58 protein-coding genes and 1 tRNA gene (1 of these 59 running past the window's edge) are annotated in these 56,284 nt (G+C 49.0%); 44 read left to right on the forward strand and 15 right to left on the reverse strand.

The features are described 5' to 3' along the window. Together ACFOET_RS19120 and ACFOET_RS19125 are read right to left on the reverse strand one after the other, a co-directional pair. Positions 1-348, reverse strand: partial view of an efflux RND transporter periplasmic adaptor subunit gene (locus ACFOET_RS19120; protein ID WP_379025685.1) — the beginning only. It extends 804 nt beyond the left edge of the window; the window shows 348 of its 1,152 coding nt (coding positions 1-348); its start codon is at positions 346-348; the stop codon falls past the left edge of the window. Between the two features lie 141 nt (positions 349-489). Next, positions 490-861 (reverse strand): hypothetical protein, encoded by a 372-nt coding sequence (locus ACFOET_RS19125; RefSeq protein ID WP_379025687.1) that lies wholly within the window; start codon positions 859-861, stop codon positions 490-492. A gap of 147 nt (positions 862-1,008) precedes the next feature. On the opposite strand from ACFOET_RS19125, the gene leuS reads away from it, so the two are divergent. From leuS to eno, 14 genes are all read left to right on the forward strand, one after another. Further along, entirely contained in the window at positions 1,009-3,795 is a 2,787-nt protein-coding gene (gene leuS, locus ACFOET_RS19130; RefSeq protein WP_379025689.1) for a leucine--tRNA ligase, read from the forward strand. Between the two features lie 106 nt (positions 3,796-3,901). Beyond that, positions 3,902-6,022, forward strand: a complete 2,121-nt coding sequence (locus tag ACFOET_RS19135; RefSeq protein ID WP_379025691.1) for a S9 family peptidase — start codon at positions 3,902-3,904, stop codon at positions 6,020-6,022. Positions 6,023-6,044: 22 nt separating this feature from the next. Next, positions 6,045-6,236, forward strand: a complete 192-nt coding sequence (locus ACFOET_RS19140; protein ID WP_379025693.1) for a response regulator transcription factor — start codon at positions 6,045-6,047, stop codon at positions 6,234-6,236. Positions 6,237-6,456: 220 nt separating this feature from the next. Then, a complete protein-coding gene (locus ACFOET_RS19145; protein WP_379025695.1) occupies positions 6,457-6,699 on the forward strand; it encodes a response regulator transcription factor in 243 nt (80 codons plus the stop codon). An 89-nt stretch (positions 6,700-6,788) separates the two neighbouring features. Then, positions 6,789-6,862: transfer RNA gene (locus ACFOET_RS19150), tRNA-Ala, on the forward strand. 378 nt (positions 6,863-7,240) lie between these two features. After that, positions 7,241-9,205, forward strand: coding sequence for a sensor histidine kinase (locus ACFOET_RS19155; RefSeq protein WP_379025697.1), 1,965 nt, complete (start codon positions 7,241-7,243; stop codon positions 9,203-9,205). Positions 9,206-9,299: 94 nt separating this feature from the next. After that, complete coding sequence (locus ACFOET_RS19160) at positions 9,300-10,085, forward strand: beta-carotene 15,15'-monooxygenase (RefSeq protein ID WP_379025699.1); 786 nt, start codon at positions 9,300-9,302, stop codon at positions 10,083-10,085. 105 nt (positions 10,086-10,190) lie between these two features. Further along, the gene (locus tag ACFOET_RS19165; RefSeq protein ID WP_379025701.1) at positions 10,191-11,378 is read left to right on the forward strand and encodes a 1-deoxy-D-xylulose-5-phosphate reductoisomerase; all 1,188 of its coding nucleotides are present in this window, start codon (positions 10,191-10,193) and stop codon (positions 11,376-11,378) included. 5 nt (positions 11,379-11,383) lie between these two features. Further along, the gene (rseP, locus tag ACFOET_RS19170) at positions 11,384-12,712 is read left to right on the forward strand and encodes an RIP metalloprotease RseP (protein ID WP_379025703.1); all 1,329 of its coding nucleotides are present in this window, start codon (positions 11,384-11,386) and stop codon (positions 12,710-12,712) included. Between the two features lie 36 nt (positions 12,713-12,748). Beyond that, complete coding sequence (locus ACFOET_RS19175; protein ID WP_379025705.1) at positions 12,749-13,231, forward strand: Dabb family protein; 483 nt, start codon at positions 12,749-12,751, stop codon at positions 13,229-13,231. A 9-nt stretch (positions 13,232-13,240) separates the two neighbouring features. Continuing rightward, entirely contained in the window at positions 13,241-13,435 is a 195-nt protein-coding gene (locus tag ACFOET_RS19180; protein ID WP_379025707.1) for a YwbE family protein, read from the forward strand. Positions 13,436-13,576: 141 nt separating this feature from the next. After that, the gene (locus ACFOET_RS19185) at positions 13,577-14,182 is read left to right on the forward strand and encodes a DUF6266 family protein (RefSeq protein WP_379025708.1); all 606 of its coding nucleotides are present in this window, start codon (positions 13,577-13,579) and stop codon (positions 14,180-14,182) included. Between the two features lie 191 nt (positions 14,183-14,373). Beyond that, positions 14,374-15,498: a glutamine-hydrolyzing carbamoyl-phosphate synthase small subunit gene (gene carA / locus ACFOET_RS19190; protein WP_379025710.1), complete on the forward strand. Its 1,125-nt coding sequence runs from the start codon at positions 14,374-14,376 to the stop codon at positions 15,496-15,498. A gap of 100 nt (positions 15,499-15,598) precedes the next feature. Beyond that, positions 15,599-16,891: a phosphopyruvate hydratase gene (gene eno, locus ACFOET_RS19195; protein WP_379025712.1), complete on the forward strand. Its 1,293-nt coding sequence runs from the start codon at positions 15,599-15,601 to the stop codon at positions 16,889-16,891. Between the two features lie 58 nt (positions 16,892-16,949). Here eno and ACFOET_RS19200 read toward each other — a convergent pair whose 3' ends face one another. Then, positions 16,950-17,474, reverse strand: a complete 525-nt coding sequence (locus ACFOET_RS19200; protein WP_379025714.1) for a DinB family protein — start codon at positions 17,472-17,474, stop codon at positions 16,950-16,952. A 180-nt stretch (positions 17,475-17,654) separates the two neighbouring features. On the opposite strand from ACFOET_RS19200, the gene ACFOET_RS19205 reads away from it, so the two are divergent. After that, positions 17,655-17,948, forward strand: a complete 294-nt coding sequence (locus ACFOET_RS19205) for an FtsB family cell division protein (protein WP_379025716.1) — start codon at positions 17,655-17,657, stop codon at positions 17,946-17,948. Positions 17,949-18,017: 69 nt separating this feature from the next. Further along, entirely contained in the window at positions 18,018-18,491 is a 474-nt protein-coding gene (rlmH, locus tag ACFOET_RS19210; protein ID WP_379025718.1) for a 23S rRNA (pseudouridine(1915)-N(3))-methyltransferase RlmH, read from the forward strand. 207 nt (positions 18,492-18,698) lie between these two features. Here rlmH and ACFOET_RS19215 read toward each other — a convergent pair whose 3' ends face one another. Genes ACFOET_RS19215 through ACFOET_RS19225 form a run of 3 tightly spaced genes read right to left on the reverse strand, consistent with a single transcriptional unit; the run spans position 18,699 to position 19,726 of the window. After that, positions 18,699-18,845 carry a hypothetical protein gene (locus tag ACFOET_RS19215; protein WP_379025719.1) on the reverse strand — a complete coding sequence of 49 codons (147 nt, stop codon included), beginning with the start codon at positions 18,843-18,845 and terminating at the stop codon, positions 18,699-18,701. 15 nt (positions 18,846-18,860) lie between these two features. Beyond that, on the reverse strand, positions 18,861-19,280 hold the full coding sequence (locus ACFOET_RS19220) for a DUF5606 family protein (RefSeq protein WP_379025721.1): 420 nt from the start codon (positions 19,278-19,280) through the stop codon (positions 18,861-18,863). An 8-nt stretch (positions 19,281-19,288) separates the two neighbouring features. After that, a complete protein-coding gene (locus ACFOET_RS19225) occupies positions 19,289-19,726 on the reverse strand; it encodes a peptidylprolyl isomerase (RefSeq protein ID WP_379025723.1) in 438 nt (145 codons plus the stop codon). A 173-nt stretch (positions 19,727-19,899) separates the two neighbouring features. Here ACFOET_RS19225 and radC point away from each other — a divergent pair, with 173 nt between their 5' ends. The 6 genes from radC (at position 19,900) to ACFOET_RS19255 (ending at position 26,271) form a co-directional block, all read left to right on the forward strand. Beyond that, complete coding sequence (radC, locus tag ACFOET_RS19230) at positions 19,900-20,595, forward strand: RadC family protein (protein WP_379025725.1); 696 nt, start codon at positions 19,900-19,902, stop codon at positions 20,593-20,595. A gap of 70 nt (positions 20,596-20,665) precedes the next feature. Then, positions 20,666-23,065 (forward strand): phenylalanine--tRNA ligase subunit beta, encoded by a 2,400-nt coding sequence (gene pheT / locus ACFOET_RS19235; RefSeq protein ID WP_379025727.1) that lies wholly within the window; start codon positions 20,666-20,668, stop codon positions 23,063-23,065. A gap of 78 nt (positions 23,066-23,143) precedes the next feature. After that, the gene (locus ACFOET_RS19240) at positions 23,144-23,452 is read left to right on the forward strand and encodes a hypothetical protein (RefSeq protein WP_379025729.1); all 309 of its coding nucleotides are present in this window, start codon (positions 23,144-23,146) and stop codon (positions 23,450-23,452) included. Between the two features lie 36 nt (positions 23,453-23,488). After that, a complete protein-coding gene (locus tag ACFOET_RS19245) occupies positions 23,489-23,779 on the forward strand; it encodes a cell division protein ZapA (protein WP_379025731.1) in 291 nt (96 codons plus the stop codon). 358 nt (positions 23,780-24,137) lie between these two features. Next, positions 24,138-25,688 carry a ribonuclease Y gene (gene rny / locus ACFOET_RS19250; RefSeq protein WP_379025733.1) on the forward strand — a complete coding sequence of 517 codons (1,551 nt, stop codon included), beginning with the start codon at positions 24,138-24,140 and terminating at the stop codon, positions 25,686-25,688. Between the two features lie 37 nt (positions 25,689-25,725). Beyond that, positions 25,726-26,271, forward strand: a complete 546-nt coding sequence (locus ACFOET_RS19255; RefSeq protein WP_379025735.1) for a DUF962 domain-containing protein — start codon at positions 25,726-25,728, stop codon at positions 26,269-26,271. Between the two features lie 9 nt (positions 26,272-26,280). Here the strand turns inward: ACFOET_RS19255 and ACFOET_RS19260 are convergent, their stop codons facing one another. Continuing rightward, complete coding sequence (locus tag ACFOET_RS19260) at positions 26,281-26,691, reverse strand: hypothetical protein (protein WP_379025737.1); 411 nt, start codon at positions 26,689-26,691, stop codon at positions 26,281-26,283. 90 nt (positions 26,692-26,781) lie between these two features. Further along, a complete protein-coding gene (locus ACFOET_RS19265) occupies positions 26,782-27,135 on the reverse strand; it encodes a hypothetical protein (RefSeq protein ID WP_379025739.1) in 354 nt (117 codons plus the stop codon). Between ACFOET_RS19265 and ACFOET_RS19270 the strand changes: the two genes are divergently transcribed. Further along, on the forward strand, positions 27,128-27,463 hold the full coding sequence (locus tag ACFOET_RS19270) for an OmpA family protein (protein ID WP_379025741.1): 336 nt from the start codon (positions 27,128-27,130) through the stop codon (positions 27,461-27,463). The two genes, ACFOET_RS19265 and ACFOET_RS19270, sit on opposite strands and share 8 nt — an antisense overlap. A gap of 45 nt (positions 27,464-27,508) precedes the next feature. Here the strand turns inward: ACFOET_RS19270 and ACFOET_RS19275 are convergent, their stop codons facing one another. Further along, a complete protein-coding gene (locus tag ACFOET_RS19275; protein WP_379025743.1) occupies positions 27,509-29,032 on the reverse strand; it encodes an FAD/NAD(P)-binding protein in 1,524 nt (507 codons plus the stop codon). A 71-nt stretch (positions 29,033-29,103) separates the two neighbouring features. Beyond that, the gene (gene panB, locus ACFOET_RS19280) at positions 29,104-29,919 is read right to left on the reverse strand and encodes a 3-methyl-2-oxobutanoate hydroxymethyltransferase (RefSeq protein WP_379025745.1); all 816 of its coding nucleotides are present in this window, start codon (positions 29,917-29,919) and stop codon (positions 29,104-29,106) included. Positions 29,920-30,028: 109 nt separating this feature from the next. On the opposite strand from panB, the gene ACFOET_RS19285 reads away from it, so the two are divergent. The 7 genes from ACFOET_RS19285 (at position 30,029) to ACFOET_RS19315 (ending at position 36,000) form a co-directional block, all read left to right on the forward strand. Further along, the gene (locus ACFOET_RS19285; protein ID WP_379025747.1) at positions 30,029-30,853 is read left to right on the forward strand and encodes a universal stress protein; all 825 of its coding nucleotides are present in this window, start codon (positions 30,029-30,031) and stop codon (positions 30,851-30,853) included. Positions 30,854-30,991: 138 nt separating this feature from the next. Next, complete coding sequence (prpB, locus tag ACFOET_RS19290) at positions 30,992-31,876, forward strand: methylisocitrate lyase (RefSeq protein ID WP_379025749.1); 885 nt, start codon at positions 30,992-30,994, stop codon at positions 31,874-31,876. 24 nt (positions 31,877-31,900) lie between these two features. Further along, the gene (gene prpC / locus ACFOET_RS19295) at positions 31,901-33,058 is read left to right on the forward strand and encodes a bifunctional 2-methylcitrate synthase/citrate synthase (RefSeq protein ID WP_379025751.1); all 1,158 of its coding nucleotides are present in this window, start codon (positions 31,901-31,903) and stop codon (positions 33,056-33,058) included. A gap of 25 nt (positions 33,059-33,083) precedes the next feature. Beyond that, the gene (locus ACFOET_RS19300; protein ID WP_379025753.1) at positions 33,084-34,541 is read left to right on the forward strand and encodes a bifunctional 2-methylcitrate dehydratase/aconitate hydratase; all 1,458 of its coding nucleotides are present in this window, start codon (positions 33,084-33,086) and stop codon (positions 34,539-34,541) included. A 36-nt stretch (positions 34,542-34,577) separates the two neighbouring features. Next, the gene (locus ACFOET_RS19305; protein ID WP_379025755.1) at positions 34,578-35,273 is read left to right on the forward strand and encodes an RluA family pseudouridine synthase; all 696 of its coding nucleotides are present in this window, start codon (positions 34,578-34,580) and stop codon (positions 35,271-35,273) included. A 32-nt stretch (positions 35,274-35,305) separates the two neighbouring features. Continuing rightward, positions 35,306-35,584, forward strand: coding sequence for a hypothetical protein (locus ACFOET_RS19310; RefSeq protein ID WP_379025757.1), 279 nt, complete (start codon positions 35,306-35,308; stop codon positions 35,582-35,584). Between the two features lie 116 nt (positions 35,585-35,700). Then, complete coding sequence (locus tag ACFOET_RS19315) at positions 35,701-36,000, forward strand: DUF983 domain-containing protein (protein WP_379025758.1); 300 nt, start codon at positions 35,701-35,703, stop codon at positions 35,998-36,000. Positions 36,001-36,028: 28 nt separating this feature from the next. Here the strand turns inward: ACFOET_RS19315 and rfbC are convergent, their stop codons facing one another. Then, positions 36,029-36,577 (reverse strand): dTDP-4-dehydrorhamnose 3,5-epimerase, encoded by a 549-nt coding sequence (gene rfbC / locus ACFOET_RS19320; protein ID WP_379025760.1) that lies wholly within the window; start codon positions 36,575-36,577, stop codon positions 36,029-36,031. Between the two features lie 4 nt (positions 36,578-36,581). Then, on the reverse strand, positions 36,582-36,878 hold the full coding sequence (locus ACFOET_RS19325) for a DUF4286 family protein (protein WP_379025762.1): 297 nt from the start codon (positions 36,876-36,878) through the stop codon (positions 36,582-36,584). A 156-nt stretch (positions 36,879-37,034) separates the two neighbouring features. Here ACFOET_RS19325 and ACFOET_RS19330 point away from each other — a divergent pair, with 156 nt between their 5' ends. The 9 genes from ACFOET_RS19330 (at position 37,035) to ACFOET_RS19370 (ending at position 45,903) form a co-directional block, all read left to right on the forward strand. Further along, positions 37,035-38,918 (forward strand): S9 family peptidase, encoded by a 1,884-nt coding sequence (locus ACFOET_RS19330; protein WP_379025764.1) that lies wholly within the window; start codon positions 37,035-37,037, stop codon positions 38,916-38,918. Then, complete coding sequence (locus ACFOET_RS19335) at positions 38,915-40,582, forward strand: sensor histidine kinase (protein ID WP_379025766.1); 1,668 nt, start codon at positions 38,915-38,917, stop codon at positions 40,580-40,582. Before ACFOET_RS19330 ends, ACFOET_RS19335 begins: the two co-directional genes overlap by 4 nt. A 77-nt stretch (positions 40,583-40,659) precedes the next feature. Beyond that, positions 40,660-41,352: a response regulator transcription factor gene (locus ACFOET_RS19340; protein WP_379025768.1), complete on the forward strand. Its 693-nt coding sequence runs from the start codon at positions 40,660-40,662 to the stop codon at positions 41,350-41,352. Between the two features lie 117 nt (positions 41,353-41,469). Further along, positions 41,470-41,943 carry a transcription elongation factor GreA gene (gene greA / locus ACFOET_RS19345; protein ID WP_379025770.1) on the forward strand — a complete coding sequence of 158 codons (474 nt, stop codon included), beginning with the start codon at positions 41,470-41,472 and terminating at the stop codon, positions 41,941-41,943. A gap of 183 nt (positions 41,944-42,126) precedes the next feature. Further along, a complete protein-coding gene (locus ACFOET_RS19350; RefSeq protein WP_379025772.1) occupies positions 42,127-42,540 on the forward strand; it encodes an HIT family protein in 414 nt (137 codons plus the stop codon). Positions 42,541-42,638: 98 nt separating this feature from the next. Continuing rightward, entirely contained in the window at positions 42,639-43,292 is a 654-nt protein-coding gene (locus ACFOET_RS19355; protein ID WP_379025774.1) for a DedA family protein, read from the forward strand. Between the two features lie 21 nt (positions 43,293-43,313). Further along, positions 43,314-43,865 (forward strand): inorganic diphosphatase, encoded by a 552-nt coding sequence (locus ACFOET_RS19360; protein WP_379025776.1) that lies wholly within the window; start codon positions 43,314-43,316, stop codon positions 43,863-43,865. Then, on the forward strand, positions 43,865-45,178 hold the full coding sequence (locus ACFOET_RS19365; RefSeq protein ID WP_379025778.1) for a hemolysin family protein: 1,314 nt from the start codon (positions 43,865-43,867) through the stop codon (positions 45,176-45,178). The genes ACFOET_RS19360 and ACFOET_RS19365 overlap by 1 nt, the downstream gene beginning before the upstream one ends. 11 nt (positions 45,179-45,189) lie before the next feature. After that, positions 45,190-45,903 carry a 16S rRNA (uracil(1498)-N(3))-methyltransferase gene (locus ACFOET_RS19370; protein ID WP_379025780.1) on the forward strand — a complete coding sequence of 238 codons (714 nt, stop codon included), beginning with the start codon at positions 45,190-45,192 and terminating at the stop codon, positions 45,901-45,903. Here the strand turns inward: ACFOET_RS19370 and ACFOET_RS19375 are convergent. From ACFOET_RS19375 to ACFOET_RS19385, 3 genes are read right to left on the reverse strand one after another with little or no spacing between them, the layout of a single operon-like run. Then, entirely contained in the window at positions 45,897-46,385 is a 489-nt protein-coding gene (locus tag ACFOET_RS19375; RefSeq protein WP_379025782.1) for a hypothetical protein, read from the reverse strand. The genes ACFOET_RS19370 and ACFOET_RS19375 overlap by 7 nt on opposite strands. A gap of 7 nt (positions 46,386-46,392) precedes the next feature. Next, positions 46,393-47,697, reverse strand: coding sequence for an ABC transporter permease (locus tag ACFOET_RS19380; protein WP_379025784.1), 1,305 nt, complete (start codon positions 47,695-47,697; stop codon positions 46,393-46,395). Beyond that, positions 47,694-48,359, reverse strand: a complete 666-nt coding sequence (locus ACFOET_RS19385; RefSeq protein ID WP_379025786.1) for an ABC transporter ATP-binding protein — start codon at positions 48,357-48,359, stop codon at positions 47,694-47,696. Before ACFOET_RS19385 ends, ACFOET_RS19380 begins: the two co-directional genes overlap by 4 nt. A 265-nt stretch (positions 48,360-48,624) precedes the next feature. Here ACFOET_RS19385 and ald point away from each other — a divergent pair, with 265 nt between their 5' ends. From ald to ACFOET_RS19410, 5 genes are all read left to right on the forward strand, one after another. After that, a complete protein-coding gene (gene ald / locus ACFOET_RS19390; protein WP_379025788.1) occupies positions 48,625-49,737 on the forward strand; it encodes an alanine dehydrogenase in 1,113 nt (370 codons plus the stop codon). Between the two features lie 113 nt (positions 49,738-49,850). Further along, positions 49,851-52,580 carry a TonB-dependent receptor gene (locus ACFOET_RS19395; protein ID WP_379025790.1) on the forward strand — a complete coding sequence of 910 codons (2,730 nt, stop codon included), beginning with the start codon at positions 49,851-49,853 and terminating at the stop codon, positions 52,578-52,580. A gap of 117 nt (positions 52,581-52,697) precedes the next feature. Next, a complete protein-coding gene (locus tag ACFOET_RS19400) occupies positions 52,698-53,876 on the forward strand; it encodes a hypothetical protein (protein WP_379025792.1) in 1,179 nt (392 codons plus the stop codon). Between the two features lie 715 nt (positions 53,877-54,591). Continuing rightward, on the forward strand, positions 54,592-55,047 hold the full coding sequence (locus ACFOET_RS19405; RefSeq protein ID WP_379025794.1) for a group II intron maturase-specific domain-containing protein: 456 nt from the start codon (positions 54,592-54,594) through the stop codon (positions 55,045-55,047). A 320-nt stretch (positions 55,048-55,367) separates the two neighbouring features. Continuing rightward, on the forward strand, positions 55,368-56,189 hold the full coding sequence (locus tag ACFOET_RS19410; protein ID WP_379025796.1) for a M57 family metalloprotease: 822 nt from the start codon (positions 55,368-55,370) through the stop codon (positions 56,187-56,189). Positions 56,190-56,284 lie beyond the last annotated feature (95 nt).

Raw genomic sequence — 56,284 nt, forward strand, 5'->3', positions numbered from 1 at the left:
GGCCACGGCATTTTCCAGTACCGCTTCGGCACGGGCCAACTCTGCTCGGTACTCGGTGTCATTCAACCGAAAAAGTGGCTGGCCTTGCGCGACTTCACTGCCTTCGTCTACGTAAATCTTGTCGAGAAATCCCTTCAGCCGCGAACGTATTTCAACATTCTTATAGGCGTGGATGCTGGCCACATAGTCTTGATGAATCGTCGTGTCAAGTTCAATGATTTCTGCTACAGGCGTGTGAGGAATATTGGTCAGGCTTTCGGCTTCTTTTGCATCACCGGTGCATGCGCTGATAAAGACAGCCAGTACAATTATTGCGGGCAATGCTCGTGTCAAAGTATTAGTATTCATCGTAGTATTCAAGTTTTAGATGGTGATGTTTTCAATAACAAATCTTTATCCGAAATCGGTGGCAGTACGCCAGATTTGAAGGCTTGAGATCCAATAAAAATGGTAAACTGACTAACGTTTATCTGAAGATTGGCGTCCGGTTCAGAACGGCTTCAGCCGGAAAAGGAAACTGTAATAGCCGAGCAGGCAAGTGATTTTGGTGTTCAGTTCGAGCCGGGTAATGTATTGAAAAATATCGACAGTCTGTAGTGGGCTAAGCCCGATTTCCTTTTCGGGCGGCACAATGCTTAACCACTTGGAAGACGCGGGGCGATAGTCATCGTATTGGAAGTCATCCGACAGGCTTTCATTATCGCTGCAGGGGATTTCGAGCACGTCCTCAAGGATGATCTCGACCAACGGCGCACCATCGATGATCTGGTCGGTACCCCAACCATGCGTATGCCCCTCTTGGTGGAAGATGGTGTTGACGTAGGCAACGAATGCAAGAAAGCAAAACAATCTTGTACGCATAACCGCGAGCAAAGATAATATCTTTGTGAATCGCGGTCGAAAAATTTCATCATTTTGTTACTTGATTATGGCAAATTTAACGGTTTGATAACCTCCATTGCCTGAAAAATTGTATTTTCGCCGTTCTTATTTTAAACCGGGCGTATCATGGAATACCATCATAAAACCATCGAAAAGAAATGGCAGCAGTTCTGGGCGGTAAATCAGACCTTCCGTGTAGATCACACCACTGACAAGCCGAAATATTATGTGCTGGACATGTTTCCTTACCCGTCCGGCGCGGGCCTGCATGTGGGGCATCCGCTTGGATACATCGCTTCCGACATCTTTGCTCGATATAAGCGGTTGAAAGGATTCAATGTACTGCATCCCATGGGGTACGATTCGTTCGGTCTACCGGCCGAGCAATATGCTATCCAGACGGGCCAGCATCCGGCCGTGACAACCGAGGCAAACATCAAGCGCTATCGTGAGCAACTCGATAACATCGGGTTCTCGTTTGACTGGAGCCGGGAGGTACGCACGAGCGACCCGTCGTTTTACAAATGGACACAATGGATTTTCATGCAACTGTATGATTCCTGGTACGACAAGGCGCAAGACCGGGCGGTATCCATTGCTGGACTGGTGGCTCATTTCGAAGCGCACGGATCGGATGGAGTGGATGCGGCGTGTGACGACGACGCACTGACGTTCACGGCTGGTGAGTGGAAGGCGTTTAGCGCAGCAGAACAACACCGGGAACTGCTGAAATACCGGCTTGCCTACTTACGTGAAAGCACCGTCAACTGGTGCGCGGCGCTAGGTACTGTGTTGGCCAACGATGAAGTAATCAATGGCGTGTCGGAGCGAGGCGGATACCCCGTAGAACAGAAAAAAATGATGCAGTGGAGCATGCGTATCACCGCATATGCCGAGCGCCTCCTTAAAGGGCTGGATAGCATCGACTGGCCGGAGCCGCTGGCAGAAATGCAGCGCAATTGGATTGGCAAAAGTATAGGGGCTAGCGTGCGGTTCGCGGTACCTTCACTGGGCGAACGCCAGATCCAAGTGTTTACAACCCGCGTGGATACCATCTACGGAGTGAATGCACTGGTACTCGCCCCAGAGCATGAATGGGTGAAGGCCCTCACCACTGCCGAGCAACAGGCAGCGGTGGATGCCTACATCGCACAGACCAAGAAGAAGTCGGAATTGGACCGCATGGCCGATGTTAAAGCGGTATCGGGCGCTTTTACCGGTAGTCATGCTATCCACCCCCTAACGGGCGAGGAAGTGCCCATCTGGATTGCGGACTACGTATTAGCTGGCTACGGTACTGGAGCCGTAATGGCCGTGCCGTCCGGCGACCAGCGCGATTACCTGTTCTCCACCCACTTCGGGTTGCCGATCATTCCCATCTCGGATGCCCAGCAACTGGACGGGCAGGCCGATCCCACCAAGGAAGGCCGCTATATCAATTCTGGCATCATCAACGGCATGACCTACAGCGAAGCCGTAGCCACTCTCATAGCAAAGCTGGAAACCATCGGCGCCGGCGAGGCTACCATTACCTACCGGATGCGCGATGCGGTGTTCGGCCGCCAACGCTATTGGGGGGAGCCGGTGCCGGTTTACTTCAAAGACGGACTGCCCCAGCTTATCGACGAGGGCGAATTGCCCCTATTGCTGCCAGAGGTCGACAAGTACCTACCCACTGAAACCGGTGAACCACCGCTGGGCCGTGCAAAAGACTGGAAATACCGCGGTCAGTACGATTATGAACTCAGCACCATGCCGGGCTGGGCAGGCTCCAGCTGGTATTGGTACCGCTATATGGATGCACGAAACGACGAGGCATTCGCGTCCAGAGAAGCCATCGATTATTGGCGAGACGTAGATCTCTACATCGGTGGTTCGGAACACGCCACTGGTCACCTGCTTTATAGTCGATTCTGGAACAAATTTCTAAAAGATTTAGGATATGTATCCGAGGAAGAGCCCTTCAAGAAGCTGATTAACCAGGGGATGATCCAGGGACGGAGCAACTTCGTATACCGCGTGTTAGATGAAGCGGGTAAAGGTACCAATACGTTCGTTTCTCAGGGATTGAAAGATGAGTACCGCACCATTGCGTTGCATGTTGATGTAAATATTGTCACTAATGACGTGCTTAACCTTGATAAATTCCGTCAGTTACGGCCGGATTTTGCCGATGCGGAATTTATCCTCGAACACGGTAAATATATCTGCGGCCACGAAGTGGAAAAGATGTCGAAGTCTAAGTACAACGTGGTCAATCCCGATGACATTATTGAGCAATACGGTGCCGACACCCTTCGTATGTACGAAATGTTTCTGGGTCCACTGGAGCAGAGCAAGCCTTGGAATACCAACGGCATAGAGGGCGTGTATAAGTTTCTGCGCAAGTTCTGGAAGCTGTTCCACGATGCTGAGGGCAACTTTGCGGTGAGTGATGAGGCCCCCAGCCGGTCCGAACTGAAGGCGCTGCATAAGATTATTAAAAAGGTTGAAGACGACATTGAGCGATTCTCGTTCAACACATCGGTTTCATCGTTCATGATCTGTGTTAACGAACTGACCGATCTGAGGTGCAACAAGCGCGCCATCTTACAAGACCTTTGCATTGTGCTACATCCATACGCGCCCCACATCACCGAAGAGTTATGGGCATTGCTGGGCAATGAGCCGGGAGCGCTCGCATACGCCAACTATCCGGTATTCAATCCCGAATACCTGGTAGAAAACGAATTTGCATATCCGATATCAGTAAACGGGAAAACACGGATGAACCTGACGCTGCCGCTTGACCTGGAGCAGCCGGAAGTAGAGAAAGCCGTGCTGGCCAACGAAGACGTGCAACGCTACCTTGAAGGCAAGCCGGTGCGTAAGGTGATTTACGTGAAAGGGCGGATTGTAAATATCGTGGTGTAACGGTTCAATCTCCAGTTACTGTTATTGGCATATGCGGTATTTTCAGGAAAGTAGTAAAATTTACTACCTTAGCACAGCAATTCGCTTTAAGACCAAAAGTACACATATGAATAGAAAATTATACCTTGTTGCAGGCGCTTGTTTGTTGTTTATCACCAATATAGCTGCTCAAACCAAGCGCTTGGATTTAGAACAATCGCTCGGCCTTAAACCTTCACTCACCAAGTCAATCAATACCATACGTGGCTGGGCAGATGAAATGCATTACATCGAAGTTGATGCGACCAGCCGGGAACAATCCCTGGTGCATGTCAAAACCGGAGCCCGCACGCCATACACACCACCCCCCAGTAGCGACGTTGAAGTGTATGTCAAGGACAACGATATCTACATCCGCGAGGGTGGAAACTCACCTCGGCAGCTTACACGGTCACCTGAAACCGAAGAAAAGAACCCTACGTTGTCACCTGACAATCGATACGTGGCCTTTACGCGCGACAACGACCTGTACGCCGTGCGCGTAAGCGATGGAAGGGAAATCCGATACACGTCAGACGCCACCGACGTGATCTACAACGGATGGGCGTCATGGGTCTATTTCGAGGAAATTCTGGGGCGTGGCAGCCGGTATAAGGCGTTTTGGTGGTCGCCGGACAGCAAAACGTTGGCGTTCATGCGGTTTGACGACACCAAGGTGCCTATGTTTCCGATTTATGGCTCCAGCGGTCAACACGGATATCTCGAGCAAACAAGGTACCCGAAAGCCGGCGACCCCAACCCCGAGGTGAAGGTCGGGTTTGTGCCCGTAGAGGGCGGTGATGTGGTGTGGGCGGATTTCAATGAAAAAGACGACCAGTATTTTGGTCAGCCTTATTGGAGCTTCGACAGCAGCAGCCTAATGGTGCAATGGATGAATCGCGATCAGACCATCCTTAAATTTTTTCAGGTAGACCTTTCCACAGGTTTGAAAAAGGAAATCTACGACGAGCGTCAGGATGCTTGGATAGATTTGAGCCATAGCGAACGTATCACCTATCTAAAGGATAATAAGCATTATATCCTGAAAAGCGACAAAACAGGTTGGGCGCACTACTACCTCTATACATTGGACGGGGCGTTGGTCAACCCCATTACCGAAGGCAGGTGGCAGGTGTCCACCTTGGAATTGGTCGATGAAAAAAATAAGGTGATTTACTTCACCGCCCGCAAGGAGCACTCAGCAACCGTAGACCTGTACAGCGTCAGCTACAACGGCAAGAACCTTAAACGCCTTACATTCGGCGACTATACGCACCAAGTGTCCGTGGCACCCGACGGCAGGCATTTCATCACCATGTACTCGAATGTGCACACCCCGACGAAAGTTGCATTGATGGACAATAAAGGCAAATTGATCAGGGAATTGGCAGATAGTAGAGCCGGCGATTTCGACGACTATATTTTTGCGAAGACGGAGTTGATCACCATCCCCACGCCTGATGGTTACCAGCTACCGGCAACGATCACCTGGCCTACTGATTTTGACGAAACCAAGCCCCATCCCGTCATCTTCAGTATCTATGGGGGACCGGATGCTGGTTCAGTCCGCAATACCTGGAAGGGCACGGCTAATCAGCATTGGGCTAATGAGGGGATTGTCCAGATCAGCGTAGACCATCGGGCTTCCGGGCACTTCGGCAAGGAGGGGGTGGCACTGATGCACCGCAAGCTTGGGCATTGGGAAATGGAAGACTATATCACAGCGGCCGAATGGTTGAAAAGCAAACCTTGGGTAGCCAACGATAAACTGCTGATTACCGGCCATAGCTATGGCGGTTATCTGACCTGTTTGGCCCTGACAAAGGGCGCTGACTATTTTGACTACGGCATTGCCGGGGCACCAGTCACCAGTTGGGAGCTTTACGATACCCATTATACCGAACGATTCATGGACACGCCGCAAGAGAATCTTGAAGGATACAAAAACGGCTCGGTGCTTACTTATGTAGACAACTACAAAGGCGTATTGCGCATTTTGCATGGCGACATGGATGACAATGTTCACATGCAAAACACCATCCAGCTGGTAGACGCACTGACCGACCGCGACATGCCGTTCGAACTGATGATTTATCCCGGTAGCCGGCACGGTTTTTCCCGGGAAAAGTCGGCGTACGACCGCAAGGAGCGCTACCGCTTTTATTATCAGTATTTACTGGAAAAGCCAATGCCGGCAGCGCTGAAATAAGGACAAATACCTTTGCCATTGAATGGAAAATAAGCTGATTAACCCACAAAAGATTAACCTCCTGCTGGTGGATGATCACCAGCTTTTCGTCGACGGACTGCGGTCCATCCTTGAAAACCATCCGCGTTTTACCGTATGGCGCACTGCCCGTGATGGAAGAGAGGCTTCTAGCTTTTGCAACACCACAAACCTGATGTCATTGTCATGGACCTGATATGCCGAAGATTGACGAGCAGCAAGCGGCTGCGAAAGCCCTGTCGATGTAGCCGAACCTGAAAATTCTCGTCGTCTCCATGTATTACACCCCATCGTTGCAGGCATCGTTGCGCGCCATCGTTGTAGCTGGTTTCATGCCTAAAGATTCTGATGCCATCGTGCTTACCCGTGCTATTTAGGAAATCTACCGCGGGGGCCAATATTTTGAGGCACATGCTGTGCACGCTTCCGCACTGAACGAAGACACTCATAAACGCATACGGCAAAAATACAACCTGACCAAGCGCGAGGTGGAAATTATGCGGCAGGTCCGGCAAAACAAAACGACGCTGGAAATCGCTGAGCAGCTTTTCGTCAGTCCGCTAACAATCGAAACGCACCGAAGAGATATCCGTACCAAACTGAATATCAAAGGAAACAATGGTCTGCTGCTTTTTGCCCAGCGGCATCTGGATATCTAAACCAATGTTACGGAGGCAAATGCCGAAAAAAGATATGTCCTTTTCTTGGATAATTTTTTCTAATCGCTATATTTGCAGTCCGAAAAAGCGGGGGTTTAGCTCAGCTGGCTAGAGCGCTTGCATGGCATGCAAGAGGTCACCGGTTCGAATCCGGTATCCTCCACTTGAATATAAGGCACTTATGAATATCCATAAGTGCTTTTTCGTTAAGAACCCTTTAGGAGAATTCTTTGGAATCATTTAACGTGTCCGAATCATTCAACGCGTCGCTCACCTGTAGGGTTTTAACGTTGATCCACTCTTAGCTTTCTCATTAATATTCGTAGTACTTATAATGATTTAATGTGTACCTTTGCAAAGGTCTTCACACTGAATTTTATGCAGATTGCGGCGTGGTCATTGGGACCGCCCGAAAAACCGTTTAACGGAGATAAGCGGCCTGTGATATGCAGCCGAAAGCCATTGTGCACTTTATTGCAAAATATGTGATGATTAACTATTTTAATATACTTCTTTTGCCAACTAAAATGGCAACTAATTTATGACCGAGCTACAACAGGTGTTTGACGAGTCGCCTATTGCCATATATACATGTGACCATAATGGCTATGTTACGTTTTATAACAGAGCCGCCGTCGCTTTATGGGGAAGAGCACCCCAAATCGGGAAGGATCTGTGGTGCGGCTCTTGGAAAATTTATTTTCCTGATGGCCGACCAATGCCGTTGGATACCTGCCCAATGGCGCTGACGCTCAAAGAGCGTATACCGTATGAAAACCGCCGGATTACCATAGAAAGGCCTGACGGTTCTTTCAGGAACCTGAGGGTGTTTCCGCGACCGCTATTTGATAGCAATGGTAGGCTGACTGGCGCGCATAACACGCTGATAGATGTTACGGAAACCCACGAGCAGGACATCCGCAATGCCATGCTCGCCGCCATTGTGGAGTCTTCGGATGATGCAATTATCAGCAAGAACCTGGACGGAACAATCACCAGCTGGAACCGTGGCGCCGAGCGGATTTTTGGCTACAGCCAGGATGAGATCATCGGAAAGCCCATTACCACCCTAATCCCGCTTTCCCGCAGGAATGAAGAACACCGAATTATAGACAGTATAAAAGACGGAAGGAAGGTCGATCACTTCCAGACCATGCGATGTCATAAAGCGGGGCATGAAATCATTGTGTCGCTGACGGTATCGCCCATAAAAGATGCAAATGAGAACATCGTAGGTGCGTCTAAAATAGCGCGCGACATCACCGATCAGGTCAAGGCGCAGGAAATAATCAAAAGATATACCGAGAACCTGGAAACCTTAAATGCGATAGGAAAGGGAATTTCCGAAAAATTGGACATCGAAGCGATTCTACAGCGTGTAACCGAGGCAACCACAAAAATTACCGGCGCTGCTTTCGGGGCTTTCTTTTATAACATTGATGCTGTTGAGCATGAAGCATTTACCATATATGTGACATCTGGTATACGCCCAATTTCGTTTGAGAAAATCTCCATCCCGCGCAATCTGGCTATTTTCCACCCAACATTCAAAGGCCAAGGTGCGTTACGTCTGCATGATATTACGGGAGACCCGCGCTTCAGTGAGTATCCGACTCATTTCGGATTGCCCGAGCAATATCCCCGTGTTGTCAGCTATCTATCGATGCCGGTCATTCTGAACTCGGGAATTGTGATTGGCGGCTTGTTCTTTGGGCACCCCGAGCCTGGCAAATTTACATCAGAACACGAAGACATCATAGGCAGCATCGCTTCACAGGTGGCAGTAGCGCTCGACAATGCACAGCTATTCGAACGGGTCAGATTGCTGAGCGCCCAAAAGGACGAGTTTATCGCGATAGCCAGCCACGAACTGAAAACGCCCCTGACGTCCGTAAAGGGATTTTTGCAGGTATTGACAAAGCGTCAACAAAATGATGTAGAACGGCGCTTCCTTGAGAAGTCACTGATTCAGGTCGAGCGGTTGAATACCTTGGTAGACGATATGCTAAACATGTCAAAGATTGAAGCCGGCAAGCTCGAGTTTAATATCGAAACCTTTGATATGTCGGACCTGGTCCAGGATATTGTTGGAACGTTTAAGCATACCCATGCAACGCACAAAATAGTAAGCGAAGTTCCGCCGGCCCCCGTCTTTGTCGAAGCCGATAAGCAACGGATCGAACAAGCAATGATCAATCTGATAGGCAATGCCATTAAATACTCTCCTAATGCTGACCTTGTAAATGTCAAGCTGTTCAGATCAAATGAATCACTGACCTTCAGCGTTGAGGATTATGGAATTGGTCTTACTGAAGAGCAGCAGCAAAAGGCTTTCCTAAGATTTTATCGCGCCGACGGAAATAAGGGAATCAGCGGCTTGGGGCTAGGATTATACCTAACCAAGCAGATTGTTGATCGGCATGACGGCAGTTTGAAGGTCAGTAGTAAATTTGGCGCGGGATCTACTTTTTACTTTACGTTGCCGCTGTCAAGAAGTAAGCAATAGCCGCAAAAGGCCTCATTTCTTTTTGCATTCTTGTAATTGGCTATGAGAAGCGGAAACTTTATCCCACCTTTGCAGTAAGTTTTCGTCAATCCAAATGATTCAGTTTCTGAAGGACAGTACATTTGCCGTAAATGACGTGATCAACCGGTCGCTGGACCTGCTGAGGAAATACTATTTCTCCATCGCAGGACTCTGCTTTTTGCTGTTCCTTACATCTAATACGTCTGGGATTCTCGCTTTTTATTTTAATGAGGTAAATGCATTTCTCAGCGTCGTTATGGCTTTTCTGTTTGCTGTCCTGTATTTCGGCACGCAGCTGACGCTGTTCAAGTATATTTTTACGCTGATCGACAAGAAAGAGCGTGTGCACTTGACAGGTACCATACCAAGCACTAGAGAACTGCTATACTTTTTTACCGGCATGTTCAGTATCACACTGCTCGCATTGTTATTTTACTTCGTTATTTCCCTTGTGGCGTTTCCGTTGGTTTATGCCCGCGTAGACGTGTCGCTTATGGTCAACATTGCCCGTGCAATTTCGGCAGTAGTGATTTTTATTTTCCTGCTCAGGGTGGCATTTTACCCGTTCTTTATCATTGAACGGCAAGCCGGCCCCTTCAGGGCGCTACGGCTGAGTTTTGCGCTCACCAAAGGAAATGTGACCAAGTTGTTGCTCATATTGGCATTTTTTGCCATTTTGCACCTTTTATATTTGTATTTCAACTATACGGGATTTCCGATGGTGTCAACGGTACTAAGTTTGGTCAATTCATTTTTGGTGGGGCCGCTGTCGAGTGTCGTTATTGCGGTAGCTTACCGGGATATGATGGCCGACTATCATGGCGGGGACGACCCTCGGGTAATGAAAAATATCATATAGTTTGTCGTCAGTAATCAGCGGGCAAGTAACGTGTGAGTAAGCGGAGAGCGCAAAAAAGCAAACAGTCATCGCAGAAAGCCAGAAACACAGAAGACAGAACGCGTTTTGGAAAAGAAGAAACAAATAGCCATACTGGGTGCTACCGGCAGCATTGGTACGCAAGCATTGGAAGTGGTGCGGGCTTGTCCCGAACGATTTGAGATCCGGATGCTTAGTGCCGGCACGAATTCGGACTTGCTGATCAGGCAGGCGATCGAGTTCCGGCCGAAAACCGTGGCTATTGCCGATGAACGAAAATACCATGAAGTGAAGGCGGCTTTGTCAGGTGTACCAACAACGGTGTTCGCAGGCCGCGATGCCATGGAAGAGGCCATCCAGCACAGCGGAGCAGACATCGCGATCAGCGCACTGGTTGGCTTTGCAGGTCTCGGACCGACACTGGCGGCCATTGAGGCAGGGATGGACGTAGCATTGGCAAACAAGGAAACGTTAGTCGTAGCTGGCCAGTTGGTAATGGATTTAGCAGCCAAACACGGGGTGAAGCTCCTGCCGGTAGACTCCGAGCATTCGGCCATCTTCCAATGCATCGTAGGGGAGGAACATAGTGTTATAGAGAAGATATACCTTACCGCATCCGGCGGACCTTTCCGGGGGAAAAGCCGGGAGTATTTATCGACGGTGAGCCAAGAGCAGGCCCTGCGCCATCCGAACTGGGTGATGGGCGCTAAAATCACCATAGACTCCGCCACGCTGATGAATAAAGGCTTGGAGGTGATCGAGGCAAAATGGCTGTTCAAATTGCAGGCACGACAAATTGACGTGATCGTGCACCCGCAATCCATTGTCCATTCACTAGTGCAATTTGGCGACGGCAGTATAAAGGCACAGTTGGGGCTTCCCGACATGAAATTGCCGATACAATATGCGCTCACCTATCCCGATAGGGCGAAGAGCAACTTCAAACGGTTCAATTTTGCCGAATTTCCAGCGCTTACGTTTGAGCAGCCTGACACCGGCACGTTCCTTAACCTGGCGCTGGCTTACCGGGCATTGGAGGCAGGCGGTAGCATGCCCTGCGTACTTAACGCTGCCAATGAAATAGTCGTGGCAGCGTTTTTGAAAGGAGAGGTCGGGTTTCTCCAAATGAGCGACATCATCAGTGAAACCATGGAAGTCTGCGAGCACATCGCCGTACCATCATTGGTCGATTACGTTGAAGCCGACCGGAGAAGCCGGGAAATCGCAGCTGGTCTGGTAACAAAAAGTAAAGGAATATATCAAATAGCAAAATAAATTAAATGGGTGTATTGGTAATGGTGGGGCAAGTGTTACTGGGCTTGTCCATATTGATTGTATTGCACGAGCTCGGACATTTCCTGGCAGCACGTGCATTTGGGATAAAGGTTGAGAAATTCTATTTGTTTTTCGACGCGTGGGGCGTCAAACTGTTCAAGTTTAACTACAAGGGTGTGGAGTACGGCATCGGCTGGCTGCCGTTGGGCGGGTATGTGAAGATAGCCGGAATGATCGATGAATCGATGGACACAGAGCAGCTGAAGGGGGAGCCGCAACCCTGGGAGTTCCGTTCTAAGCCTGCGTGGCAGCGCCTGATCGTGATGCTGGGAGGTATTATCGTCAACATCATCCTGGGTATATTTATCTTCTGGATGCTTACGTTCAAACATGGTGAAACATACGTAGACAACACAAAATTGGTGAACGGTATCACACCGGGCATTATCGGTGAGAAAATTGGACTCCAGCCAGGCGACCGAATTACGGAGATCGATGGCCAACCCGTGTTGCGGTTTAATGACCTGGTCGGCGCGAAAGTGCTTATGGGAAACACGAAACTGACCGTGGAGCGCGGTGAGAAGACCATATTCATTACGGTGCCGGGTGACATTATGAATGACGTGGCCGATTACGACCGCAACGAATTTGTCGAGCTTCGGCACCGTACTATGGCTGTAGACTCGGTGGTTGCGGGAAGCGCCGCGGAAAAAGCGGGCCTCCGCCGCGGAGACAGCATTCTCGCGGTGAATGGAGAGGCGGTGCCTTTTTGGGATCAGTTGAAGAGCAAGATCGGCAGCCATGCCAAAAAAGAGGCGGAGCTATTGGTTTTTCGGGGAGGAGACACGGCTACCATCTATGCAAAGGTTCCGGAAGAAGGCACGTTGGGTTTTTATTTCAATCGGGATACCGACTTCCCCTACGTCACTACACACTATAGCCTACTCGAATCGTTGCCCATCGGAGCTTCCAGAGCATGGGAGATGCTCGTGGTCAACGCACAGGGTCTGGGGAAAATTGCGACGGGTGAGCTGCGGGCCGACAAAGCGATAGCCGGACCGGTGGGTATCGCAACGATGTTCGGTTCGGAGGTCGACTGGGTAAGATTCTGGACCTTAGTGGGCGTGCTGTCCATGGCACTTGCCCTGATGAACCTGCTGCCCATTCCGGCGTTGGACGGTGGGCACGTGGTGTTTTTGCTGATCGAAATGATACAGGGCAAGCCGTTGAGCGAGAAGTTCCTGGAAAAAGCACAAATTGCGGGCTTTTTCATCCTGTTGGCTTTGATGGTATTCGTCTTTGGCAACGATATCATGAAAATCGTGAATAAATAGCATGCGTTGTAGAATCACAAAAAGCAAAATAACATAATGGAAAGACGTCATTTTATCAAACGAGCCGGTGCAGCAGTGGCTGTCGCCGGAGCAGTAGGAGGAATGCTTGCCGCATGTGCCCCTTCAACATCCAATCAAAACACGAGTGAAACCACTGAAAAACAAGAAACCTCAACGACAAACATGGAAAACAAAGAAGTAATCGCGCACTATGTGCTATTCTGGCTCAACGATGGGCTTTCTGAACAGGAGATCAACGATTTTGCCAATTTTTTCGAAGAGCTGAAAACCATTCCCGGTATTAAGTCGCTGCACTACGGACGTGCAGCCCAGACCCATCAACGAGACGTGGTCGACAACAGCTTTACGTATAACCTGCTCGTGTACTTCGATACGATGGACGATATCGACACATACGAGACACATCCTATCCACCTCGAAGCGATCGAAAAGTATTCCAAATTCTGGAACAAGGTTGTAGTGCACGACTCGTGGCTGAAGCAGGCGGTAGCAGACTGAGGGGGAAAGTTGGACGGAAAGCAGCGTAAAGATATTTATCCCGGGCTGGAGGTGGCCATTATCCTCAAAAAGGACCAGCGTACGGGAAAACGCACCGAAGGGGTGGTAAAGGATATCCTCACCTCCGCGGCTTATCATTCACGCGGCATCAAAGTGCGGCTTGAAGACGGACAAGTAGGGCGTGTGGTTGAAATTTTCGGGTAAAGCAGGCGTAAATTCAGGCGCCTGCTTTCCAATCATCCCTCTTTGATTTTTGCACCGTGACATGCGTCGCAGCCATTTATCCCGCATTCAAAGCAGGCAGTCACTGATTGCTTTGCGATTAGCGGCTTATGCCCCGGCTGTGTGATAAATCATAACGGTTATACCCACACAAGAAGTAATAAAAAAGTAACTGAAAACGCTTTCGTGCAGCAGCGGATGCGCCTGGGCATGGCGTTCCTCAATCCGCTGCGCGCCATCGTTGCTGAAAGCTGGTTAGGCCACGGCGCAGGTAATAAGAGCAAGGCCTTCGGTCAAGCGCTCAAAAAGCTGATGCAGGATGCTATTGAAGGCCACTATCCGGAGCAACACATTGTGCCCGGGCGCGTGATGATAAGCGCCGGCATGTTGCCTTCGCTGCAGATCGGCGATGTGGTGCTCAGCCCGGAGGTATTGGAAATCTATTTTTCCAGCGAAGAAAATCCCATGGCCAAACCGGCCGACCAAGTGGTGCTGGTCGTGTATAGCCCGGAAAAAGGTATTGCCGGCCGGAACACCGACGGATGCATCCGCAGCAGCGGATACCTGTCCGTGCCGCTGCCCCCGCAGCTCCGGGACGCCCCGTTTCACGTGTACCTATTCGTGCACAGCGCAAATAAAAAGCAGTACAGCAGAAGTATGTACGTCGGGTCCTGGGAGGGGCGTAGCCAAACCGTTCTAACGACTGCATGTCTTCAAAAAAAATTGTAAGATACTTTAAAAATCCGTACCTTTGTCCCTCGTGAATTTTGACGTACAATGCTGCATGACTGAATCCCCAAAGCCCGGCAATCCTTCCGGAGCATTTGGTTTTTGTAGTTGTTTTAGCCCGTTTAGGGCTTTTTTTATGCATGTACGTTTTAGCATTTTTCCAAGCAACGATCAAATTACAATAACAACGAATGACAAATTACAGTAAACTTCCGGCAGTATTGTTACTGGAAGACGGGACGGTGTACTATGGCAAGGCGGCGGGGAAGATCGGTACCACGACGGGCGAGATCTGTTTCAACACCGGAACTACCGGTTATCAGGAAATTTTTACTGATCCCTCGTACTACGGGCAGATTATGGTCACGACCAATGCCCATATCGGCAATTACGGAATCGCGGGAAACGAGTCGGAATCTAACAAGATCCAAATCGCTGGGCTGGTCTGCAAGAATTACAGTGTCAACTACAGCCGCAAGATGGCCGACTCTTCTATACAGACGTACTTCGAAGATGGCAACTTGGTGGGTATTTCTGACGTCGACACCCGCTCACTGGTTCGCCATATCCGCGATAAAGGGGCGATGAATGCAATCATTTCGTCGGAAACGCTGGATGTGGATGTGTTGAAAAAGCAACTCGCACAGGTGCCTTCCATGGCCGGTCTGGAGCTTTCATCGAAAGTGACTACGGAGACCCCGTATTACTATGGAAATGAAGATGCGCCGCTCAGGGTAGCGGTGCTGGATCTGGGCATCAAGAAGAATATCCTCCGAAACTTTGATGCCCGTAAAGTATATGCCAAGGTGTTTCCGGCAAAGACCACATTTGCTGAAATGGATGCGTGGGGAGCCGACGGCTATTTCATCTCCAACGGGCCGGGTGATCCGGCAGCTATGGACTACGCCATTCAGACGGTCAAAGACGTCCTGGCCGCCGATAAACCGCTCTTCGGGATATGCCTTGGGCATCAGCTGCTGGCCCTGGCGGTAGATATACGCACGCGGAAAATGTTCAACGGTCATCGCGGTATTAACCATCCGGTGAAAAACGTGATCGCAAACCGCTGCGAAATCACCAGCCAAAACCACGGATTCGGCGTGGTGGCTGACGATATCAAGCAATCCGACAAGGTGGAGATAACGCACGTGAATCTCAATGACCAATCGATCGAAGGCATACGGGTGAAAGGCAAGAAAGCGTTTTCCGTACAATACCACCCCGAGTCGTCACCCGGGCCGCACGACTCGCGTTACCTGTTTGACGAGTTTGTCGGACTGATGGAAAAGGGGGAGCTTATATTGGAACGGCAATGATTTTTATGTAATTTTGACCGGTAGCCGCCGTGGTGTATGTTTTACACTATCGGAGGTAGCTATAAGTAACGAACGTTAACCTTTAAAAATAGAAGACTACATGAGTTTGATCATCGATGTACATGCGCGGCAGATACTGGATTCGCGCGGCAATCCGACCATAGAGGTGGATGTGACTACTGAAAACGGTTTTGTGGGCCGTGCGGCCGTTCCTTCGGGAGCTTCCACGGGCGTGCATGAAGCGGTTGAACTGCGGGATGGCAACAAGTCCAGGTACCTGGGCAAGGGCGTGCTGAAAGCCGTGGAGAACGTAAACACAAAAATCGCCGATGCATTGCAGGGTATCGATGTATTCGAGCAGAACGCGATAGACAAGGTGATGATTGAACTGGACGGTACCGATAACAAAGGCAACCTGGGAGCCAACGCCATCTTAGGGGTTTCGCTTGCGGTGGCCAAAGCCGCAGCGCAGGAAAGCCGCCAGCCGGTGTACCGCTATATCGGCGGTGTCAATGCCAATACGCTGCCCATCCCCATGATGAACATCATCAACGGTGGCTCGCATTCCGATGCGCCCATCGCCTTCCAGGAGTTCATGATCATGCCCGTAGGTGCGCCTTCATTTTCGGAAGCATTGCGCTGGGGCGCTGAGGTGTTCCACAACCTGAAGAAGATCCTGCACGATCGCGGGCTGTCTACCGCCGTGGGCGACGAGGGCGGCTTTGCGCCGGCATTCAACGGTACCGAGGATGCGATAGAAACGATATTGAAGGCTATTGAGGCTGCGGGTTACAAGCCGGGCGACGATATTTACCTGGCGCTGGATTGTGCTGCTTCCGAGTTTTACAAAGACGGTAAGTATGACTACACCAAGTTTGAAGGAGATAAGGGCGCCGTACGCAGCAGCGAAGAGCAGGCGGCTTATTTGGCTGAATTGAGTGTGAAATATCCCATCATCTCCATCGAAGACGGGATGCATGAAGACGACTGGGCAGGCTGGAAATTGCTGACCGGCAAGATCGGTGCAACCGTGCAGCTGGTGGGCGACGACCTGTTCGTGACCAACACCAAGCGCCTGCAGCAGGGAATTGATGCGGATACCGCCAATTCCATCCTCGTGAAGGTAAACCAGATCGGGTCGCTTACCGAAACCATTAACGCGGTGTCGCTGGCGCAAACCAACGGCTATACGTCGGTAATGAGCCATCGCAGCGGCGAAACGGAAGACTATACGATAGCCGACTTGGCCGTGGCATTGAACTGCGGACAAATCAAAACCGGATCGGCCTCACGGTCAGACCGGATTGCTAAGTACAACCAATTGCTCCGCATCGAAGAGGAATTGGGTAGCAATGCGCGGTTTCTGGGCAAGAGCTTCAAGTTCGCGAAGTAAGCGCTGCTCGCCGCAATAACAATACCGAAGGGGGGTGCAGGCAACTGGCTCCCCCTTTTTAATAGCTTAGGCTATCGTCGAGGTCATATCTTACCCCCTCATATCCCAGCGTCTTCCGCATCAGACCCAATTGACCGAACAGGTAGCTTTCACGGTCCAGGCTCATACCCACCATATTGAGTTTGTTCTCTTCGAGATAGGGCGTGTCCATCCCAAATGCATATGCTTCGTTAAGTTGTTCTTCTTCCACCGACAATAGTTTCCGGTACAGCAGCGGCGAGATCTCATGCCACTGCTTTTTTAGCTCCTCCAGTGGTGGGTACTGAAGGGAGGTATCTATGGCTTTAGCATCCTTGAAAAGATCCTCGTTGGGGTCTTTTTCCCGGATGCCCAAAACCTCGGCCAGCCAGTACCTGCAATTGACCAGGTTTCCGGCCATCCAGGCAAAATGATTGGTTTTATCGGCTATGCGCTTTTGGGCATCTTCCTCACGGATGCCATCCAGCATATTATTGAATAGCTGGCTATGCATGCGGTAGGCAGGGATAACGATTGTCAGGGTGTTAGCTCTGGGCTTATCCATGTTTCTGTTTTTTTTAAAGGTTACGTAATCGTGTAAAGTTATAGCGAAACATGTTACGGCATGCGGGGCATTGCAGACAAATAAGCGGGTATATCGCGACTTTAATAGCTGCAGCCGCTGCAGCTGCCTTAGCGGTTTGTACATTTGGAATTCCGGATATTTTTATGGTATTTTGTGGACATGGAACGACTATTATCCGTTATCCGTAATAAATATATCATTGCCGGTGTGGCATTTACCGTTTGGATGCTGTTTTTCGACCGGCATGACGTGGCCACCCAATATGACTACTACAGTCAATTGAAAGGATTGAAAGCGGAAAAGGCTTTTTACACTTCTGAAATCGAACGGGTGACCGAAACAATGCACGCGTTAAATACCGACCCCCAGGCGCTACAGCGTATTGCCCGCGAAAGATACAAGATGAAAAAGGAAAACGAAGATGTTTTCGTAATCATTGAGCGGGAAGAGTAATTCCTATAATGTGTTGCGTTTTCTAACCATTTTCGCTGGAAGAAGAAAACAATTTAACTAAGTTTGCGGATGCGGATCACCTTGTTGTGTGTAGGCAAGACAGACGATGCCGGTTTTGCCTTGGCGATTGAGAAGTATCAGCTTAGGTTGAAACATTACATCCGTTTTGACCTAGTAGCACTGCCCGATGTCAAGAACACCAAGCACCTAAGTGCCGACCAGCAAAAATCGAAGGAGGCAGGGTTGATTATGAAACACCTGTCGCCCGCCGATCATGTTTGTTTGCTAGATGAACGGGGCAGGGAATACCGTTCGGTCGAGTTTGCCAATCAGCTCAACAAATTGATGGTAGGCAGTCTGCAGCACGTGGTTTTTGTGGTGGGTGGGCCTTACGGCTTCGATGAGTCGGTGTATCATCGGGCTAACTGGAGGATTTCCCTGTCGAAGATGACTTTTTCACACCAGATGGTGCGCCTGTTTTTCGTAGAACAGCTGTACCGGGCATTCAGCATACTTAATGGAGAACCCTATCATCATGAGTGAAGGGCAGTTTCCGGAGCAGTAAGTTTATTGCGTTCATTTATGAATTTTAGGCGTTCGGATCATCAAAACAATAAGCAGGAACGGTTGTTAGCACTTAAGTTATGAGGATTCCAAAGAGAAACTATCATTATAAAGGGACGGATACGTCCCGCGAAAGCAAGTTATTCTGGATCATGGTTGTTATCGGCCTCGCGATCGCAGCTGCGATTATTTTCTTTTTCTGAGCGGCAGCTTGTGTTTCAGCAAATCCGTCTCGTTCGACGTGCAGGGCACGATGTTAATCGGTTCGTTTGTGGTCTGTACGGGTACCGGATGTGCGAACATCGGTACCCGTGTGGCATGGAGGGGCTCCATGATGCTTCTAACAACTCATTGCCCGGTCTGGCCTGCGTCCGCCGGTTCGGCAGGGCTTTCGTGGAAGAGCGGCAGTTCTTTAATGATATTGTACCAATTGATGATTTTTTTAATGTCCGAACTATATACCCGGTCCTCGTCGTGATCCGGTGCCACGTCTCTGAAAAATTCGCGAAGGGTTCTTCCATCAGACTTTACATCCGGTAGTTCACCGCGCTCCTTGATACGTTCGAGGATATCGACAAGCTTCAGTTCTTCCGCATTACCGTAGACGGTAATGTCTTCCAGGGTGGCAAGCTTTGTGGTGGCAAGGTTCACGACGGATTTTGTTTTTTGCCCGTCGAGGCTTTCCAGTATGAAGCCGCTTTTGTTTTGTCCGATCAGTTTAAACAACCCCGGTTTGCCTGTGACAGATACAAGTGCCTTTAGATTCATTGCTTCGTTTATTCTTCGATGATGTCGATTCCCAAGATTTTGTCGCCCTGCCGGATATCGTCAATAGCGTCCACATTTTCCACTACCTTACCGAAGCAAGTGTGGTGCCCGTCGAGATGTGCGGTGTTTGTACGGCTGTGGCAGATGAAAAATTGGGAGCCTCCGGTGTCGCGGCCCCGATGAGCCATGGATAACACCCCGCGATCATGGAACTGGTTTTTGCCGTCCAGTTCACAGTTGATGGAATATCCGGGGCCACCTGCGCCGGTTCCGGTCGGATCACCACCTTGAATAACGAAATCTGGTATCACCCGATGGAATGTTACGCCGTCATAGAAGCCTGACTTGGCCAGTTTCAGGAAGTTGGACACAGTGCCCGGGGCGTCCGCATCGTAGAATTGTACGGTGAGGTCGCCTTTTTCCGTCTTGATAATTGCTTTACTCATGTTTTTAAAATTGGACTGCAAAGATAACGTTTTAGTTGAAAGTGGGAAGACCGATGGCCGGAAACCAAGATCAGTCGAAACGAAGAATAACACAAAAATAACTAAAAAAATTAGTAAAATGTTGTAAAAACACAGAAGGCGTTTTATATATTTGCTGGTAATTAGATAAACCTATGGATAAATTAGCTAAAGTAACCATTAAAGCATGGGCAGAAGCAGATCGTCCGCGCGAAAAACTGCAGGAACAGGGACGACGGGCGCTTACAGACGCCGAATTGCTGGCCATCCTGATCGGGAGCGGGTCGAGGGATGAGTCGGCCGTCGAACTTTGCCGCCGTATTCTCCATGATGCGGGCAACGACCTCAATGAGCTGTCACGGCTGTCGGTGCCTGAGTTATGTCACTACAAAGGTATCGGTGAAGCCAAGGCCATCAGCATTGTTGCCGCGTTGGAACTGGGCAGACGCAGGGTGGACCGGAAGAAGGAAGAACGTCCGATATTGAACAGTAGCAAACGGGTGCATGAATACATGGATCGCGTTTACAAGGATCTGCCGTATGAGGAGTTCTGGGTGTTATTTTTGGGAGGCGGCTGTAAGCTGATCACCAAGCAACTTGTCGGAAAAGGAGGCAACGACTTTACACCGGTGGATATTAAACAAGTGCTGCGCCTCGCGCTGGAATACCGTGCAAGCAGCGTGATTCTCACCCACAACCACCCCTCTGGTACGCTGAAGCCCAGTACAATGGATATCCAATTAACCAACAAATTGGCTGAGGCTGCCAAGCTGTTTGATTTCGTCATCAACGACCATGTGATCTTCGCCGACAGCGGGTATTGTAGTTTCCGGGATAGCGGGTTGTTGTAGGCATCCGTGTTCCGAGTGTGTTTGAGAAACGGGAAAAAAAGTCCATCTTTGCACAAATTCCGGAATCAGGATGAAGATCTCATATAATTGGCTTAAAGACTTTATACAAACAGACCGTACGCCTGAAGAGCTTTCGGCTATTCTCACGGATATTGGGCTCGAGGTAGAATCACTTGATGTGGTGCAACGTATACCGGGTGGGCTAAACGGGTTAGTGATCGGAGAGGTGAAGACATGCGATCAGCATCCGAATGCTGATCGCCTGCGTGTTACGACGGTTGATATCGGTGGAGACGTACCCTTGCACATCGTGTGCGGTGCCCCGAATGTGGCCGTCGGCCAGCGGGTTGTCGTAGCTTCGGTCGGAACGACCGTTTACCCGACCGGGGGGGAACCGTTCAAAATCAATAAATCCAAAATACGTGGTGAGGTGTCTGAGGGAATGATATGTGCCGAGGATGAAATCGGATTAGGGGCCTCCCATGACGGCATTATGGAATTGCCGGCTGATGCACCGGTGGGCATGGCCGCGAAAGACTACTTCGACCTAAAGGACGATGTGGTCTTCGAGATCGGCCTTACACCGAACAGAGCGGACGCGGCGTCGCACTTAGGTGTTGCCCGTGATGTGGCGGCCTTCCTGCGCGGTGAGCACCGCCTGCCGGATATTTCTGCGTTTGAAGAAGGGCATGGTAAGCCCGTGCCTGTGGTGATAGAAGCGGTAGATGCTTGTCCACGGTATAGCTCCATCAGCATCACCGGCGTACGGGTGGGTGATTCGCCCGACTGGCTTAAGGAGCGGCTGAATGCCATAGGCATACGCCCGATAAACAACGTGGTGGACGTGACTAACTATGTACTGCATGAACTTGGACAACCTTTACATGCGTTCGATGCGGATAAGCTGGCCGGAGGCCAGGTGATCGTACGCGCTGCAAAGCCAGGGGAGCTATTCGTTACGCTGGATGGCGTGGAACGCAAGCTGCACATCGAAGACCTGATGATCTGCGACGCAGATAAGCCGCTTTGTATTGCGGGGGTGTTTGGCGGTATTCACTCAGGAGTTACCGAGCAAACCACTGAGGTGTTTCTGGAGAGCGCCTATTTCAATCCGGTATCTGTGCGGAAGACGTCCAAGCGGCACGGACTCAAGACCGATGCGTCGTTCCGTTTTGAGCGGGGCACCGATCCGGATATGACCGTGCTAGCCCTTAAGCGGGCCGCAATGCTGATCGCAGAGGTCGCCGGCGGTCACATATCAACGCCGGTATCGGACCACTACCCAGCACCTATAGCGCCCTTCGCGATTGACGTGCGGTATGCCCGGGTGCAGCAGCTAATCGGAAAGGCTATTCCGGAAGGTGAAATCCGCGAAATCATCGAGGCGCTGGGGATGAAGGTGCTCGATGAATCGGATGGTATATTGAACGTGCAGGTGCCGCCTTATAAAGTGGACGTGACCCGCGAAGTGGACATTGTCGAAGAAGTACTGCGTATCTACGGCTACAACAACATTGAGATCAAAAGGCAGATCAAGGCCTCGCTCAACACATCGCCGAAGCCGGACAATGAAGTAGTGCAACACCAGGTAGCGGATTTGCTTGTTGGCAACGGCTACCGTGAAATTCTGTCCAACTCGCTGACGAAAATGGCTTACATGGACGATACGGCAACTGCCGTGCGCATCGTCAACCCGCTGAGCGCCGACTTAGACGTGATGCGGCAGAATCTGCTGTTTTCAGCGTTGGAAGTGGTGTCTTACAACCAAAAGCGCCAGCATGCAGATATGAAACTATTCGAATTTGGCAAAACTTATCATCTTTCAGGTGAGAGCTATATGGAAACGCAGCGTTTGGCGTTGGCGATCACTGGAAGGCAGTTGCCCGAACAGTGGAATCATCCGTCCGGATCGGTATCTTTCTATGATATGAAAGCTAGCGTGGACGGTATTATACGGCGATTGGCTATTTCGGGGTTAACGGTGTCTGATGCGCCGGAGAGTCACTACCAGTTCGGGCTGACCTACGAAAAAAACGGCAGGGTATTGGTGTCGTTCGGACTGGTTAAGGCCGTGCACCTGACCAAAGCTGACGTCGATGGAGCGGTGTTTTATGCGGACTTTGACTGGGCGCAGGTGCTTAAAACCATCCGTAAGAAAAAGATCACCTATCATGAAGTGTCGAAATTTCCGGCGGTACAGCGGGATCTTTCGCTATTGGTGGATGCGAAGGTCAGCTTCGGTACGCTGAAAGCCGTCGCAGAGCGGACAGAACGTAAACTGATCAAAAGCATCAACGTCTTCGATGTGTACCGAGGTGATAAATTGCCGGCAGGGAAGAAATCATATGCGCTTCATTTTGTGTTGCAGGACGAAGAGAAAACGCTAAATGATAAACAGATTGACGCGATTGTTAAGAAATTAATTTATAATTTTGAAAAAGAAGCCGGTGCGGAAGTGAGGGGAAGGTGAGTGAGTGAGTGAGTGAGTGAGTGAGCGGCGGAAAGCGAAAAAAAGAGAACGGCAAAAAAGAAAAGCGGAACAGCAATAATGTCATCAGTAGCGGCACAGTTGGAGAACATAGTGGAGCATACGCGTAAGCTATTGGATTTATGCGTATCTTTGCAAGAAGAAAATGACATGCTGAAGCTGGAGTTGCAGTCGCTGAAGGTGGCCTTTGACACGAGCAACGATAGGAATAAGCAGATGGAAGAAAAGCTTAAAGCGCTTGCGGTTGCGCGTTCCCTTGAGGAAGTGGAAGTGGATACGGGGGGAATAAATGAAAAAATACTTGACACCAAACAAAAAATTAACGATTTTGTGCGGGAAATAGATAAGTGTATCGAATTGCTCAGGTAATGAGCGGGTGAGTGTGCATAGTGAATTAGCTCAAACATGGGAGAAATTTCCATAAAAATAAACATCGCCGACCGGATTTACCCATTGCGTGTGGATATGGAGGAGGAGGAAGTGATTCGGCGGGCGGCAAAATTGATAAATGACAGGATTAAGGAATTTCAGGAAAATTATGCGGTAAGGGATAAGCAGGACTTATTATCGATGTGTGTGCTTCATTATGCGACCGGTATGTTGAAAGCAGAGCGGAAGTCAAGTACTGACGAAGTAGGCATCGTTAAAGCTGTAAATGAACTGGATGGCATGTTGACTGAATTCTTTAATAAATAACGTTCTTATTAATAGAGCTTAAAACGAATTTACCGCAGTTAAATTCGGGTTTCACTATTTTAAACTTAACGCTTCAATATCACAAAGCGTAAACGAGATGTAGGCCATTTTGCAGAAGCCATCTGGTCATGACCAATACGCTAAACCTGTGTAAGGAAGTTTATAATACATGAGACCTGATTAATTTAATTGCGGTTTTTTTATGCCGTGTATTTGGTCGTAACGTACTGATATTTTGGATATTACGAGGCCGGTTCGAAGACCTGTATGCAAAGGTTTTGGTGAACCTTGGATCAGGTTTCGCGAATGGGCGAATAACTCATTAACGAAAGAATACTAAAATAAATAAATAATATATATGGAGATTATATACACCATAATAGGGTTTGCCGTTGGGGTGGTCGTTGGCCGCTTTGCCCTACGGTTCTTATTCAAGAAGCAAGAAATAGCTGCACAGAGTAAGGCGAAGAAAATACTAAAAGAGGCTGAGCAGGCTGGTGAGCACCTCAAAAAACAGCGCATGCTCGAGGCCAAGGAGAAATTCCTGCAGCTTAAAGCCGAGCACGAAAAGGAAACCAACCAGAAGAACAACGCGCTGAACCAGCGGGAAAACGGTGTCCGGCAAAAGGAGCAGTCGCTCAACCAAAAGCTTGAAAACCTGAACCGGGAGAAACAGGAGCTTGAAAACACACGGAAGAGCTTGGAGCGGCTCATCGAGGTAAACGAGAAGAAGCAGGAAGAAGTAGAACAGCTCAAGGCACAGCACATCAAGCAGCTGGAGACTATTGCCGGGCTTTCTGCAGAGGAGGCGAAAAATCAGTTGGTGGAGAACCTCAGAGAGGAAGCCCGTTCGCAGGCAATCATCCAGATAAAGGACATTGTAGACGAGGCAAAGCTCACCGCCACAAAGGAGGCCAAGAAGGTTGTCATACAGACCATACAGCGCACTGCCACGGAAAGTGCTATTGAAAACACAGTTTCGATATTCAATATCGAAAACGATGAGATCAAAGGCCGTATCATTGGCCGTGAGGGAAGGAATATCCGTGCCTTGGAAGCTGCGACCGGCGTAGAAATCATTGTGGATGATACACCGGAGGCGATTATTCTCTCCGGTTTTGACCCTGTACGCCGTGAGATCGCCAGGTTGGCATTGCACCGTTTGGTGACGGATGGGCGCATACACCCGGCTCGCATTGAAGAAGTGGTGGCGAAAACCAAAAATCAGATTGAAGATGAGATCGTCGAAATCGGCGAGCGCACGGTGATCGACCTAGGTATACATGGGCTCCATCCGGAGCTGATCAGGATGGTGGGCAGGATGCGTTATCGCTCGTCTTATGGCCAGAATCTGCTACAACATTCACGCGAAGTGGCTAATTTCAGTGCAACGATGGCTGCAGAACTGGGCTTAAATGTGAAACACGCCAAACGGGCGGGACTGCTGCATGATATCGGTAAAGTGCCCGACGATAATCCCGAACTGCCGCATGCTATTTTGGGAATGCAGCTGGCGGAAAAATATAAGGAGCATCCTGATGTTTGCAACGCAATAGGTGCGCATCACGACGAGGTTGAGATGACTTCGCTGATATCACCGATTGTGCAGGCCTGTGATGCCATCTCCGGCGCCCGGCCTGGTGCTCGCCGTGAAGTGGTGGAGAATTATATCAAGCGGCTTAAAGAGTTGGAAGAATTGGCCCTTTCATACCCTGGAGTGGAAAAAACGTTTGCTATTCAGGCCGGACGTGAACTGCGGGTTGTCGTGCAAAGCGAACGGGTATCCGACACGCAGGCAGAGCTCTTGGCAGCCGATATCTCTACGCGGATACAGACTGAAATGACTTATCCCGGACAAATAAAGGTGACGGTAATCCGTGAGACGCGATCGGTGTCGTATGCAAAATAGTCGTTTAGTCGTTATAATCATTAGTCAGTCATAGGTTGTGAGTCGTAAGTCAGGGGGCCAAAACAGTAAGCATAAACAGCAGGTAGTTTCCAAGCGGAAAGTGGATGTGCATTTTGCAGCATTAAACCAGCATTACAGGCACCCGGCTAATCGGGTTATCCAGTACATGGCGCTGCCTGTTTTCTTCTTTGCGGTGCTAGGGTTGGTTTGGATGATACCTTTCCCAGAAATTGCTTTTCTGAAAGCACGCGGCTATGATACGTTCCTCAATTGGGGGTCTTTTTTTATTGCTGGATTCGTGTATTATTACCTGCGTTTAGCACCGACGTTGTCGTATGCGGTGCTGTTGACGGTCGGGTTGTTTGCTTTTTTCATCGTACAACTGGAATACATTGAACAAGCCGGCGGACCCGCTGTCTGGCTCGTATGCGCCATTTTGTTGTTGGTTGCCTTGGCTGCCTTGGCCGTGGGAAAGCGCATGGAACGCTACCCCGTATCCATGCGCAGCTTTCTGCGACTGTTGGCTTTGGGACCGATCTGGCTCTGGCACTTCGTATTTAAACGACTGAATATCCCATATTGATTGGATACACTATATTCCGCAAGCAGGGGAGATCGCTGTCGCTTCAACCGTATTTTTTTGAAGCGATTTAAGTCCCATTGTGTAGCCGAATGTTGTAAATTGGAATTTCAGGATATTAAAATGGTATGACCGCTCGTTCTTTGGAACCTTATTTATGGTAAGCATCCGGAAATAGGCTTCCAACAGCTTAAATCCGTGTGTTTCGCAAAGTACAATAGCCTGTTGCCCGAGCTTTTTACAATCGCCTCCTTTTTCAAGCTTTATCGATCGCATGAGTAGGTTCAGATGAAGCAATCGGTGAAATAGATTAGCCGGATAGCTAAATGGCTTTTGAGGCAGGTATTCATTCATCGCAGCTGTCTCCCCGCATTCAAAAAGGTAAAGGGCATAAATAAGCTCAGTGGAACCAAGCTCGGCCATACTTCGCGGCCCTATTCGACCGAGTCGACGATGTATGAACTCCCTATACCTGCGAGCGATTTCTACTTTGCCGGATACCTTTACTGCAAATTAGATTAAAAAGTCAAACAACTGATTTGTGACAAGCGGATTTTCTGACTGCATTCGATGGGGCAATTCGTTAAGCTCACGGGCAGCAGACTGTTCGATACGTTCGCCTCTAAACGATTGATACAGGTATGAAAGTATTATCAACGGATTGGCAATAAAGCAGGCATAGGCTTCCGGCCGTTTATAGGAAAGTGCCTCAAGTTGGTCAAAGAATGCTTCCTTATCCCATTTAAGCAATGCAATAAAAGCTATCTTACTGCGCAGGATGATTTCGTGCTGATCGGACAGTTCAAAGTCGAGGAGTTTAGCGACATTGGCCTCATTTTCCGGCTGAAAGCAAGTGTAATTGAGCACGTATTCGATAAATGGGCAGTCGTATAGTGCTTGGTTGATTTGTAATATTTCTGCGTTTTTGAACAGCGATCCCAAGGTCCGGATTGAGTTGAGTGCGCATGCGGACTCGCGGGGTAGTGCTGATTACAACATGAAACTTACCCAGCGGCGTGCTGATTCGGCGGTCGCCTACCTGGTCAGCATGGGGATTGCCAAAGATCGGCTGGTTGCAAGGGGTTATGGGGCCACCAAACTTGCCAACCATTGTGCCAAAGGCGTAGAATGTACAGAGGAGGAGCATCAATGGAACAGGCGGGTAGAGTTTTTCGTTATAGGCGATAACGAATAACGAAGTAGTTTTTGCCGGATAGCGCATGAAAAGACGCCTCGATGATCAGCGGCTTAGCCGCTGAATCAGGTCGTCAGTGAGCTTATCAGCCTGCGTAACGTTGAACCACAGCGCGTTGACATCATGCTGAAGGCCGATCAACGGATGTCCGATGGCATAGAAAGGGGAGTGAGATGTCACATCCTGTGTCAGAATGCGCATGGTATTAAGGTCCGCCATCAAGCCACCTGGCCCGTATTCCTCAATATAACCTCGTTTCAGCAGCTGTTGCAGAAGCGGCAAGTCGTCCATTTGTTGTAGCGACGTGGCAGGGCCAGAGGCGTTGATTACAAAATCTGCACGGTACGATTTGCCATCGTTTGTTTTGAGTATAAAGTGATTTCCGTTCCATTCAATGTCGTCACTGTGACCGATGACAAGGAGTTGGCCAGATTCCAGCATTTGCTTTAACTTAATGCCGTTTTCCATTGGAATTGCGTGCCAATTAATATCCACATCGGTCTTTATCCATTTTCCAAACAGCAGTTTTTGGTCGGCCGGCAACATTTTCCAGATGGGATAGGATTCATAACGTAAGGAATAGAGAATGCGCTGGACGATGCTATGGCCACCCAGCGCATCTTGGATATCCTTCGTCAGTAGCTTCAGTGGATCTTTGCCTCTCCGCTCTTCAGCCTTCCAGTTAACCTGCTGTTGGAGATGCTGCTCAGCTTCAGCACGGAGAAACCGTATTAGGTCTTTGACACGCAAGGGTCTTTGCGTTTCACGGATTAGTTTCCGTATGTTGGAAAGGGTAAGTATCTTTCGCTCGTATGGTGCCTCTATGGGGGGCTGTACCCTGGGTAGCAACCCTTCTAATGAAAAAAAGCTGATGGTACCTTTATGGCCGTTTTCGACCAACGTGATCATCGCGTCTATAGCCGTAAGACTGCTCCCAACGATGCCGACACGGGCGTACTTGTCCGTTACCGTGGTCAGTATTCGTCCAGCCGGCCAGGGGGAGGGAATATAAGCATGTAAGTTCTCGAGGTGAGTGAAGTTGTTTGAACGAGGGTTTCCTGTAGCCAGGATTACATAGTCGGCTATGTATCTGTTGCAGCCGCTAGCCACCAATATGACTTTTTGATCTCCTGTGATCTCAGCATCGATGATTTCGGCCCGTTCCTTTTTTACTGTGATGCCATGCCGCCCTGCCTCTTGCTGATAGTAGTTTAGCATAGCTTGTACATATTCCCCATAGCGCATGCGGGGTGGGTACGCGTTTGGATGTATATGCTGGTCGAGACGATTCCCGAGGGATTGCTGGTGGCTTTGCATCCACTGCACAAAATGCAGCGGTTCATCGGGAAATATCCCCATCAGTCCCGCCCGTGTGTTTAGGAGGTGACCCTCCTGTCCGGTGCCGTATGCCAGTCCCGGACCGAACTCGTTCCTTTTTTCAAAAAGAATGATGGATATTGGATCGATTTTCGCCGAAACAATATGTTTAATGACCAGCTGGATAAGACAGGCTACCCCGCTGGCACCGGCTCCAACGATAGCAATGGTTGTTTTATATTGCGTGCCCATATGGTTTAACAACCTAACTGTGGCGGCAATTGTTTAGGTGAGTATCGTGTCCGTGCCTTTTGACGATTGTTTCAATACTGCTCATCTTTTGATGGGAACTCTGAAGCTTTCACATCGCGGATATAACGGCCTACGGCTTCTCCGATCGCTTCGTAAAGATTCAGGTACTGGCGGAGGAACTTAGGTTTAAAGCCCTTGTTGATGCCGAGCATGTCGTGCACTACCAGTACTTGGCCGTCACATCCAGGACCCGCGCCGATACCAATGGTGGGGATTGCTAAGCTTGCCGTAACCTCCGCTGCCAGCGTTGCTGGGATTTTCTCCAGGACGACGCCGAAACAACCAGCTTCTTCCAGTAGTTTTGCATCGACCTTCAGCTTGCTGGCTTCGGCTTCTTCCTTAGCCCTGACGGTATAGGTGCCGAATTTGTAGATTGACTGCGGAGTGAGGCCGAGGTGGCCCATGACCGGGATGCCAGCATTGACGATCCGCCGTACCGTTTCGTGAATTTCAACGCCACCTTCTACCTTTACAGCGTGGGCACCGGTTTCCTTCATCACGCGCACGGCGGCCTTCAGCGCGTCGCCGCTATCGCCCTGGTAAGTGCCGAAGGGCAGGTCGACGACGACGAGGGCACGTTTGGCAGCCCGGACAACTGCAGATGCATGGAGCATCATTTCTTCCAGTGTGATGGGTACGGTAGTTTCATAACCGGCCATCACATTGGCTGCGGAATCACCAACGAGGATGATGTCTATGCCAGCGTCGTCCAGTATACGCGCCATTGAATAGTCATAACCGGTGAGCACGGCAATTTTTTCGCCATTAACTTTCATTTGGCGGACGCTATGGGTGGTGATACGTTTGATTTCCCTATTTACAGACATAAAACAAACGTAGTAAAAAACGTCATTGAACGCAAGAATTATTAGCAGGTTTTACCATAAGAGGTAATTTTGTCAACACAAAGTTTACCGTTTAGTTGTAATAATAAACATGAAGACGATCTTAGTTCCCACTGACTTTTCAGAAAATGCGTTTGTAGCAGCGGAGTATGCATGCTCGCTGGCGAACGAATCGAAACAAAAGGTGCAATTGCTGCATGTGTATATTGCGCTGTATTCGGGCTACCGAGAGGAAGGCAACAGCGTCAAACAGATCCGGTGGGCCGAAACAGAATCTGCAGAGGCCATGAAAAACCTGGTAGCGAATTTGAGTAGGCAATTTCCGGAAGTGGACGTGGAAGGAGAATGTATAAAGGGCTTTATGATTGAGGTTGTCGCTGACAAGCTTCAGAAAGGCGAAAGTTCTTTGGTCGTGATGGGTACTAAAGGAGTCACGAACATCACCGAAAGTCTTTTAGGCAGCACAACCTATGAGGTGATCAAGAAATCGCCCGTACCAGTTTTGGTGGTTCCCATGGATGCGCCTGAGTTTTCATTCCGACGGATTGGTTTTTTCACCGCGTGTGACGATCAGGAATTGGATGCCTTGTTGGCTTTGCAGCAAGCGATCAACCTTAGGCCGCAGCTATCCATGCTCCACTTTTATAAGGCTGATGAAAAAGCCCCCGAAAAAGAACTCGGACGCTGGCAGCGTAAGGTAGAAGAGGCTTATCCCGACTGGCGCGTTTCCTGCAAGGCCGTAGCCGTGGAAAAAGTGGATGTCAATGCGGTGACACAAACTGCCAAATCGGAAGGATTAAACCTGCTGGTGTTTGCGAGGCCCAGTAAGTCGTTTTTTCAGAAGGTTTTCGAACCGAGCCTGACCAAAGCAATCGCAAATTATCCGACCATTCCCTCGCTATTCATCAACACATGACGATGAAGCAGTGCTGCCCTAGGTCGTTTGCACTCCATATATTCCGCTAAAAAGGCTTTCAATGGCCGCGGAGAGATCGATAAATTCTTTTTTAAAAGAAATTTATCTAAGTTTACCGGATTCGCAAAATAACTTGGGATGAACGGGAATACATTATCTGCCGGAGAACGCTGGCATGCGGCGCTCAGCGCCGAGCGGCCGCTGCAAATCGTTGGAGCGATAAACGCAAATCATGCATTGCTTGCGACTCAAGCTGGGTTCAAGGCGATTTATTTATCCGGCGGGGGCGTTGCTGCCGGCTCTTTAGGGGTACCCGATTTAGGAATATCATCGCTGCATGATGTACTGGTCGATGTGGAGCGCATCACGGATGTCTGTGACACGCCACTGCTGGTCGACGTGGATACTGGTTTCGGCCCTTCTGCATTCAATGTAGCACGAACGGTAAAGAGCTTGGTCAAGGCTGGGGCAGCGGCATTGCACATGGAGGATCAGGTGGGGGCGAAGCGATGCGGGCACCGCCCGAATAAAGAACTGGTCAGCACATCCGAAATGGTAGACCGGCTGAAAGCAGCTGTTGATGCGCGAACTGATCACCGCTTTGCCATCGGCGCACGCACTGATGCACTGGCCAACGAGGGATTATCCGCGACGTTGGAGCGGGCTGTAGCCTACGCCGAAGCAGGGGCAGATTTCATCTTTGCCGAGGCGGTGACGGAGCTCGCACAATACCGTGCGTTCGCAGAAGCGACGGGCCTCCCGGTGCTGGCCAATATCACGGAGTTTGGCATGACGCCGTTGTGGACGGTTAGCGAACTTGCGGATGCTGGCATCGGTTTGGTGCTGTATCCATTGTCTGCGTTCCGTGCGGCCAACAAGGCGGCCATGAATGTTTACCAGCATATCCGCACAGATGGAACCCAACAGCATGTGCTGGATACGATGCAGACCCGCGCTGAACTGTATGATAGCATCGGCTACCATGATTTTGAGCAGAAACTGGATGAATTGTATGGTAAGTAGTTTGGAAGTAAACAGTCGTAAAATATGAGTGAAAACAATCAACAAACCGGGTTTAAACCGAAGAAATCCGTGGCCTTGTCTGGCGTAGCAGCAGGTAACACGGCATTATGCACGGTGGGCAAGAGCGGCAACGACCTGCATTACAGGGGGTACGACATCCTTGATCTGGCCGAGGGCGCTTCTTTCGAGGAGGTAGCTCATTTGCTCATTCATGGAGAATTACCCACGCCGCCGCAGTTGCGGGCGTACGAAAGTAAATTGAAGTCGCTGAGGGGGCTGCCGCAGGTGGCAAGAGGTGTGCTGGAACGAATCCCCCCCGCAGCGCACCCCATGGATGTGCTCCGGACCTACACTTCAATATTGGGAACCGTCCATCCCGAAAAGGAGGACCACAACCCGGTAGGGGCCCGCGACATTGCCGATAGGTTGCTGGCATCATACGCGTCCGCACTGGTGTACTGGTACCACTACGCGCATCGTGGTAAGCGCATTGACGTAGAAACGGACGAAACGTCCATTGGTGCGCATTTTCTGCACCTGCTCCATGGCGAGGCGCCGTCGGCATCCTGGCGTGAGGCAATGGCAATTTCACTCAATCTTTATGCAGAACACGAATTCAACGCATCTACCTTTACCGGTCGTGTGATTGCGGGGACCGGATCGGATATGTATTCCTGCATCACAGGAAGCATTGGTGCGTTGCGAGGCCCGAAGCATGGCGGCGCCAACGAAGTGGCGTTCGAGATACTAAGCAGGTATGCCAATACTGATGAGGCAGCAGCAGATATCAGGAGACGCTTGGAGCGGAAGGAGGTCATTATCGGATTCGGGCATCCGGTATATACCATTGCTGATCCCCGCAATGTGGTCATCAAGAAAGTAGCCCGGCAGTTGTCGGAAGATTCGGGCGATATGACGCTGTTCAGTATTGCCGAGCGGCTGGAATCGCTGATGTGGGAGGAGAAAAGGATGTTTCCGAACCTAGATTGGTTTTCGGCCGTATCCTATCACCTGATGGGTATCCCAACGGCTTTCTTTACGCCGCTATTTGTAATCGCACGGGTGACGGGGTGGAGTGCCCATATCATCGAACAACGGCAGGATGGCAAAATTATCCGGCCGAGCGCGAACTATACGGGGCCGGAGCCACGGGAATTTGTGCCGTTGGGTGACCGCTCATAACCAAAGACTAACGACTAACACATTTATGACTAACGACTTACAATTAAACGGACGTCCAGAAACAGATAGAGCCATTACGGATATTGTAGATTATACGCTGAACTACGAACTTACCAGCAAGCTGGCCTTCGAGACCGCGCATTATTGCCTGTTGGATACATTGGGCTGTGGCTTTGAGGCCCTGACCTATCCCGCCTGCACCAAATTGCTTGGACCGGTGGTGAGCGGCACCATCGTACCCAACGGTGCAAAGGTGCCGGGGACATCCTATCAGCTGGATCCCGTACATGCTGCTTTCAATATCGGTGCGATGATCCGTTGGTTGGATTTCAATGACACCTGGCTGGCCGCGGAATGGGGGCATCCTTCGGACAACCTCGGAGGGATATTGGCAACAGCCGACTGGTTATCTCGTACGGCGGTGGCTCGGGGCGAAGCGCCGCTGACAATGCGTGACGTTTTGGACGCCATGGTGCGGGCGCATGAAATACAGGGGGTGATGGCGCTGGAAAACTCGTTTAATCGGGTAGGCCTTGACCATGTTATCCTTGTAAAGCTTGCGTCCACCGCGGTGGTGGGCAAGCTGCTAGGCCTTACCCGCGACGAATTGATCAACGCGGTATCCCTTGCGTTTGTCGACGGCCATCCGTTGCGTACTTACCGCCATGCGCCAAATACCGGAAGCCGGAAATCGTGGGCAGCAGGGGATGCTACGTCGCGGGCGGTGCGCCTGGCGCTTATTGCGAAGACCGGAGAGATGGGTTATCCATCCGTGCTTACTGCTAAGACGTGGGGTTTTTATGATGTGCTTTTCGGGGGCAAAGCGTTTGCCTTCCAACGTGAATATGGGTCGTACGTCATGGAGAATGTACTGTTCAAAATTTCCTTTCCAGCTGAATTTCATTCTCAGACTGCCGTTGAAGCTGCCATGACGCTGCACCATAAACTCAAAGAAGCAGGCCGGACAATTGAAGACATCCGTCATATCCGCATCCGCACGCATGAGGCGGCTATCCGCATTATTGATAAGAAAGGACCTTTGCACAACCCGGCCGACCGGGACCACTGCCTTCAGTATATGATTGCCGTGCCGTTGATATTTGGACGGTTGACGGCGGCAGATTATGAAGACAGCGTAGCTGCAGATCCCCGCATCGACGCGCTGCGGAAAAAGATGGAAACGCAAGAGGATCTCCAGTTTACACAAGATTATCACGACCCTGAGAAGCGTTCCATTGCTAACGGGCTTACTGTGACGCTGTCTGATGGAACGGTGTTGGACGAGGTGGTGGTGGAATATCCAATAGGACACAAGCGCCGCCGCGACGAGGGGATACCCGTGCTGATGGAGAAGTATAAAACCAACTTGGCACGCGTATTTCCGGCAAAGCAACAGCAACAGATTTTGGAAGCTTCGCTGGATGCCGAAAAGCTATCAGCTATGACCGTAAATGAATTTGTGGATTTGATGGTAAAGCCTTAAAGCTTTATCTTTGCGTGACAAGTAGAGACGCTGAATATGCCTATTACCGATAACGACGTCATTTATGAAGACAATCACCTGCTTGCCATAAATAAGCGTGCAGGATACCTTGTTCAGGCAGACCTTGGGGGCGACGAGCCTTTGGAGGATATGGTGAACAAGTACCTGACAAACAAATACAGCAAGCCCAATGGCGCCTTCGTAGGGGTGGTGCATCGCCTTGACCGGCCCGTGAGCGGACTGATCCTTTTTGCTAAGACGAGCAAGGGGCTGGAACGGATGCAGCAGATCTTCAAGGACCGCGATATCCAGAAGACTTATTGGGCGGTGGTGCGCAATATGCCGGAGGAGCCGGAAAAAAAACTGGTCAACTGGCTCTCACGCGACCGTACCCAAAATATCACCAAAGTGCATAATGAAGCCCGGGAAGGGAGGGTTTATGCGGAATTATCATACAAGCTGCTCGGTGGATTGGATGGTTATTACCTGCTCGAGGTGTATCCGTTGACGGGCCGAACGCATCAGATACGGGCGCAGTTGGCGTCGATAGGATGTCCTATTGTCGGCGATCACAAGTACGGCTATCCGCGGGGAAGCCTGAGGCGGTCGATCTGCTTGCATGCCAAAAAGCTGTCGTTCACACACCCGGTCAAAAAGGAGCCCATAGAATTACATGCCGAATTGCCGAAAGATGGATTTTGGGACCGCTTCGAAGTATTCAACAGCCGATAGAAATATGGGAGAATAATTGTACCTTTGTTGTTATGAACACGATTAAGCGGTTTTGGTATGTAGTGGTGGTTGCTGTGGTTATGTCGGTGGGGTCACCTAATGTTGCGCACGCACAATGTGCGATGTGTTCACTTACGGCTGAAAATGCTACGCAAAACGGCAACTCGCAAGGGAAAGGGTTAAATAAAGGCATTCTGTTTCTTTTAGCTATACCTTATCTTGCGGCAGCGGGTATAGGTATACTGTGGTATAAGAGATATCGCAGTAAGAAAACGGTAAATGTGGACAACGATCCCATTGTGTTGAATTAGTGTCGCTGATGGGTGCGCATACATCAAAAATCCAAGCGGTACTGACCGCTAAGTGCCCGAAATGTCGGGTGGGAAAGATGTTTGTCGGAAATACTTATAGCTTTAAAAAGCAGCGGATGAATGATGTGTGCCCGTATTGTGGGTTCCGCTTTGAAATCGAGCCTGGGTACTTCTATGCGGCCATGTATGTAAGTTATGTGCTTTCGGTGGGACAGGTCCTTGCTGCGGGCTTGCTTACTTACCAAATTTCTAAAAGCGAATCCCCCTGGGTTTACCTTGGGGTGCTTATGGCGACCATACTGATATTCGCTCCCTTTAATTTCCGTTACTCAAGGCTCATCCTGCTGCACTACCTCACCCCGAAGGTTAAGTACGATCCCAAGTACGAGGATGCGCTTGGTGATGACAGGCCCTGAGTGTCTCCTAGGGCAGCCGGTATTTTTATTAAAACGGGCTTGTGATTTCTTTCAACAGGGGCAGTTGCCGGTCTTTTTCCGAAATAATAAGCTCTTCTTTTGGTAGCGGCCAATCAATAGCAAGTTCAGGGTCGTCCCACCGCACACCTACTTCGCTATCTTTATCGTAATACCCTGTTACTTTGTATGCGAACAGCGTATCGTTTTCCAAAGCGACAAATCCATGGAGAAATCCCGGAGGTATCCACAGCGAATGTGCGTTTTGCTCGTTGAGCGTAACGGAAAAACACTGTCCGTAGGTGCTGGAATGTTTCCGGATATCGACGGCGACATCCCATACGCTGCCGCGAAGTACGCGTACCAATTTGCCTTGCGCGTTTTCCCCGGCTTGTGCATGCATACCACGCAGTACACCCCTATGTGAACAGGAAAGATTGTCCTGCACGAAGGCTGCGGTGATACCGTGGGCCAGGAAAGGCTTTGTGTTGAAAGTTTCTATGAAAAAGCCGCGCTCATCTTTCCAGACCTGCGGCTCAATAAGGATAAGGTCTGCTATAGGTGTGGGTATAAATTTCATTTAGTTAATCGTTGAGGTACTTCATGATGCTGTCAAAGAGGAGGACTTTTTCCGCATATTCCTGTTTTATTGCTTCCTGAAAGTCGGCGAGACGGCTTTGCTGGAATGCCTGGATCTCAGCAAGGCCTCCAGCCCGTAGCTGTACGCAGTACGTGGTGCCCTTGTGCGGAGAATCGATCATTTCCAGCAGGGATAACGAGCCTGCTGCGTGTTGGTGATCGAACAACAGCGCCTCGATACGCTGCCGTATGAGTTTCTGTTTGTCGTTTTCGACGATGATCGTGACGTTATACAGATACATGGCGCGAATATAGTGAAATAATACAGTAATCAAGCTGGTCAAAATAAGTTGTTCAATGGGGGAATATTGAGTTTCGTGCGTGTAAAATTAAGGTTGCATAACGCAGTTTTATCGCAAAATTTTTCACCTTTGAGGGAAAGAGAGGGAATCAGTTATATGGTGCGCAGCGTTGTGTTTTTATTGTTTGCGGCGATTATGGCGGCCTGTTTAGGCTGCGATAATCGCAAGCAGCGTGCAATACCGGTAGCGGATTTTTTTGCTGCACCGGAGAGAACCAACTTCAGGATATCCCCTAATGGCAAGTATATCGCCTACTTAGGTATACACAGGGGTGAAAAGAATATCTATATTATCCATCCTGATGGCGGGAATGCAGAACAGCGAATCACTTCGGAAACGGAGGCGGGCATCCATAATTATTTCTGGGCTAATGACGACGAGTTGATTTTCACCAAGGAAAAACGGCATGACAGCGTTCAAGTGTTTGCAGTAAACCGTTCGAGTCTGGCAGTGCGGCATTTGATGCCACCTTCTGCGGTAAAGCTGCGTTGGATACCACCTGCAAGGGTTATAAACAACGGGTTTTTGATTTCGCTGAATGAGCGGGATTCTGCGGTGTTTGACGTATATCGACTTCGTACGGATGCTTGCAAAAAGGAACTGGTAGCGAAAAATCCCGGCAATATCATCAAATGGTTTGCGGATTTGGATGGGAATTTGCGCCTCGCGTTGGCCAGTGACAGCGTAAAGGAGACGATGCTGTACCGCGACAGCGAAAAGGACGCATTTACGCCGGTGATGAGCAATAGTTTTAAAAACTCGATCATGCCCCTGGGATTCTCCGGCGAATCCAGGAGCCATATATTTGCGCTTTCCAATATTGACCGCGATAAACTCGCGCTGGTGGAAATTGATGTGAAAACCGGTAGGGAAGTCCGAGTGATTTATAGTCATCCCGACGTTGATGTCGATCATGGAGGGTATTCCAATGACCGCGGTGAAATGTCTTATGCGAGCTACAATACATGGAAGCAACAACGGTATTTCATTGATAAGCATACCGAACACGTTTACCGCGCAATCGGGCAAAAGCTGGAAGGGTATGAGATAAACATACTGGACCGCGATTCGGCACGCAACCGATTTATTGTACGATCGTATACCGATAAAGATCCCGGTGCTATTTATTACTACGATCTGTCAAAGGACCAGCTCGCCAAGTTGGCTGACAATGGTCCGGCGTTGAACAATTGCAAATTTGCGGAGATGAAACCCGTCAGCTTTCAATCGCGTGACGGTCTCCAGATACAGGGTTATCTGACGATGCCCTTGAAATCAAAAGGCCGGAAGCCACCGGTGATTGTATACCCGCATAGTGGTCCAAGTGGCCGGAACAAGTGGGGTTTCAACCCTGAGGTACAGTTTTTTGCCAACCGTGGATTTGCGGTATTCCAGATCAATTACCGGGGGTCGACAGGATACGGCAAGGAATTCTGGACGGCAGGTTTCAAAGAATGGGGCGGGAAGATCCAGGAAGATATCACTGACGGAGTGCGCTGGTTGATTGGCGAGGGGCTCGTCGATTCGTCGCGTATCGGTATTTATGGTGCGGGCTTTGGCGGATACTCCGCATTGCATGGTGCATGTTTCAACTCAGAGCTTTACGCATGTGCGGCTTCCTATTCAGGTTTCACCAACCTGTTTACGTACCTCAAAGAGATTCCTCCGCACCTCAAGCCATACTTGCAGATGTACTACGAGATCATTGGGAATCCTGAAAAGGAATCTGACCTGATAAAAGCCATGTCGCCCGTCTTCCACACCGATAACATCAGGATACCCGTCTTCATTGCGCAGGGCGGAAAGGATAGTTGGAGCGCCGTCAATGAGACCAACCAGTTTGTTCAGAAGCTCAAGAAGCGGAAGATTCCCATTACTTATATCCTGCGGGAGGAGGAGGGTCGATATTTCCGCGACGAGGAAAACAGAATTCAATTTTACACGGAGTTAGGTGCGTTTTTTGATAAGTACCTAAAATGACGCACCAACGCAATACGTTTCGTGTTACCTATGTATTGGTTGGCGCTTTTATTGTCGTAGTGGTCGCTTCGTTTGTGCTGGCCACGATCCTCGCCAGGGATCTGACTGTCACCTATGTCGAAAATGAATTTGCGTCGAGGAAGGTGGAGGTGATGGAATACAATATCAGCCCATTCAACGATTTCTTCCATAATCGAATTCCGGAAATCTCGTTTTATCAAGGGTATTTAGATTCTGCCGGCGTTGCAGTATATGCCGAAAATGTATTGAAAACCTATCCATTTGTCGATCGGATCACCTTTTATGATGTCGCGCTGAGCAACAACGAGCACATTGACTATGGGGTTTCAGCCAATAACCTCGTGGTATATCCCAAAGGTGTCTATCAATTCAGGGCGCACGATGAAAACGATGGCTTACCGGATACTGCGATGCGGAACGGGCAACTTCCCCTTTCTTTATCCGACGATTTTAACAACATGGCTGTTAAATTCGCTGCCTTTATCGAGCGTGTGGACACCACTAAAGCGCTGCAGGACGATGATATCTTCAAGGTATTCTATACCGTCACTCCTGGAAAGATATCTTATATGAATATTCCCCGAAGAGATGATTTAAAAACTTATAAAGAGCTGATGTCCAGACGTCAGGTGCACGATGCGGTTTATGAGCAGGATATCATCACGTTTTTCATTGATCCCAACAAACTGTCGCTGACGAATACCATCCCCGAGCTGTATCAGCGAATTGAGATTCAGCCACTGGTTTACGAATCCATCGACACAGATCCGGATTTATTAACCACCGAGACGCCGTTGCCAGGAGCTTTGGCAGACTATAAAATCTATTTCAGTTCAGACCGTTCATTTCTTCGGTCGGAAATCAACAGGCGGTTCCTGCCGGTCATGGCTGGCGTATTGGGGATTTATCTCCTGCTGGCCATCATCGCCTACCTGATTTACCGTAACCTGTATGTAAACAAGCGCATGTTTAAGTTGCAGTATGATTTTATTAATAACCTATCGCATGAATTCAAAACGCCGGTGAGCGTAATCAAGATTGCCGGTAATAACATTTACAGCGCTAAGCACCTTTCAGACAAGGAGCGGATGCACTACGGCAAAATACTGGACGAAGAGGCTGATAAGCTGAATAACCTGATGAATACCTTGCTTTCGTTTACCCAGATTGAAAATAAGTCGATAAAGATAAAAAGGGAAGAGGTCGACTTACATGAGTTTTGTGATAAAGTGCTGGCAGCTTCCAAAATCAAGTACAAAGACTTGGATATCCGATGTAAGGTGAGTGCAAAAAGGACCCTGCACATTGACCCGGTACTGTTGGGTAGTATTTTTCAGAACCTGATTGACAACGCATACAAGTATTCCAAGCCCGATAATAAGGTGTTGGATATAGCAGTGACCCAAACCAAAAGGCAGGTGAACCTACGGTTTGCGGACAAAGGTATCGGTATCGCAAAAAAGGAATTGGTGCATATTTTCAAGAAGTTTTACCGCGTGCAGAACCAATATAACCAACAGGGCAGTGTCGGACTCGGTCTTGCATTTTGCAAGGAATTGGTCAATATCATGGGGGGCGATATACGTGTGGAGAGTGAATTGGGAAAGGGTACAACATTCTACATCGCTTTTCCGTTGGATTAATTAACTTGTTCGCAGCGCTTTAATTTTTGACTTTGGATTGTTACTTTTAACTTCGTATCAGTAATTGTATTTAAGATATGTACAAAAACATAAGAATAGCGGTGATCGAGGACGATGAAAACTTACGTTTTCTGGTAGCTCACCGGCTGGAGTCTGAAAATTATCAGGTTGTGCAGACGGGCGACGGCAATGAAGCGGAGAAGCTGATATTAGAACAGAAGCCCGAGATTGTTTTGCTTGATTGGATGCTACCGGGCAAGCAGGGGTCTGAGATTTGCGCAAACCTACGCCACCAGGGATTCTCCAACCTTATTATCATGATGACGGCCAAATCCCAAGATGTGGACAAGATCGACGCCTACAGTTTTGGGGTATCGGACTACATCACAAAGCCGTTCAGCATGGATGTACTGGTTGCCATGATTGAAAACAAGGTAAAGTATTTTATCGGCAATCAGGGGGTGGAACAGTATACGTTTGGCGACACGGAACACCATCCTAATATCCATTCATTGGTGCGTAATGGAAGGAAAATCGAACTGACCATATTAGAAAACCGCATTCTGCTTTATTTCTTGCAAAACATAGGCCGTGTCATCAGCAGGGACGAGCTTATGCAGGTGGTCTGGGGCTACAGTTCTAATGTGAATACCCGAACTTTGGACATGCATATCGTACGCCTGCGGAAAAAAATCGAGCTGAATGCTGATAAACCGGCTTACTTACAGACGGTGAGGGGGATGGGCTATAAGTTTGTGGATAACCCGTAATTCTTTTTTTGTTTATTCAAAAAGATTTCCTATCTTCGTCCAAATGAGCAAGGCCATACCGCTTAGGACGGTATGGTCTTGCTTCTTTTTTTGACTTTTATTTTTAATTGAATAATTATGGCAGAAGTAACGTATTACAGCAAAGAGGGATTGGAGAAACTCAAGGAAGAGTTGCATTACCTTAAGACGGAGGGTAGGGCAAAGATTGCCAAGGCAATTGCGGAAGCACGCGACAAAGGCGATTTATCCGAAAACGCGGAGTACGATGCGGCGAAGGAAGCACAGGGCTTACATGAAGCAAAAATTGCAAAACTGGAAGAAACGCTGGCCAATGCACGCATCATTGACGAATCGACACTGGACACATCCAAAGTGTTGGCCCTGTCTATCGTCAAGCTAAAAAACGTGAAGAACGGCGCCGTGATGACCTACCAGTTGGTGTCTGAGACGGAAGCCGACCTAAAGGCAGGTAAGATATCGGTCAAGTCGCCTATAGCCCAAGGTTTGTTGGGTAAATCTGTCGGTGACAAGGCCCAGATCCAAGTTCCTGCCGGCCAGGTCGAGCTGGAAATCTTGGATATCTCCAGATAAAAAAAGAGTGACGGTTATGTGCGGGTCTGCCATAACCGCACATCGACTACCACTAAGTAATTGACGGTTGTTTCCTGAAGGCAGCCGTTTTTTTGTGTTAAGGTTACACGCACTTATCAATTCACTGATTGCGAGACCGGATGATTTTGGTTACATTTGCACATAACAAGTTGCAGAAGACAAATGCCAACCATATTTTCAAAAATTGTTACCGGCGAGATTCAGGCCTATAAAGTGGCCGAAAGTAATGATTATCTCGCTTTTTTGGATATTAATCCATTGGCCAAAGGGCACGTATTGGTCATCCCGAAGCAGGAGACAGACTACCTATTTGACATCGAGGACGACGAGTACATGGGACTTTGGGTATTTGCTAAAATCGTTGCTCAGGGAATTAAAAACGTATACCCCTGCGAACGGATTGGGGTAGCCGTTATCGGATTGGAGGTAGCTCATGCCCATATCCACCTGATACCCATCAATGGTGTTGAAGATATCAATTTCAGCCGGCCAAAGCTGACGTTTAGCGCTGAAGAGTTTGCTGAGAGCGCCGAGGCTATCAAAAATTCAATTTTGGCAATTACCAATAAAACATAGCTCATTGCCGTATCCTTCTGTTACATTCCAGCATTTTCAACCCCCGGGAATAGACGCTATGCGATTCATTATATATTCGTATTTTTGTAACTGATACTATGCAAGAGTTCTGGGAGTCGTTTTCGCAATTGCTGGATGCCGAAGCATTGATACAGTCGGGAGGTTTCTATCTGGTGTTGTTCATCGTGTTTGCGGAAACAGGGCTGTTTTTTGGATTTTTTTTACCAGGAGATTATTTGCTTTTTTTAGCGGGCCTGTTTTGTGCCTCGGGACTGCTGAATGTGGACATCACGACACTGTGTCTGGGGATTTTTGCTGCTGGGGTACTAGGCAATTTTACAGGATATTGGTTTGGTTGGCGTACTGGCCCGATGTTGTTTAAACGTAAGGATAGCTGGTTGTTCAAACGGCGTTATGTGGTTATGGCAGAGGAGTTTTATCACAAATACGGAGGCCCGGCTTTAATTATCGGCCGTTTTGTGCCGATAATCCGTACTTTTGCGCCGATATTGGCGGGAGTTGTGCGGCTGAACTTTCGGAAGTTTGTGCTGTATAATCTTTCAGGCGCGGCCGTATGGGTATCGCTGCTGACATTATCTGGTTTTTTTTTAGGGCGTGAGTTCCCGCAGATCATCCACTATATCGAATACATCATTATCGGTTTCGTGGTCATCTCGTTTATGCCGATACTGATCGCATTAATACGGCGGAAGATTCGTTTAGACAAAAAGCAGGCCAACGCAAAGAATTAATATATTATAAGTTTATTCATAATGAGTATATCACACCCCTGGCACGAAGTATCTCCTGGCGATGACGTTCCGTCGTCGGTCAATGCGATCATTGAAATTCCAAAAGGCTCTAAGGCGAAGTATGAAATCGACAAACAAAGCGGTTTGATCAAGCTTGACCGCGTGTTATTTTCATCGGTGATGTACCCAGCAAATTATGGCTTCATACCCAAGACCTATTGTGACGACAAGGACCCGCTGGATATCCTGGTGCTTTGCTCGGTAGACGTGTATCCGATGAGCATCATCGAGGCCAAAGTTATCGGCGTGATGCACATGATCGACAATGGAGAGCAAGACGATAAAATTATCGCGGTGGCAAAGAACGATATGTCGGTCAATTACATAAACGATTTGTCTGAATTGCCCCCGCATACGATGAAAGAAATCGTCCGCTTTTTCCAAGATTACAAGGCGCTGGAACGCAAAAACGTGACGATAGAGCGCCTTTTTGGTCGTTCGTATGCTTATCAGGTGATCCAGGACAGCATCGAACTGTACCAAAAGGAGTTTGCTAACCAAGAAATAACTTAATGGCCTGGGAGATTTTCTGGACATTATTTCTCGTATTCACCAACGGTTTTTTTGTGGCGGCTGAATTTGCGATTGTCAAAGTAAGGGCTTCGCAAATAGAACTTAAGCTAAAAACCGGCAGCCAGGTTGCGCTGGTTGCTAAGCATATCACAAACCATTTAGCTGGGTACCTCGCGGCGACCCAGCTGGGCATCACCATCTCGTCCCTCGGCTTAGGCTGGATGGGGGGAACCGTGATGACCGCTTTGATAACCGATTTATTCAGCTGGTTCAATGTGGAGCTTACCGGTACATTGGCGATAACGCTCGGATATGTAATTGCGTTCAGTATCATCACAGTGTTACATATTGTCTTCGGTGAGTTGGCTCCCAAATCGATAGCTATCCAACGCCCTGTATCTACCACGATGAGCATTGCATTACCTCTCCGGTTTTTTTATGTGGTGTTCAAACCCATTATATGGGTATTGAACGGGTTTGCCAATCTTATTCTCCGGTTGATGGGTTTTGAAACCAATGTAGGTGAAGCGCATCACTCGTCTGAGGAGCTGCAATACCTGCTCGATCAAGGTAGAGAAAGCGGGGCACTCAATATGGCAGAGCATGAACTGATCAAGAATGTGTTCGATTTCAACGAGCGGATCGTTAAGAATATCATGGTGCCTCGCAACAAGATCTCTGCGGTGGAGATGAACTGTCCGGTGGATGCTTTCATTGACGTGATTACAAAAGAAGGGTATTCCCGGATACCGATTTATGATGACAATATCGACAGCATCATCGGAATTGTACATACCAAAGACATTCTGCCGATTGTCGCTACGGGGAGGGAACTGGCGCTGAAGAACATTATCCGTAAACCTTACTTCATTCCGGAAACTAAAAAGATAAGCGAATTGATGGCTGAGTTTCAACAGAAACGAATTCAGATTGCCATTGTGCTTGATGAATTTGGTGGTACGGCGGGAATGGTCACCTTGGAGGATATCGTGGAAGAATTGGTTGGCGAGATACAGGATGAATACGATGAGGAGATTCCGGTGGTAGAAAAAATATCCGACACGGAGTATATGGTAGATGCCAGCGCCAACGTGCATGATGTCAATGAATTGCTGCCCGTCGAATTACCGGAAAGCAATGATTATGACACGATATCCGGCTTAGTGAGCGATTTGTTTGATAAAATACCGGACGTAGGCGAGCGCAAGGAGTTTCATGGGTATAATTTCATTATCATGAAAAAAACCCAGCAGAATATAGAATTTGTGAAGTTGGAGCTTGTCAGAACATCGGAAGGCGAGGAAACCGCTTAACTATTTCGGTTGTGCAACTGTTTTATACCCCTGATATCGCCCCGCACCAACAGTCTTTCGTGCTGAGTGAGGAAGAGAGTAAGCATGCCATCCGCGTATTGCGCATGGGGGCAGGGCAGCGCGTCCAGCTTGTGGATGGCAGGGGAGGGCTGTACACGGCGGCCATTGTCGACGACCATCCGAAAAGGGCGGTGCTCGAAATTCTCAAAGCGGAAACCGGGCGCGGTAAGCGACCCTATTACCTGCATATCGCGATTGCACCCACCAAGCATGTGGAACGGGTTGAGTGGTTTCTCGAAAAGGCGACCGAAGTTGGCATAGACGAGGTTACTCCCATCATCTGTGAACATTCCGAGCGGAAGGAAGTGAAAACAGAACGGTTGAAGAAGGTGATGGTTGCAGCCATGAAACAGTCATTGAAGGCCTACCTTCCCCGGTTGAACGAACCACTTGGTCTTGGGGCATTACTTGAGCATGAACGGCAAGGTCAGCGGTTTATTGCCCATTGTGCGGACGGTGACAAGGAGTACGTCAGTGAAATGATTGTCCCCGGAGGCCGTTATACCATACTTATTGGACCCGAAGGTGATTTCAGCGGCGCTGAAATCGAGGCTTCGCTTCGTGCGGGTTTTCTTCCCATTACGTTGGGCCACGCGCGTTTGCGTACGGAAACAGCGGCGCTGGTGGGTTGCCTGGAAGCCGCTATTGCTAACCGTCGTTATTGAACCAGTTCCGCATCAAGAATCTGGATTTCCGAATTACCCTCCTGGGTGTTCGCATTGAGGCGCACGCGTCCCCGTATTTTAAGGGGTTCTTCCGTGAAGCGTACTTTTTTGCCCTTTTTCATGAAGATTTCCACCATTGGCGGTATGTCGCCTTGCCCGCAGAACATACATTGCATGATCGGCAGCACCGAGAGCATAAACGTTTCGTGATCCCGCCCGCCGTTTAAGGGCACCAGATAGCCCGGTAGCGTAACTGTTTTATTATCTATTGCCTTCAGCTCATTGGGGAAATGTGGCGTATAAATCGTTTGGTTGTCTTTATGCGTCACTTTATACATCAACTTATTGATGACTTCCCATGTTTCGTTCATCATGGGGGTATGATCCGGTACGTCCCCGAACGGATTATCCTGCGCCTGTGCTACTTGGATACCCGTTATGACCAATGCTACCGCTACTAACCGTTTGATATGCTTAATCATTTTTTCCTTAATTTCCCGATAATGTCTGCGATATGGGTGTTCGGTACGCTTTGACAGCGGGAATTGCCGCAGCAACAAACCCGATGCCGACGCCTATGGCTACTAACCATATTTCCTGTGGCAGCAGTGTCATCGCATCCAATAACGTGGTGTTGCCTGTCGTGCTGCTGCTGATGAGGTAAAGGGCGATATGGCCAATGACAATTCCGAACACCGCGCCTACAAAGGTAAGCAATATTCCCTCGGCAATTACTATGCCGAAGAGCTTCCCCTGCGAAGCGCCAAGGGTGCGCATAATGGCCACGTCGTATTTGCGGTTTTTCAATGCATTATACAGGCTGATGAAGACACTGAGGGCCGCCATCAACATTATCACATAAGCCAAAACCTGTAAGGAGTCTATACCGATGCCTAGAAGTGAAAATAACCGGGCGCTCTCGATAGCCGGCGATGCCGCTTGCAACGCAGTGTTTTGATTAACCAGTCGTGGCAGCATGCCGATGGCTGCCGGATTCCGGTATTGGATGAGCAGGCTCGTGATTTCGCGTTCACCGGAGCCGATATCGCCCATGATGCTTTTGACGAGCACGGGCTCGCCATCCGTGTGGCCGTGTGCCGGATGGCCGTCATGATCGTGGTGTTCGCCGTGATGGTGTTCATGTTCCCCCACGCCGGCTACATCATCTTCATCACGGTGATCGCCATGCATGCGCCATACGCTTGCCAGATTAGTCAATATAAGCCGGTCGGCGATGGGGTGCTTTGCATCTAATATGCCAGTGATGATGTACGGATGCTCATCGTGGGTATGCCCATCCTCACTCAGGCCATGAGCACCGTAGATTTTGTCTCCGATGCGCAGTCCGTGCCGGCGGGCCACCTCGGCACCGACCACGGCTTCAAAGTCGTCTTGCCACAGCTGCCCTTCAGTCAGCTCCAGCCCATATAATTGCAGAAACGAGCTATCCGTACCCACAATGCGGTGGCCGCGGTAATTATCGCCCAATGAAAGGGGGACTGCCAGCCTTACCAACGGGTTTGCCGCCAGTTTGTCGGCTTCCGCTAAGCTGATGTTGCCGGTAGGGTTATCCATGTGATAGACGCTACTCAGGATAAGTTGGATAGGACTGCCTTTGGCTCCCACCACGAGGTCAATGCCGCGACTGTTGTTGTCGAGCTGCTCCTCGATCTGGTGTGACGTGAGCATCAACACGCATAAGATGCCGGTGCCGAAGGCCGTCAGCAAAATACCCAAGATGGAAGTCGCCGGATTCTGGCGGATGTTTTTCCAAGCAATTTGTAACATGTTCATTGTTTTTGCCCTCCCATTTCGTAGGCGTGTGCTATGCGTGTTTTTACCCGTTTATCGTGTGTGGCGATGATTAGGGTTGCTCCCTGCTGCTCGGCTTGAGCAAGCAGCAGATTAAGTACGCTCTCTGTGTTGCGATCGTCAAGCGAAGCGGTGGGTTCGTCCGCAACGAGAATGGCGGGTTTGTTGATCACCGCTCGGGCAATTGCTGCCCGTTGCATCTGTCCCCGGCTTAACTTGCCGGGATAGCTGTTGGCTTTATGGCCGAGGTTGAGCAACTCAAGCACTTCATGTATCCGGTTATTGTCCACCTGTGCGCCCGCGAATCCCTGTGCGATTTGCAGGTTTTCTTTTACGGTAAGGCTTTTGACGAGGTGGGCCTCTTGGAAGATCAGCCCGATCCGTTGCCCCCTGAATTCGTCCAGCTTCCGTGCGGGCAATTCATAAAGTTCCTGTCCGTCAATTTCCACAGCCCCTGCGTCTGGCTTGAGCAGACCGCTTAGGATGTGTAACAAAGTGGTCTTGCCGCTCCCCGAATCGCCCAGGATTAAGGTGTGCTGTCCTTTGCGGACTTCGAGATCCGCGAACTGTAACGACTCGCCCCCGGCATATCGATAAGCGATTCCTTTTAAGCGGATAACTGCGTTGGTAATGTGCTCTTTCATGGTGGCCCTTAAATCTCGCAAGTTTAAGGTATTCCGTTTACATATACATCATGGCAATGCAACTTTATTGTTATTAGAGGTGCGTGGCAGGTTGTGGATTGGAAGGTGTGCATAGCGATTTTTGCGTGTGTGTTTTATTGATTTTATGGTTTTTGTCGTATTTTTTTTAATTTATGCGGTTAATTGTATTGATTTTGGTGAGTTATAGTATTTATTTTGTGTGTATTTTGCTTATTTTTGATCTGTATTTTGTGATTTATATAAAATGATCGTTGGAATTCCGAAAGAAATAAAGAATAACGAGAGCCGTGTGGCGTTGACGGCGTCCGGAGTGTTTGAGTTGAGTCAATACGGTCATCGAATCTTGGTTGAACAAGGTGCCGGAAAAGGAAGTGGCATATCGGATGCCGAATATGAGCATGCCGGAGCGGAGATCATTACAGACGCTCATGATATCTGGGTGCGGGCAGATATGATCGTCAAAGTGAAAGAGCCGATAGATTGGGAGCTACGTGCAGCCCGGGCAGGGCAGGTTATCTTTACTTATTTCCATTTTGCATCGGACGGTACGCTCACCGAAGCCATGATAGGCCGCGGGGCGGTGTGCATAGCGTATGAAACCGTGGAGCAACCGGACCGGTCGCTGCCATTGCTTAAGCCGATGTCAGAGGTGGCGGGCCGTATGGCTGTTCAACAGGGCGCACGTTACCTGGAAAAGCCGGTCAAAGGCCGGGGCGTGTTGCTTGGAGGTGTTCCCGGCGTACCTCCTGGTCGGGTACTTATTCTCGGTGCGGGGATAGTCGGAGTACAGGCCGCAAAGATGGCATCAGGGCTTGGTGCACATGTCACTATTCTGGATACCAATACCGACCGGCTGCGATATGTGAACGACATTTTGCCGCCTCATGTGGTGACGCAGTATTCCAGTCAATACACCATCCGTAAGATGGTACAGACCCATGACCTGATTATCGGGGCTGTACTGATACCGGGAGCCAAGGCACCCAACCTGATTACACGCGATATGCTCAAGACCATGCGGCCCGGAACGGTTATCGTTGATGTAGCCGTCGATCAAGGAGGGTGCGTGGAAACCTGCGTGCCCACTACCCACGAAAATCCAACCTATATGATTGATGATGTGCTCCATTATTGCGTGTCCAATATGCCAGGCGCTGTGCCGTTCACTTCTACGCTGGCGCTTACCCATTCAACGCTACCTTATATCATCAATATTGCCAACAAGGGGTGGAAGGCTGCTTGTGCACATGACCCTGCATTGACGAAAGGGCTTAACATAGTTGAAGGTAAAGTTGTACATCGGGGGGTGGCGGAGGCGTTTGAGCTGCCCCTGCATGATGTGGAGGAGGTTTTTTGACTAGCGGACCAGAAGTGTGAAACATTTAATTAACATAAACCTAAACATTCATTAATTTCATGTTAACCGTGTGGTAATGTTAAGTTTCTACTATTGCAGGGAATTTAACGAACATGAATAACTGCATTAAACCATTCTTAACAACAACCACATGTTTAATTATTTGCCTTTCCACTATTGCTCAAACCGGGATTATCCGGGGTATCGTTAGGGATTCGAGAACCAGCGATGTCATTGTGGGCGCTACCGTCGGAATTTTAGGCACAACTCGGGGTGGCATTACAGACAACCTTGGACAATTCGTATTGGCTGATGTACCCGTTGGGGAATATGTTATTAAAGTGACCTATGTGGGGTATATCGGAACCCAGATAGAAGGTGTGGTTGTGAAATCCGATTTGGAGACCGTTTTAGAGATACAATTGGATGAGGGCGGGGAGTTGATGGACGAAGTGGTGATAACCACCACCAGAACTCGAGGGAGTGATATTACATTGTTAGCCGAACAAAAGCGATCGGCGATGGTCATTCAGCGCATCGGTACGCAGGAACTTTCGCGTAAAGGGGTTAGCGACGCAGCCACTGCCGTCACCAAGATGTCAGGCGTATCTAAGGACGACGTTGGAAACCAGGTTTACATCCGTGGTATGGGGGATCGGTATAATGCAACATCGCTAAATGGGCTACCGCTGCCATCCAACAATCCCTCATTGAAGAACATTGCATTGGATTTGTTTTCCACGGATATCGTGGAGTTCATTTCGGTTGATAAAACGTATAACAGCCGGATGTCGGGCGACTTCGGTGGCGGAAGCGTGGATATCTACTCGAAAGACTACAGTGGCAGAGGGTTGCTTGAAGTTTCGGTATCATCTACCCTTAATTCGAATGCGCTTTCCCGTGCCGGCGATTTCAGGTTGTTCCCTGGGGGCAACAGGTGGGGATTCTCGGAATATGCGATACCGGAGAACCCCTTGAGCGGGTTCAACTTCGCCAACAGTGCAAATCCGGTTGCTCGTAATCCGTATCCGGCCAATGTCCGATTGTTGGGGGGCAAATCGTTTAACTTGGGCAGCGAGGGACGGTTCAGCTTTTTCGCGACAGCAGGTTTCGGTAATTCGTATGACTACCGGGAAGGGGTCAATCGGGATGTGAATGCACAAGGGGCTCGGCGGAGATGGACTGATCAGGAGCGGTTCGGATACCAGACCAATGCGACAGGGTTGCTCAACCTCACGTTCCAGATCAATCCGAAGCATCGTCTTTCGAACAATGTCTTATTCGTGAATAGCAGTGATCAACTGAATGAACGGTTCGATGGCTATTTTGTGGACATTACTGAAAGTGGAACCGGCTTAAAGCAATTGGGGTCGTACGCGCAGAACCGACTTCTGGTGGAGCAGCTGTTGGGCAAGCATCAGTTAAGCGATCGTATTGATGTCGACTGGGGTGTCTCGATAAGTCAGGTCGATTATTTCATGCCCGACCGTATCCAAAGCATGTTACGTCGTCAAGGGGGCGGTGAATTCATTATTGCACAGAACACGACCACAGACAACAACCGATTCAACCAAAAGTTGAAGGAAAGAGAGTACGCGCTCAACGTCTCGGCGAGTTATAGGCTCGGGGATTTGGATGCACCCAAGGGTTACCTGCATGTAGGCTATCAGGGACGCGAGAAAAATCGGGATTTCGAATCTGTTCAGTTCAATTTCAACCACAGGAATCGCGAAGAAGTACTGGTGGACCCCAATAACTTGGATGCATATTACAATCAAGCGAATTTCGCAGCCGGCCTTTTCGATTTTACCGGGTTTGCGGGCACTGCTCCACAAACCTACAATGGCGAACAAAGCATACATGCAGGGTATGTGAATCTGGAATATAATTTAACCGACCGGTTGACGGGTGTTCTTGGTGTTCGATATGAGCATATTAAGCAGTTTGTAGAATGGGTAACCATCCTAGATCCTGGAAATGAAAGTTCGTTTTCCAGAAGTCCGGTTTTACCGAATTTGAACTTGAAATATGAACTGGACAATAAACAGAACCTTCGCCTGGCCGCCAGTAAGACCTACACGATTCCGCAGTTTAAGGAACGCGCGCCCTTTGTGTACGACGATGGTACAATAGTGAGCTACGGTAATCCGTATCTTTATCCCTCCGACAACTATAATTTCGATCTAAAGTGGGAACTTTTCCCTACGGCGGCTGAGCTGATCTCCATCACAGCGTTTGGAAAATACATTCAGAGCCCGATCAATGAGGTCAACGTAGCCGCCACCGCCAATGATATCTCATGGGTAAACATTGGGGATGCCGGTACGGTGTTCGGTGCGGAGCTGGAACTCCGGAAAGATATTTATCAATGGAATGATGACCGGAATGAGTTTTCCGGCGGCCTAAACGTGGCTTATATGAAAACCCGTCAGGATCTCAACAGGGACAAGGTGGCTAAAGAAACTAACTTCAACATTAACACGACGTATGACGAATCCAGTTTTGCAGGGGCATCCGATCTCTTGGTTAATGCGGACCTGACATTTACCAACCGGTGGCGGAACGGGAGGAATATTATGGCTACAGTTGCCTACTCGTATTTTTCCGACAAAGTGTATGCGTTGGGTATAGAGCAGAAGGGCAATTTGGTGGATCGCGGCGTCGGCACACTCGATGTTATCATCCGGAGCAAAATTACGCCCAAAGTTGGCGTCGATCTTTTATTCCGAAATCTATTGAATCCGGAATATCGGAGAGTACAGGAAAATGCTACAGGTCATGTGCCGGTATTGACCTACAAAAAAGGGCAGTATATTTCGCTCGGTTTGAGTTATCGGATTTAGCTTGGTAACGATTTATTAATAATATGATAATCTCTAGTTGATTATTGGAATACCTAATAGGATTAATATTTGTGTTAAATTTTTTACTTATCAAAATTGACGGACATGAAAAAAACGATGTTTAAAAGTATGTGGGGCTTGGCAATAATTGCCGCAGCAACAGTAACCACTTCTTGTAATGACGATGATGATCCAACGCCACCAGAGGACGGCTTTGTATTGGTTCGGGATGACCTAAAAGGGGAATTTGAAGGAGAAGAGGTCATTTTGGAATCAGGCACCTATAAGCTTACCGGTAAATTGATTGTTGGCGCTGGTGCGAAGCTGACGATTATGCCTGGTGTGGTTATTGAGGCTACGCAGGTGCCTGCTAATGAATTTGCTTCCGTTCGCTATATCGCAGTGGCACAAGGCGGACAAATCGATGTCCGGGGCAGTGCGGACAACCCGGTTGTGATGACGGCTACAGAGAAGAAACCCGGAGCCTGGGGTGGTTTGGTATTATGTGGCCGAGCACCGATTAACAAGGGCGAGGACGCGGTATCAGAAGTTGGCGAGTTAACCTACGGTGGTTCCGTAGAGAATGATAATTCAGGCTCTATCAGATACCTCCGGTTGGAATACACCGGTTTCGCGTATAATAGCGATAAAGAATTCAACGGGCTGTCCATGTTTGGTGTGGGAAGCGGCACCACTATTGAATACGTGCAGGCCTACGAAGGTTCAGATGACGGATTCGAATGGTTTGGTGGCACTGTCTCATCTAACTACTTGGTTGTTACCAATTACTCTGAAGATGTGGGCGATGACCTATTTGACTGGACAGAAGGTTGGACCGGCAGTGGTGAAAACTGGTATGGTATCCGCACAAATGGCGGAAATCGTGGTATCGAGGCGGACAACAATGGAAATGACCACGTGGCGACCCCCGTTTCCAATCCTACAATCAGAAATCTGACGTTGGTTGGCGCTGGTAGTGCCGGTTCAGAGCCCCAAGCTATTAAACTGCGCGTTGGAACAAAAGGTACATTCGATAATGTGGTATTGAACAACTGGTCAACAGGCTTTGATGTTGAACACGACGAGGGCATTTCGTTCGTTGGTGATGGATCGTTAGTTGCTGCAAACGTACGGTTCATTAACGTGACGACAAAAGCGACGGGCAAGGCGACCAATGGTAACAGTGCTAATGTAGATGCGATATTCACCGAAAACAATAGCGCAACGGGTGCTGGTACAACTGGTAATGAACTTCCGAGCTGGGCTGCAGGCTGGGCGTTACCCATCGGTCAGTAATCTCGTATATTGAACCAAAAAAATGGAAGTTGTCTCAGCAATGGGGCAACTTTTCTTTTTTATTGCGTCGGCATGGACGATAACTCTAAGGTATAAGTCACGAACACGCTCGGCAGTAGGAAGTGTTAGCCAAAAGCAAGGGTGTCCATCGCGAGATGGAACCCGAAGGAAGCTGGCGGCAAATTCCCGGCCTGACGGACAGAAACTGCATATATGACCAGACTGAACCGGACGAGGTTGCTAAACAACCCAAGGTCAGATACTGTCTTGGGTTCGCATGGTAAATGCAGCAGGTATATTGGATGAGAGTTGTCGTTCTTACCCCGGAGAGATCTCGCGGACATGTGGACGTTTTTTTTCGGAAGCAGGACAACAGTTGCCGTGAAAAGTCAGCAGAGGTCATAGTATATACGGACAGAGTCTGTTAGAAGAATAGGAAAAACAGGAGGTCTCTCGAAGTGTCGAAGAACTGAACCTTATTATAAGAGTGAAGCAGTAAATGAATGTTACTCGGTGAGGGAAGAAAGCAGAAAATATCAACGAAGAGTGATAACTGTCAAGGGAAAGAATAGGGGCGGAATCCGACGGCTACCTTGAAGTGCAGACTTTTATCGGGATGACTGAAAACAACTTCACGGAAGTACGATTTACGAAAGGCGGTCTGCTTGAGCAAATCCTATGGGTGCAATTCAAATTGTCGCACTGATTATTGTCCATGGGTCGGTCCCGTCGGACAGGCGTAAAAAAAACTCTCTCGCAATTTGGGCATATCGAGTTAGCCTCGGCCCATCCCTACAGCCATTCGGCGAACGGTTTCGGGATCAGCCCCGTGATGCAGGAGAAGATGTCTTATGCGGGGCAATACGACAATTACAGCAGTTGCAACCGGCTTGGCTTTAGCTTTTATAGGGACAGGAATGGCTGGCCGACCCGAATAGCGGAGAAGAGTATCTCCCAGGTAGGTGGAAAATTTCCGACTATCACCAAATGGAATACATCGACACCGATGCACGTTCGGATAAACCAGCTCCGACAGGTTATAAGCGGCTGGGTGAACTACTTCAGCATAGCTAAGGGAAAAAGTATGAGCTTACCCATAGAGTGCTGCGAGTTGTCTTTTGGAAACAATGGAAAACCACCGGCAACCGAATACGAAACGTGGTCAGACTAGGAGCGAAACACAGGCAGGCTCATCAGCATACGAACACTAGAAAATCCTATAGCAGGACGTGTATAAGCCCAATTCTGTCAACGATCCCTACCAATGCCTTCAACAAATTACGTTACGGGGGGCAAACTATTATTGCTGGAAAACAACACACCAAACGAAGTTATTCTAACAAACCGTCGTATACCGAACGGTATGTATGGCGGTGTGAGGGGACGAAACGAGAACTTATCCCGTTTCATCGCTTGATTAAAATGTAAAGATTTCTTTACCGTCTCTTGATTTTCAGTTTAAATAGGAGGGCTATTTTTCAAGAAAAAATTATGTTTAAATTTATATATTTAATTAAATCTCTATCTAAGATAGGGATTAAGGGAGGCATATTTACGCTGTCGTTATGTCTGTTGCTGTCATTTGAGAGCTGTAAGAGACAAGATTTTTATGAAGAAGATACATCGGTCAATAGATCCGACCAAAGACTTTACGATGTGCTTATCAAAGCTGGTGTTAAGCGTGAAAATATAAAGGATACAGGCACAGGGTACTTAGTAGAAGGTGATATACTTTTCGTTAAGTTCAAGACGGATATCGATGAAGTGGAAAGGTATTTTGGAATTCATGAAGATCAGTTGAAAGATAAGTTGGAGCTTACCAAGCTAGGGTCAATTTCTAAGGATAGAGAAGTGGTTTCTCAATGGCGAACTTCAAATATAGTATCGTACGACAATTCGAAAAGTATCGTAATTTCCATACAAAATGACATCAAAAGCACATACTGGAGCAGCGTGTATAATGCTGCAGCAAATTGGACAGGGATATCCAATACTACGCTTAGTATTTACGGAGAGGATTTCGGTTATTTCAATTCAATTACGACTAATCGAATAACCATCACTTCTGGAAGTTTCGGCCAAGGATTTTATGCTGTGGCGGAATTTCCTACAATCGGTTCGCCAGGCTTCCAAATTGTTGTGAATAGGTCGATGATGGACCCATTATCATTTGAACAAAAGGTTTTTATAATAACTCACGAATTAGGACACTGTATTGGACTTAGGCATACCGATTACCCGGGTACGGATGGATATGGAACCATTTTAGTGTCAGGAACTCCAACGTCAGATGGTTTATCGATGGGAGTGTAAAACAAACTGTGTCAGGGGTTGAGCATCGGCCCCGCGGGGCCGATGCTCAACCCCTGCTGCTCAAGGCAAATCTAACACCATTCTCCCGGGAAACC

This window comes from Parapedobacter deserti (genome assembly GCF_042646065.1).
GTDB classification, from domain to species: Bacteria; Bacteroidota; Bacteroidia; order Sphingobacteriales; family Sphingobacteriaceae; genus Parapedobacter; species Parapedobacter deserti.

Coding starts and splice junctions, on each gene's coding strand:
- pheT (WP_379025727.1), top strand. CDS start 20,666: ATGAAGATCTCATATAATTGGCTTAAAGACTTTATACAAACAGACCGT.
- ACFOET_RS19350 (WP_379025772.1), top strand. CDS start 42,127: ATGCCAACCATATTTTCAAAAATTGTTACCGGCGAGATTCAGGCCTAT.
- leuS (WP_379025689.1), top strand. CDS start 1,009: ATGGAATACCATCATAAAACCATCGAAAAGAAATGGCAGCAGTTCTGG.
- rseP (WP_379025703.1), top strand. CDS start 11,384: ATGGGTGTATTGGTAATGGTGGGGCAAGTGTTACTGGGCTTGTCCATA.
- ACFOET_RS19330 (WP_379025764.1), top strand. CDS start 37,035: ATGGTGCGCAGCGTTGTGTTTTTATTGTTTGCGGCGATTATGGCGGCC.
- ACFOET_RS19385 (WP_379025786.1), bottom strand. CDS start 48,359: ATGAAAGAGCACATTACCAACGCAGTTATCCGCTTAAAAGGAATCGCT.
- ald (WP_379025788.1), top strand. CDS start 48,625: ATGATCGTTGGAATTCCGAAAGAAATAAAGAATAACGAGAGCCGTGTG.
- rny (WP_379025733.1), top strand. CDS start 24,138: ATGGAGATTATATACACCATAATAGGGTTTGCCGTTGGGGTGGTCGTT.
- carA (WP_379025710.1), top strand. CDS start 14,374: ATGACAAATTACAGTAAACTTCCGGCAGTATTGTTACTGGAAGACGGG.
- ACFOET_RS19240 (WP_379025729.1), top strand. CDS start 23,144: ATGTCATCAGTAGCGGCACAGTTGGAGAACATAGTGGAGCATACGCGT.
- ACFOET_RS19365 (WP_379025778.1), top strand. CDS start 43,865: ATGGCCTGGGAGATTTTCTGGACATTATTTCTCGTATTCACCAACGGT.
- ACFOET_RS19305 (WP_379025755.1), top strand. CDS start 34,578: ATGCCTATTACCGATAACGACGTCATTTATGAAGACAATCACCTGCTT.
- ACFOET_RS19135 (WP_379025691.1), top strand. CDS start 3,902: ATGAATAGAAAATTATACCTTGTTGCAGGCGCTTGTTTGTTGTTTATC.
- ACFOET_RS19410 (WP_379025796.1), top strand. CDS start 55,368: ATGTTTAAATTTATATATTTAATTAAATCTCTATCTAAGATAGGGATT.
- ACFOET_RS19245 (WP_379025731.1), top strand. CDS start 23,489: ATGGGAGAAATTTCCATAAAAATAAACATCGCCGACCGGATTTACCCA.
- ACFOET_RS19275 (WP_379025743.1), bottom strand. CDS start 29,032: ATGGGCACGCAATATAAAACAACCATTGCTATCGTTGGAGCCGGTGCC.
- ACFOET_RS19155 (WP_379025697.1), top strand. CDS start 7,241: ATGACCGAGCTACAACAGGTGTTTGACGAGTCGCCTATTGCCATATAT.
- ACFOET_RS19380 (WP_379025784.1), bottom strand. CDS start 47,697: ATGAACATGTTACAAATTGCTTGGAAAAACATCCGCCAGAATCCGGCG.
- ACFOET_RS19160 (WP_379025699.1), top strand. CDS start 9,300: ATGATTCAGTTTCTGAAGGACAGTACATTTGCCGTAAATGACGTGATC.
- ACFOET_RS19335 (WP_379025766.1), top strand. CDS start 38,915: ATGACGCACCAACGCAATACGTTTCGTGTTACCTATGTATTGGTTGGC.
- ACFOET_RS19140 (WP_379025693.1), top strand. CDS start 6,045: ATGGAAAATAAGCTGATTAACCCACAAAAGATTAACCTCCTGCTGGTG.
- ACFOET_RS19325 (WP_379025762.1), bottom strand. CDS start 36,878: ATGTATCTGTATAACGTCACGATCATCGTCGAAAACGACAAACAGAAA.
- ACFOET_RS19285 (WP_379025747.1), top strand. CDS start 30,029: ATGAAGACGATCTTAGTTCCCACTGACTTTTCAGAAAATGCGTTTGTA.
- ACFOET_RS19360 (WP_379025776.1), top strand. CDS start 43,314: ATGAGTATATCACACCCCTGGCACGAAGTATCTCCTGGCGATGACGTT.
- ACFOET_RS19355 (WP_379025774.1), top strand. CDS start 42,639: ATGCAAGAGTTCTGGGAGTCGTTTTCGCAATTGCTGGATGCCGAAGCA.
- ACFOET_RS19400 (WP_379025792.1), top strand. CDS start 52,698: ATGTTTAAAAGTATGTGGGGCTTGGCAATAATTGCCGCAGCAACAGTA.
- prpC (WP_379025751.1), top strand. CDS start 31,901: ATGAGTGAAAACAATCAACAAACCGGGTTTAAACCGAAGAAATCCGTG.
- rfbC (WP_379025760.1), bottom strand. CDS start 36,577: ATGAAATTTATACCCACACCTATAGCAGACCTTATCCTTATTGAGCCG.
- ACFOET_RS19310 (WP_379025757.1), top strand. CDS start 35,306: ATGAACACGATTAAGCGGTTTTGGTATGTAGTGGTGGTTGCTGTGGTT.
- ACFOET_RS19395 (WP_379025790.1), top strand. CDS start 49,851: ATGAATAACTGCATTAAACCATTCTTAACAACAACCACATGTTTAATT.
- ACFOET_RS19340 (WP_379025768.1), top strand. CDS start 40,660: ATGTACAAAAACATAAGAATAGCGGTGATCGAGGACGATGAAAACTTA.
- ACFOET_RS19315 (WP_379025758.1), top strand. CDS start 35,701: ATGAATGATGTGTGCCCGTATTGTGGGTTCCGCTTTGAAATCGAGCCT.
- ACFOET_RS19175 (WP_379025705.1), top strand. CDS start 12,749: ATGGAAAGACGTCATTTTATCAAACGAGCCGGTGCAGCAGTGGCTGTC.
- ACFOET_RS19215 (WP_379025719.1), bottom strand. CDS start 18,845: ATGGAGCCCCTCCATGCCACACGGGTACCGATGTTCGCACATCCGGTA.
- radC (WP_379025725.1), top strand. CDS start 19,900: ATGGATAAATTAGCTAAAGTAACCATTAAAGCATGGGCAGAAGCAGAT.
- eno (WP_379025712.1), top strand. CDS start 15,599: ATGAGTTTGATCATCGATGTACATGCGCGGCAGATACTGGATTCGCGC.
- ACFOET_RS19405 (WP_379025794.1), top strand. CDS start 54,592: ATGGGTCGGTCCCGTCGGACAGGCGTAAAAAAAACTCTCTCGCAATTT.
- ACFOET_RS19300 (WP_379025753.1), top strand. CDS start 33,084: ATGACTAACGACTTACAATTAAACGGACGTCCAGAAACAGATAGAGCC.
- ACFOET_RS19125 (WP_379025687.1), bottom strand. CDS start 861: ATGCGTACAAGATTGTTTTGCTTTCTTGCATTCGTTGCCTACGTCAAC.
- panB (WP_379025745.1), bottom strand. CDS start 29,919: ATGTCTGTAAATAGGGAAATCAAACGTATCACCACCCATAGCGTCCGC.
- prpB (WP_379025749.1), top strand. CDS start 30,992: ATGAACGGGAATACATTATCTGCCGGAGAACGCTGGCATGCGGCGCTC.
- ACFOET_RS19200 (WP_379025714.1), bottom strand. CDS start 17,474: ATGGATAAGCCCAGAGCTAACACCCTGACAATCGTTATCCCTGCCTAC.
- ACFOET_RS19205 (WP_379025716.1), top strand. CDS start 17,655: ATGGAACGACTATTATCCGTTATCCGTAATAAATATATCATTGCCGGT.
- rlmH (WP_379025718.1), top strand. CDS start 18,018: ATGCGGATCACCTTGTTGTGTGTAGGCAAGACAGACGATGCCGGTTTT.
- ACFOET_RS19225 (WP_379025723.1), bottom strand. CDS start 19,726: ATGAGTAAAGCAATTATCAAGACGGAAAAAGGCGACCTCACCGTACAA.
- ACFOET_RS19220 (WP_379025721.1), bottom strand. CDS start 19,280: ATGAATCTAAAGGCACTTGTATCTGTCACAGGCAAACCGGGGTTGTTT.
- ACFOET_RS19260 (WP_379025737.1), bottom strand. CDS start 26,691: ATGGCCGAGCTTGGTTCCACTGAGCTTATTTATGCCCTTTACCTTTTT.
- greA (WP_379025770.1), top strand. CDS start 41,470: ATGGCAGAAGTAACGTATTACAGCAAAGAGGGATTGGAGAAACTCAAG.
- ACFOET_RS19375 (WP_379025782.1), bottom strand. CDS start 46,385: ATGATTAAGCATATCAAACGGTTAGTAGCGGTAGCATTGGTCATAACG.